The organism is Streptomyces abyssomicinicus (assembly GCF_008974245.1).
Taxonomy (GTDB): Bacteria; Actinomycetota; Actinomycetes; order Streptomycetales; family Streptomycetaceae; genus Streptomyces; species Streptomyces abyssomicinicus.
In genome coordinates, this window is record NZ_BBZI01000006.1 from 276,272 (window position 1) to 333,942 (window position 57,671).

Below are 57,671 nucleotides of genomic sequence, written 5' to 3' on the forward strand. Positions count from 1 at the left end.
TGGCGGAGGGAGGAGAACACCCGACGGGATCAAGCCGTGCCGAAAGGCGGCACGGCGGCACGGCCGCGCGGGCGCGGGCCGGTGACACCCGGGCGGCGTGCGGTGAGGAGCGCCGGGCGGGATCAGGCCGTCCCGGACGGCGGGTCGGCGGTACGGCCGCTCGGGCGCGGGCCTGTGTGGCCCCGGCGAGGTACGGAGGAGCGTTGAGGCGGGATCAGCTCGCGCCAGGAGGCGGGTCGGCGGAGGGCGGATCGCCGGGAAGCGGATCGCCGGAGGACGGATCGCCGGGAGGCGGATCGCCGGAGGGCGGGTCGCCGGGAAGCGGGTCGGCGGGAGGCGGGTCGGCGGGGTGCCGCGCCAGGGGGGGGGAAGGGAGGTGGCGTCAGGCGCCGGTGACCGGGGGGTATCCGTAGGCGCCGGCCGGGCGGGCGTGCGCGTCCCGGTCGTAGAACGGGCGGGCATTGGCCCGCATCCACAGCGCGACCGGGTCGTGGTCGTCGGCCATGGCGACCGTGGAGACCGCCAGGCCGTCCGGCACCGCGCCGACCGACTGGCTCATCATCGACCGCACCGACTCCACCGCGGCGGGCGAGGCCTGGTAGACGTCGAGCCCGATCGCCAGGTAGGGCGCGCCGAGCACCGGCTGCACCCAGGCACGGCGCAGCGCGCGCACCGCCGGGGTGCGGTGGGCGTTCTGTGCCAGCAGGGCGTAGAACTGCGGTACCTCTATGGCGGGTTCGGACAGCCGCAGCGGCCCGGCCGGCTGCCGGTCGAGGCCGGCGGAGATCCGGCGCAGGTCCAGCCAGGGGATGCCGACGCCACCACCGGGCGCGTGCGGGTTGAGCCACAGGCCGTGGTGGTCCGGGTAGAGGGCGTCGGCGGCCTCGAGGGCGTCGACCACCTCGTAGCCGCGGCTCCAGCCGCTGGCGGAGAGTTCCCGGTCGGAGGTCACACAGGGCACGTAGGCATACCCGTCGACCTCCATGATCCCGTACTGCGCGTCGGGGGCCCCGGAACGGCCGTGCCACAGCAGCATCCAGAGCCGGCCGGCGGACGGGGCCGCGAGGGCGCCCAGCAGCGCCTCGTAGGCGTCATAGCGCCCGGGCGTCACCTGGCGCAGCATCTGCTCCACCTGCCCGGCAGCGGCCGTGCCCGACGCGCTCACCTCAACCAGCCTTTCGCGACGACATTGGTTTTCCGCCCCATCGATGTCCGACAGCGAGTGTTCGACCGGGATTATGAAACCAGCTTAAGCGGGGTCGAAGACACCACCTTGACCGAGCCGGGACCTGCCGGGCGATTTGCCCCGCCCGGCCGCCCGGCCCGCTCAGCCGGCGCCGTAGAAGGGCCGCACCTTGGTGCGCAGGTAGTCGCAGACGGGGTCCGCGACCGCGTCGAGGAGGACGAGGTTGACGGGCCAGCGGACCGGGTGACGCCCCAGGGCGCGTCCGAGGGCGTCCAGCGGCAGGGCCCGGGCGTCCCCCGACGGGGCGTCCCAGGTGGCGAGTCCGACGCCGACGAACAGCGTCGGCTCCGCCGTCTCGATCGTCGCCAGGCAGCGGCGCGCGCTCGCGACCACGCCGAGGGCGGCGAACTCCTCGGAGGCGGCGCGCAGGAAGTCCACCGGGTCGTCCTGCCAGTCCGGTTCCCACAGCCGGACGCGCCCGCCGCGCGCGCCGGCGTCGGGCCCGGCCGCGCGGCACAGTTCGGCCACCGCCGCCGGAGGCAGCGGGATGCCGACCGCGCCGTCCGGGTTGACGGCGATGCCCACCTCGGGCGGCAGCCCCCGGGCGAACTCCACGAGCGGAGCGACGGTGAACGACATGTGGGAGCCGACGACCCGCTGGAACTGCTCCTGGGAGCTGAAGACGGGGACGAAGGGCTGCCCGCCCAGTTCCACGGTGGGCAGGTCGAGGGTGACGCTGTCCCGGTCGCCGCCGCCGGGGAGCGGGATCCAGACGAAGCTGCGGGTCAGCACCTCGAGGACCCTGCCGCCGGTGGCCGGGGAGGCCGGGGCGCCGGCCGACGCGGCCAGCACCTCCTCCAGCTCGTTGACGGGCCGTCCGCCCGCTGCCGCCGTGCCGTCGGCCCCGTAGTTCATCCCTGCCGCGTCCATCGCCTACCGCCCGGGTTCCCGCTCTTGTCGACTGCCTGTCTGCGGCTGGTCAGACTACGGGACGCCGGAGCCCCGGCCGGGGGCGAACCCGATCCCGCGCAGCGCCCTCGCCGCCGCGCGGTCCAGCAGCACCGCCGAACCGCAGTCCCGCGGCAGCCGGCCCCGCTCCACGACGTCGGAGAGCAGTCGCCCGACCGCCGTGCGGTGCCGGGCGAAGGCGTAGCGGGAGACGCCGCGCCCCCTCGCCCGCTGGCCCTGCAGGGCCTCGCCGGGGGTGGCGTCGAGCAGGACGAGCCGCAATGCCCCGCCCCGCCGGCGGGCGGCGCGGCCCAGCCAGGAGCGGACCCATCGCTGGGTGCCGCAGTCGTGCACCACCACGGGCTTCGGTCCGCGCAGCGCGCGCCGCAGTCCCGCGTAGTGGTCGAGCCGCACCAGCGGCCGGTACACGGCGTAGGGGAGCGCCCGGGGCATCCGCGCGTCCCACCGGTCGCGGGTGTCCTGGGAGTCGACCCGGACGGCGTCCTCCCCGACGGCCCGCCGCATCATGGTGGACTTCCCGCTGCCCGGCAGCCCGGTGACCACGACCACGTCCCGCGCCCCGAAGACGAGCCGCGCCCCGGACCCTCCGGCGCCCTTCCCACGCAGGTCGCACACCTTCCTCGCGGGGGCTCCGCCCGCCGCGCAGCGCACCGCACGGTCCGCGCCGGCCCTGGCCCGGACCGCCGGGCCCGCGGCCCGTGCCCCGGCCCAGGAGCGCGCGCGGTGGCGCGGCCCGGGTCCGGTCACGGGCACCGCGTACCCGGTGCCGGCGATCGTCCTCTTCACGTGGTCGTCCTCCCCCTCGGGTTCGGGACCTGAAGCATCCCCCTCAAGTGTAAAGAGAAGGTAATGCGGCGGTCGTCTCATTTCCGCCCGGTTCCCGCCACAGTCCCGCAACACACAGGGGGGCCGCCAGGTCCCGGGGGGCCGTGCGATGATGAGCGCGTCAACTGCATACCGGCCGCTTGAATCCGCGCGGGAGAGTCCCGGGCCCCGGACCCACGTCTTCCCAGATGTGCGGTCGGCCCGGGCGCCGAAGGAGCAAGTCCCTCCCTTGAATCTCTCAGGCCCAGTCACCGCGCGGGCGAGGCACATCTGAAAAGCGGTCCGCCCCCGCGGCGGTCCCACCCACGGTGCAAGCCCTGACACCGCCGTCCACGGCCGGCGGTCATGGCGAACCTCTCAGGTTCCGATGACAGATGGGGAGGAAACACCCCACCGTCACGCCCTCGCCCGTACCGGGAGTCCGCCATGAGCAGTTCCGACCTCCGTCACACCGCGCTCGACGCCCTGCACCGCTCGCTCGGCGCCACCATGACCGACTTCGCCGGCTGGGACATGCCGCTGCGGTACGGCTCCGAGCGCGACGAGCACAACGCCGTCCGCACGAGCGCCGGCCTGTTCGACCTGTCCCACATGGGAGAGATCACCGTCACCGGCCCGCAGGCCGCCGAACTGCTGAACCACGCCCTCGTCGGCGACATCGCCTCGGTCGGCGCGGGCCGCGCCCGGTACACGATGATCTGCCGGGAGGACGGCGGCATCCTGGACGACCTGATCGTCTACCGCCTCGCGGACACCGAGGCCGGCCTGCGGACCTACATGGTGGTCGCCAACGCCTCGAACGCCCAGGTCGTCCTCGACGCGCTCACCGAGCGCGCGGCCGGCTTCGACGCCGAGGTCCGCGACGACCGGGACGCCTACGCCCTGATCGCCGTCCAGGGCCCCGCCTCCCCCGGCATCCTGGCCTCCCTCACGGACGCCGACCTGGACGGCCTGAAGTACTACGCGGGCCTGCCCGGCACCGTGGCGGGTGTCCCGGCGCTGATCGCCCGGACCGGCTACACCGGCGAGGACGGCTTCGAGCTGTTCACCGCCCCGGAGCACGCCGAGAAGCTGTGGCGCGCGCTGACCGCGGCGGGCGAGGCCGAGGGCCTGATCCCGTGCGGCCTGTCCTGCCGGGACACGCTGCGCCTGGAGGCGGGCATGCCGCTGTACGGCCACGAGCTCTCCACCTCCCTCACCCCCTTCGACGCCGGGCTCGGCCGGGTCGTGAAGTTCGCGAAGGAGGGGGACTTCGTCGGCCGCGCCGCCCTCACCGAGGCCGCCGCGCGCGCGGAGGCGAACCCGCCGCGCAAGCTGGTCGGCCTGGTCGCCGAGGGCCGCCGGGTCCCCCGCGCGGGCTACTCGGTGGTCGCGAACGGCGAGGTGATCGGCGAGGTCACCTCCGGCGCCCCCTCCCCCACCCTGGGGAAGCCGATCGCCATGGCCTACGTGGACGCCGCGTACGCCGGGCCCGGCACGGCCGGCGTGGGCGTCGACATCCGGGGCACCCACGAGCCGTACGAGGTCGTCGCGCTGCCGTTCTACCGGCGTCAGAAGTAACCCTTCCGCCGCCCCTCCCGTTTTCCCGTTCCCTCGGACACTCCCCGCGTACAGGAGAATCTCTGTCATGAGCAACCCCACGGACCTGCGCTACAGCAAGGAGCACGAGTGGCTGTCGCCCGTCGAGGACGGCGTCGCCACCATCGGCATCACCAAGTTCGCGGCCGACGCGCTCGGTGACGTCGTCTACGCCCAGCTCCCCGAGGTCGGCGAGAGCGTCGCCGAGGGCGAGACCTGCGGCGAGCTGGAGTCCACCAAGTCGGTCTCCGACCTCTACTCCCCGGTCTCCGGCGAGGTCACCGAGATCAACGAGGACGTCGTCAACGACCCGTCCCTGGTGAACTCCGAGCCCTTCGAGGGCGGCTGGCTCTTCAAGGTCCGCCTCTCCGAGGAGCCGAGCGACCTGCTCTCCGCCGACGAGTACACCGAGTTCGCCGGGAACTGAACCTGATGTCGACCCTGAACACTCCCCTCCACCAGCTCGACCCCGAGGTCGCCGCGGCGATCGACGCCGAGCTGACGCGCCAGCAGTCCACCCTCGAGATGATCGCGTCGGAGAACTTCGCTCCGGTCGCCGTCATGGAGGCCCAGGGCTCGGTGCTCACCAACAAGTACGCCGAGGGCTACCCCGGCCGCCGCTACTACGGCGGCTGCGAGCACGTCGACGTGATCGAGCAGATCGCGATCGACCGCCTCAAGGAGCTCTTCGGCGCCGAGCACGCCAACGTGCAGCCCCACTCGGGCGCCCAGGCCAACGCCGCCGTGATGCACGCCCTGATCAGGCCGGGCGACACCATCATGGGCCTCGACCTGGCCCACGGCGGGCACCTGACCCACGGCATGAAGATCAACTTCTCGGGCCGGCTCTACGACGTGGTGCCCTACCACGTCGGCGAGGACGGTCAGGTCGACATGGCCGAGGTCGAGCGCCTGGCCAAGGAGTCGCGGCCGAAGCTGATCGTCGCCGGCTGGTCGGCCTACCCGCGGCAGCTGGACTTCGCCGCGTTCCGCCGGATCGCGGACGAGGTCGGCGCCTACCTGATGGTGGACATGTCGCACTTCGCGGGCCTGGTGGCCGCGGGCCTGCACCCGAGCCCGGTGCCTCACGCCCACGTCGTCACCACCACCACCCACAAGACGCTGGGCGGCCCGCGCGGCGGTGTGATCCTCTCCACCGCCGAGCTGGCCAAGAAGATCAACTCCGCGGTCTTCCCCGGCCAGCAGGGCGGCCCGCTGGAGCACGTGATCGCGGGCAAGGCGGTGGCCTTCAAGGTCGCGGCCTCCGACGAGTTCAAGGACCGGCAGCGCCGGACCCTGGAGGGCTCCCGCATCCTGGCCGAGCGCCTGGTGCGGGACGACGTCACCGCGGCGGGCGTCTCCGTCCTGTCCGGCGGCACGGACGTCCACCTGGTCCTGGTCGATCTGCGCGACTCCGAGCTGGACGGGCAGCAGGCCGAGGACCGGCTCCACGAGATCGGCATCACCGTCAACCGGAACGCGGTCCCCAACGACCCGCGGCCGCCGATGGTGACCTCCGGGCTGCGTGTCGGCACCCCGGCGCTGGCCACCCGCGGCTTCGGCGCCGAGGACTTCGCCGAGGTCGCGGACGTGATCGCCGAGGCGCTGAAGGCCCCGTCGCCGTTCCCGGCCGACACGGCCGCCGCCCTCAAGGCGCGGGTCGAGGCCCTCGCCGCGAAGCACCCGCTGTACCCGGCGCTGTGATCCCGGCGACGCTGTAACCGGCCCCGCACGGCGCGTGCGGATTTCGCACTGCCTGGGGCATTACGTACGATTCCCGTACGTGCTGTGGGGCGTCCCGCCCACCACCGCCTGGTGGGCGGGGCGCCCCGCGCCCTTCCCCCCACCCCACAGCCAACGATTCAACGAGGAGTCGACGTGGCCGTATCGGTCTTCGACCTGTTCTCGATAGGCATCGGCCCGTCCAGCTCCCACACGGTGGGCCCGATGCGCGCCGCGCGCATGTTCGCCGCCCGCCTGCGCAACGAGGGTCTGCTGGAGGCCACCGTCTCCGTCCGCTGCGAGCTCTACGGCTCACTGGGCGCCACCGGGCACGGCCACGGCACGCCCAAGGCCGTGCTGCTTGGCCTGGAGGGCGACTCGCCGCGCAGCGTCGACGTGGAGTCGGCCGACGAGCGCGTCGAGAAGATCAAGGAGACCGGCCTCCTGCGCCTGCTGGGCGACCACGAGATCGCCTTCGCCTTCGACACCGACCTGGTCCTGCACCGCCGCGAGGCGCTCCCGTACCACGCCAACGGCATGACGGTCGCCGCCTACGGGCACGGCGGCGAGGAGCTGCTCCACAAGACGTACTACTCGGTCGGCGGCGGCTTCGTCGTCGACGAGGAGGCCGTCGGCGCGGACCGCGTCAAGCTGGACGACACGGTGCTCAAGCACCCCTTCCGCACCGGCGACGAGCTGCTGCGCCTCACCAAGGAGACCGGCCTGTCCGTCTCCTCGCTGATGCTGGAGAACGAGAAGGCCTGGCGCACCGAGGAGGAGATCCGCGCCGGTCTGCTCGACATCTGGCGCGTGATGCGCGAGTGCGTCGACCGCGGCATGTCCCGCGAGGGCATCCTCCCCGGCGGGCTGAAGGTCCGCCGCCGGGCCGCCGTCACCGCCCGCCAGCTGCGCGCGGCCGGCGACCCGCTGGCCCACTCCATGGAGTGGATCACCCTCTACGCCATGGCGGTCAACGAGGAGAACGCGGCCGGCGGCCGGGTCGTCACCGCCCCCACCAACGGCGCCGCGGGCATCATTCCCGCCGTCCTGCACTACTACCTGAACTTCGTTCCGGGCGCGGACGAGGACGGCGTGGTCCGCTTCCTCCTCGCCGCGGGCGCCATCGGCATGCTCTTCAAGGAGAACGCCTCCATCTCCGGCGCCGAGGTCGGCTGCCAGGGCGAGGTCGGCTCCGCCTGCTCGATGGCGGCCGGCGCCCTGGCCGAGGTCATGGGCGGCTCCCCCGAGCAGGTGGAGAACGCCGCCGAGATCGGCATGGAGCACAACCTGGGCCTGACCTGTGACCCGGTCGGCGGCCTGGTCCAGATCCCGTGCATCGAGCGCAACGGCATGGCCGCGGTGAAGGCGGTGACCGCGGCGAAGATGGCCCTGCGGGGCGACGGCTCGCACAAGGTCTCCCTCGACAAGGTCATCAAGACCATGAAGGAGACCGGCGCGGACATGTCGGTGAAGTACAAGGAGACGGCGCGGGGCGGGCTCGCGGTCAACATCATCGAGTGCTGACGGGAGGGTACCGGCGACGGGCCGACCGCTGAGGGCCCCGGCACGGGCCGGCTCCGGACGGTTCCGGCGCTGGACCGGCTTCCGACAGTCCAGACGCGGGGGCCCGCCCGGGTGGTCCGCGTGGACGGCACCGGGGCGTCGGTGCCGCGTCCCGCGCGGGTCCGTGCGGCCCTAGTCTGGCGGCGACGGCCTTCCCCGTGAGGAGTGCGCGATGGATCCGTCCGCGACCGGCCGGCGCGAGGGGCCGGCATGACACGGCCGCCCGACCCGGGCCCGCCGGCCGCCCTGGCCCCGCCCTGCGCCCTGGCCGGCCTGTGGGCCGTGCGGCACGGGCAGAGCACTGCCAACGTGGCCTTCGCCGCGGCGGTGGAGTCCGGCTCCACGGAGCCCGTGCCGGGCCGCGACCGGGACGTCCCCCTGTCCCCCGCGGGGGTGGCTCAGGCCCGCGCGCTGGGGGGCTGGCTGGCCGGGCCGGCTCCCGGAACCGGACCGGACCTGGTCGTCTGCTCCCCCTACCTGCGCGCCCTGCGGACGTGGGAGGAAATGGCGTCCCACGCCGCCGGGCTCGGCCTGGCGCCGCTGGACGTCCGGGTGGACGAGCGGCTGCGGGACCGGGAGATGGGCGTCTTCGAACTGCACCCGGCGCCCGCGCTGCGCGCCCGGGCGCCGCGGGAGGCGGCCCGCCGGGAGCTGCTGGGCGACTGGTACTACCGGCCGCCCGGCGGCGAGGCCTTCACCGACGTCGCCGTCCGGGTCGGGCAGTTCGTCTCCGACCTCGGCCGGGCGGCACCCGGACGCCGCGTCCTGCTCGTCGCGCACGACGGCGTGCTGGTCGCCCTGCGCCACGTCCTGGCCGGCATCGGGGCCACCGCGCCGGAGGCTCTGCCGCCCGTCCCGAACGCCTCGGTGTCGTACTGGGCCGGCGACGGCCACCGTCTGCGCTTGGCCTCCTGGGGCGACACCGCCCACCTCGCCCCGCCGGGACCGGCGGGTGACGGCGGCGTCGCCTGACGCCGGGTGCCGGCGGGCGGCCGCCGCCGTAAGGCAGGTCTCCGCGCACCACCCGGGGCCGCGCCCCCGGTCCCGCCCCGGCGCGGGTACGCTGCCTCGCCGGGACGGTTCCCCGGGAGTGGAGCGGCCGGGGAGGGGGAACGGCGATGCGCGTGAGGACCGGGTGTGGCCGTGGGAGATCGACCCGGTGCCCGGCACGGACGGGTGGCTGGGCGCCGGTCACCTCCCGGCCGGCCGGTCCGGCGGCTCCTTCCGCGCCCCCGTCGTCGTACACCTGCGGCGCGGCGCGGTGGCTGACGATTCGTGACGAGGGGTGACGAGAGGCGTGCGGATGCGTCCCCGTACCTGGGTGCTGACGGCTCTGCTGGTGACCGTGCTCCTCGGCCTCGCCCTCCTCGGCGGCAGGGCGTCCGACGAGGCGCGCGGGCGCGAGCCCCTCACCGGGCCGAGGACCGGGGACTGCGCGGAGCTCCCCGTGGCGGCGGCCGGGCAGCCCTCCGGCGGCCCGTCGCTCACCCTCGGGTCGTTCGGCTCGTCCAACACGGAGACGGCCGACGGCAGCCCGCGGTTCACCCTCCGCCTTCGCCTCGCCGCGGGCGAACGGCCGCTGCGCCTGGACGCCCCGCTCTCCGGGGCGAGGGCGGAGGTCACCGTCTGCGCCCCGCACGGCGGAGGCCGGATCGCGCACGCCGTCGGGCTGCCGCCAACGGTGGAGCGGGGCAGCGCCCCGCACGAGGCCGCGCCGCACGGCGACGGCGCGTCGGTGGGCGCGGGACGGTGGGCGGAGCTGGTCGTGGAGCTCCCGGACTCCGCACTCCGGCCGGGGGTCTCCTTCGACGACCTCATGGCCGGCGAACCGCCCCGCAGCAACGACGCCCAGGACTACCCGCTGGTGGTCGTCCGGCTGACCGCCCCGGGGCTCGCGGCCCCGCTCACCGCGAGCAGTTGCTTCGACGCGTGCGCGGAATGGGGCGGCACACCCGCCTGACCCCGGGGCGTGCCGCGCCTTCCTCCGGCCGCCCGCTCCCCCTCCGGCCACCCGGTCACCCTCGGGCCGCCCCGACCTGCCTCAGGCCGCCGGGGCCTCGCGCCCGGCCGCCAGGTCGAGGGCGATGTCGATGATCATGTCCTCCTGCCCGCCGACCAGACGCCGTCGGCCGCACTCCATCAGGATGTCGCGGACGTCGACGCCGTAGCGCCGGGAGGCGATCTCCGCGTGCCGCAGGAAGCTGGAGTAGACGCCCGCGTACCCGAGGGTGAGGGTTTCGCGGTCGACACGCACCGGGCGGTCCTGGAGCGGCCGGACGATGTCGTCGGCGGCGTCCTGCAGCTTGAACAGGTCGCAGCCGTGCCGGTAGCCCGACAGGTTGGCGACGGCGACGAACGCCTCGAGGGGGCAGTTGCCCGCGCCCGCGCCGTGGCCGGCGAGGGAGGCGTCGACGCGGCGGACGCCGTTCTCCACCGCCACCACCGAGTTGGCCACGGAGAGCGACAGGTTCTCGTGGGCGTGGATGCCGATCTCGGTGGCCGGGTCGAGGACGTCCCGGTAGGCGCGGACCCGCGCGGCCACGTCGTTCATGGTGAGCCGGCCTCCGGAGTCGGTGACGTAGACGCACTGGGCGCCGTACTTCTCCATCAGCTGCGCCTGCTGTGCGAGCTTCTCGGGCTCGGCCATGTGGGAGAGCATCAGGAAGCCGGAGACGTCCATGCCGAGCTCGCGGGCGGCCGCGATGTGCTGGGCGGAGATGTCGGCCTCGGTGCAGTGGGTGGCCACCCGGACCGAGCGGACGCCGAGGTCGTAGGCGTGCTTCAGCTCGTCGATGGTGCCCACGCCCGGGAGGAGGAGCGTGGTGAGGCGGGCGTTCTTGAGGACGGAGGCGGCGGCCTCGATCCACTCCCAGTCGGTGTTCGAGCCGGGGCCGTAGTTGAGCGAGCCGCCGGCCAGGCCGTCGCCGTGCGCGACCTCGATGGCGTCCACACCGGCCTCGTCGAGCGCCAGCACGATGCGCTTGACGTCCTCGGGGGTGATCCGGTGCCGGACGGCGTGCATGCCGTCCCGGAGGGTGACGTCCTGGACGAAGACCTGGACGTCCGAGTCGGGGGTGCTCACTTCGCGGTCTCCTTCGCGGCGGCGATCTTCTCGGCCATCTGCACCGCGGCCGAGGTCATGATGTCGAGGTTTCCGGCGTACTCCGGCAGGTACATGCCGGCGCCCTCGACCTTGAGGAAGACCGACACCTGATGGGTCGGCCGGGCGGCGTCCCCCTCCGCGAGGAGCGTCTCGACCGGCTGGTCGGCGGGGATCTCGGAGATCTGCACGTCCTGGACCATCCGGTAGCCGGGAACGTAGGCGTTGACCTCGGCGACCATCTTCTCCACGGACTCGGTGATCTGCCGCATGGCGGTCGCCGTGTCCTCGCCCCCGGGGAGGGTGGCCAGGGCGAAGACGGTGTCGCGCATCATCAGCGGCGGCTCGGCCGGGTTGAGGATGATGATCGCCTTGCCGCGCCGGGCGCCGCCGACCTTCACGATGGCCTCGGAGGTCGTCTCGGTGAACTCGTCGATGTTGGCCCGGGTGCCGGGGCCGGCCGACCTGGAGGCGATGGAGGCGACGATCTCCGCGTACGCGACCGGGACGACCCGGCTGATCGCGGCGACGACCGGGATGGTGGCCTGGCCGCCGCAGGTGACCATGTTCACGTTGGGCGCGTCGAGGTGCTCGTCCAGGTTGACCGCCGGGATGACGTACGGACCGATCGCGGCCGGGGTCAGGTCGATCATCCGGATGCCGAGCGGGCGCAGCTTCTCGTCGTTGTAGCGGTGCGCGCCGGCGGAGGTGGCGTCGAAGACGATGCCGATCTCGTCGATCCGCGGCGACTTCAGCAGGCCGTCGACGCCCTCGGCGGTGGTCTCGAAGCCGAAGCGGGCGGCGCGGGCGAGGCCGTCGGAGGCCGGGTCGATGCCGACCATGACCCCCATCTCGAGGTGCTGCGCGTTGCGCATGATCTTGATCATCAGGTCGGTGCCGATGTTGCCCGACCCGATGACGGCGACCTTGGTCTTGCTCATCGTGGGTTCCTTGCGGGAGGAGAGGCGGAGGGGGTCAGGAGAAGGTGACCGAGACCGTGCCGAGGCCGGTGACGGTGGCCCGGACGGCGTTGCCCGCCGCGACCGGGCGCATCGGGCCGAGGGCGCCGGACAGGATCACCTGGCCGGCGCGGAGCGGGGAGCCCAGCTCGCGGGCCTGGCGGGCGAGCCAGACGAGGGCGTTGACCGGGTCCCCGAGGCAGGCGGCGCCGTTGCCGGTGGAGACGGTCTCGCCGTCGATCGTCATGGTCATCTCGGCGGCGACGGGGTCGAAGTCGGCGAGCGGGACGCGCTGCGAGCCGAGGACGTAGCCGCCGGCCGAGGCGTTGTCGGCGACGGTGTCGCCGAAGCTGATGTCCCAGCCGGCCACCCGGCTGCCGCAGATCTCCAGCGCGGCGACGGCGTGGTCGACGGCCTCGCGGACCTGGGCGTCGTCGAGCGGGCCCTCGGCGAGGTCGGCCTTGAGGACGAAGGCGATCTCGGCCTCGATCCGCGGCTGGAGGATCGCGTCGGCCGGGGTGACCGAGCCGTCGGCGTACTCCATGTCGTCGAAGAGGACTCCGAAGTCGGGCTGGTCGACGCCGAGCTGCTGCTGGACGGCGGTCGAGGTCAGGCCGATCTTCCGGCCGACGAGCCGGGCGCCCGCCTCGGTCCGCTCGGCGGCGAGCAGCGACTGCACGGCGTACGCGGCCGCGACGTCGTCCCGGCCGATCAGGTCACGCACGGGGGCGGCGGGGACGCCGGTGGCCGCGGCCTCGCGGAGACGGGCGGCAGCGGCGGCGATGCTGTCGGGGCCGACAGCGGGCTGGGTCTGGGACATGCCGTCCACAGTGCGGCACCGGACCTGCGTTCTCCACGACGGCGTTCCGCTCAGCGGTACGCTGTTCGGCATGGAGCACCAGCGGGACCGGGACGACCTCGACACGGTCCTGGGCAAGGCACTGGCCGTCCTGCGGGCGTTCGGCCCGGCCGACTCGGTGCTGCCGCTGGCCGAGCTGGTGCGCCGCACCGGCCTGGCCAAGGGGACCGCGCACCGCGTCGCGGGGGACCTGGTCCACCACCGGCTGCTCGACCGGACCGAGCACGGCTACCGGCTGTCCGGCGGACTGTTCGAGCTGGGGCTGCGCGCCGCCGCCGAGCGCACGCTGGTGGAGCTGGCGATGCCGTTCCTCCAGGACCTGTACGAGCGCACCCACGAGACGGTGCACCTCGGGGTGCGCCAGGGCGGCGAGGTGCTGTACCTGACGAAGATCGGCGGCCACCGCCAGGCCAGGACGCCGTCGCGCACCGGGGGCCGGATGCCGGTGCACTGCACCGCGATCGGCAAGGTGCTGCTGGCCCATGCCGACGAGGAGGAGCTGACGGCCGTGCTCTCGGGTCCGCTGGAGCGGCGGACGCCCCGCACGGTGGTGGCCCCGGGCCTGCTGCGCCGGCAGTTGGCGAAGGCGGTGGAGGCGGGCGTCGCCTACGAGTACGAGGAGTCGACGCAGGGTCTGCTCTGTGTCGCCGCGCCGGTGCTCGAGCCCGACGGACGCACGGCGGTGGCGGCGATCAGCGTGACGGGGCCGGTGGGACGGTTCCGCCCGGAGCCGCACGCCAACACCGTGCGGTCGGCCGCGGCGGCGCTGGGCGCGGTGATGGCGGGACGCTCGCGCGGCTGAGCCGCGCCTGCGCCACGCGCGCGCCGCCACGCGTCGGCCACCACCGGGCAGCCGTCAGCCGGCGCCCGCAGACCGCGGGCCGCAGACCGGCGGCCGCCACTCGCCGGCCGTCAGCCGTCAGCCGTCAGCCGTCAGCCGTCAGCCGTCAGCCGTCAGCCGTCAGCGAGCATCGCCTCGCCGAGCCCTGCCATGGCGTCGGCGAGCTGGTCCATCCAGTCCGCGATCGCCCGGCCGCCCTCCGACTGGACGGCCACGAAGGCGCCGTCGAATCCGGCCATGCCGAACGCCGCGAGGGAGTCGGCGACCCGCCTCGCGTCCTCCTCGCCGGCGCCCAGGAACGACGAGTGCACCATGCGCCACATGTGGACGCGTCCCTCGTCGCGGACCTCGATCACCGTCCGCATCGCCTCCGGCGCCTCGGCGGCCTCACGGCTCATGACCAGCACGAACAGCAGGCGCAGGAACTCCTCGCCGTGCTCGAGGACCGCGCCGGTCCTGCCCAGGTACCACCGCAGCCGCTCCCGGGGCGTACCGCCCTCCGGCGGGTTCGCGTGGGCCCGGTCCATGGCCTCGAAGAAGTCGTGCGCCCCCTGGGCCATGACGGCGGAGAGCAGCCCGGCCTTGGACTCGAAGTGGTGGTAGAAGGCGCTCTTGGGCAGGCCGGTCTCCTTGGCCAGCGCCGACATCGACGTCCCTGCATAGCCGCGGACCGACATCACCCGGGCGGCCGCGTCGAGGATCTCCTGCCGTGACCGGCGGCCCCGGCTGTTGCCGGCGTGCGTCGGCGGCCTGAACTTCTCCGCCGAGTCCACCGGTTCCGCCTGCTCCACGCTCTCCGCCTTCTCCACCCGGGGATTTTAAGCGGTCCGGGAACGGGTGCCGGGCCACCACCGGAGAGTGATCACGGCTCACCTCTTGACACCCGCACCGTCCAGGCCGTTCCCTGGGAATGTACCGACCGATCGGTCCAATACTTCGGGACTCCCCTCCCCGGCCCCCTTGACGCCATTACCGCCGGGCAGGTTCACTCCCTCCCACATACCGAACAGTTGGTACAAAACTTCGCATTGCGTCCGAGCTGTGACAACGGAGCCAGCGCATGACCATGAGCTACGACGCGGATGTCGCGATCGTCGGGTTCGGCCCGACCGGAGTGATCGCCGCCCTCACCCTCGCCAAGTACGGCATCTCCGCCGTGGCCTTCGAACGGGACCGGGACATCTACGCCCGGGCCCGCGCCGTGACCGTCAACGACTGGACGATGCGGATCTTCCAGAACCTCGGGGTGGACGAGCGGGTCGAGAAGGTGATCGACCCCCAGCGCGCCCTGCGCTGGGTGACCTACGACGGCGCGGAGATCATGCGGGTCGAGCACCCGCCGTCGACCCTGGGCCGCGGGCCGCGCTTCTACAACATCTACCAGCCGGTCATGGAGGCCGAGCTGCGCGCGGCCGTCCGGGAGCGGCACGCCGGCCTGGTCACCGTCCACTACGGCGACGAGGTCACCGCGATCACCCAGGACGCCGACGGCGTCACCCTCACCTCGACGGGCGACGACGGGCCCCGCACCACTCGGACCCGGTACGTGATCGGCTCGGACGGCGGAAGCTCGTTCACCCGCGGCCACGTCGGCTGCCGGCTGCTGGGCGACACCGACGAGACCACCTGGGTGGTCATCGACTGCCACGTCAAGCGGTGGTGGCCGGACCGCGACCTCCTCACCTTCTGGTCCGACCGGGAGCGCCCGGTCGTCGACATCGCGCTCTCCGCGGGCAACCACCGGTGGGAGGTCCCGCTCAAGCCCGACGAGACTCCGGCCGACTACCCGACGAGTGCCGAGGTCTGGCCGCTGCTCAAGGCCCTCGGCGTCACCGAGGACGACGTCGAGATCCACCAGCACGCCTTCTACAAGCACCACGTCCGGATGGCCGACACCTGGCGCAAGGGCCGGGTCTTCCTGGCCGGCGACGCGGCCCATCTGATGCCGCCGTGGGCGGGCGCCGGCATGCAGACCGGCATGCGTGACGCCCACGACCTGGGCTGGAAGCTCGCCCGGGTGCTCAAGGGCGAGCTCCCGGAGAGCTGGCTGGACACCTACGAGGCGGAGCGCCGTCCCAACGCGGCCTTCTTCACCGGCCTCGCGGTCGGACTCGGCCGGGTCATCCGGCAGGAGGCCTCCGAGGAGGAGGTCGCCGCGATGAATGCCGTGCCCGAGAACACGGTCACCCCCTTCGAGCCTCCGCTCACGCGCCCGCCGGTGCTGGAGGCCGGCTGGTTCCGGGGAGCGGTCGGCGACGCCAGCGCCGTCGGCCGGATGATCCCGCAGCCCGTCACCGGCGACGTCGCCGGGCGGATGGCCCGCCTGGACGACCTGCTGGGGGACGACTTCGTGCTGCTGGGCGACGACGTCGACCCGGCCACCCTGCTGACGGCCGAGGAGAAGGCCGGGTGGGACGCGCTCGGCGCCCGGTACGTCGCGGTGCGGCCGAAGACCTCCTACACCACCTCCGACGACGACCTGGTCGACCTCCAGGAGGTCCTCCTGCCCTGGCTGCGCCGCTACGGCGCGCGGGCCGTGGCCGTCCGCCCGGACCGGTTCGTCGCCGCGGCCGACGTCAGCGGCCTCGCCGTCCCCGCCTGAGCAGCACGTCCCACAGCGACAAGCAGTAAGGAGAAGAACAGATGTCCGGAGTCAAGGAACTGGGCTACGTCGTCTACGAGGTGAGCGGCCTCGCGGACTGGGAGCACTTCGGCGTCGAACTGCTCGGCATGCAGCTCGGCGAGAAGACCGACGACGGCTTCACCCTGCGCACCGACGAGAAGGCGCACCGCTGGGTGATCACCGAGGGCCCCGCCGACGACCTGGTCGCCACCGGCTACGAGGTGTCGGAAGAGGTCGCGCTGGACGCCCTGGTCGCCAAGGTGCGCGCGGCCGGCGTCGAGGTGACCGAGGGCGACACCGCCCTGGCAGCCGCCCGCAAGGTGGAGCGGATCTTCGTCACGACCGACCCGATGGGCAACCGGGTCGAGCTGGTCACCGGTCTGGCCGACGCGGCCACGCCGTTCGCCTCCAAGAAGCTGCTCGGCGGCTTCGTGACCGGCGCCGGCGGCGCGGGCCACCAGGTCCTCCTGGCGCACGGCGTCTCCCGGGAGACCTACCTCGCCTTCTACATCGACCTGCTGGGCTTCAGGATCAGCGACATCATCGTCGAGGAGCTGGCTCCCGGCATCGTCGCCGACCTGATCTTCCTGCACTGCAACGGCCGTCACCACACGGTGGCCTTCGGCGACATGCCGCACCCGAAGAAGACCCACCACTTCATGGTCGAGGTGCAGGACATCCGCGACGTCGGCATGGCCTACGACCGGTGCATGGACGCCAAGCAGCCGTTCGAGATGACGCTCGGCATGCACCCGAACGACCACATGTTCAGCTTCTACGTCTTCACCCCGTCCGGCTTCAGCGTCGAGTACGGCTGGGGCGGACTGATCATCGACGACGAGACGTGGGAGGTGAAGACGCTCGACCGCCTGCACAGCTGGGGCCACCGCCCCTCGGCCGTCGTCGCCGAGCTGCTCGCCGCCGCCCCCGCCCCGCACGGAGAGGACCACTGATGGCGCTCGACCCCCAGGACATCGCCCGCACGGTCAGGACCGCCGACTGGGAGCTCCGTTACTACGAGGCCGGCTCCGGCCACCCGCTCGTGCTCCTGCACGGCAGCGGCCCCGGCGCCACCGGGTGGAGCAACTTCTCCGGCAACATCGAGGCGCTGGCCGAGCACTTCCACGTGTACGCCGTCGACATGCCCGGCTGGGGCGAGTCCTCCGCCGCCACCGTCGACCAGCTCGACCACGTCGACGCCGCGATCCAGTTCCTGGACACCCTCGGCATCGAGAAGGCCGCGTTCGTCGGCAACTCGATGGGCGGCCAGACCTCGATCCGGCTCGCCACCGAGCACCCCGAGCGCATCACCCACCTGGTCACCATGGGCCCCCCGGTCGGCCGCATCCCCACCCTCTTCGGCGCCGGCGACGGCCCGTCCGAGGGCCTGAAGGTCCTGATCGAGGCCTACCGCGACCCGAGCCCGGAGAACATGCGCCGGCTCGTCGAGATCATGGTCTTCGACAAGGCCCGGTTCGCCACGCCCGAGCTGTGCCAGGCCCGCTCGGACGCCGCGCTGGGCCGCCCGGAGCACCTGAGCAACTACGTCGAGGGGCTCCCCAAGGGCGCGCCGCTGCCGAAGTGGGTCAAGCCGGAGCTGCTGCCGCAGATCAAGGTGCCGACCCTGCTCATCCACGGCCGCGACGACCGCGTCGTCTCCTACGAGACCTCGCTCTTCCTGCTGGCGAACATCCCCGACAGCCGGCTGGTCGTCCTGAACCGGTGCGGGCACTGGGCGATGATCGAGCACCCCGACGAGTTCAACCGCCTGGTCACGGACTTCGTCACCAACAACTGAGCGGCGACACCCGAGCGGCGACACCCGAGTCGCGACGACTGAGCCGCGCCACCTGAGTCCGGCCGCACCTGCGGGCCCGGGACCTTCACGGGTCCCGGGCCCGCCGGCCGTGGCGGCCCGGGCCCGCCGACTACGGGATCGGGTGGACGACCTGGGACGCCTGGCCGGCGGCCGGCAGCGGGGCGAAGAGCCGCGCGTCGTTGTGCAGGATCAGCAGGGCCGTGTCGTCGGAGGGGCTGCCCCCGGTGTGGTGCAGCAGCGCGGACTCCAGCGAGTGGAGCAGGTACCGGGCGGTGTGCGGACGGCCGCGGGCCGCACCGGTGAGCGTCTCGGAGAGCGGGAAGAGACGTCCGTGGTCGTCGCGGGCCTCGGTGACGCCGTCGGTGTGCAGGATCAGGGCGTCGTCCGGCCGCATCCGGCCGCAGTGGGTCACCGGGATGTGCTCCGGCAGCGGGAACGGGCCGAGCGGCGGCAGAGGTTCGGCGTCCGAGAGCGGCTGCGTCGGCCCCACGCCGACGCGGTACGGCCACGGGTGGGCGCAGTTGACCGCGCGCAGGACGCCGTCGGCACGGATCTCCAGCAGCAGCAGGGTGACGAACTCCTCGACCGCGGGATGCCGCTCCTCCTGGGCGCGGCGCCTGAGGTGGCGGGCGAAGGCCCGGTCGAGGCGGCGGAGCACCCCGTGCAGCTCGTACTCCTCGTGCGCCGCCTCGCGGAAGCAGCCGAGCACCGCGGCGGCGGCCGGGACGGCGGCCAGACCGTGGCCGCGGACGTCCCCGATGAGCGCGCGGACTCCGTGCTCGGTGTCCAGCACCTCGTAGACGTCACCCCCGATGACGGCGCCGGGGTCCGCCGAACGCTGGACCGCGGCCACGTCCAGGCCGCCGACCCGGGGCGGCAGCGGGCGCACCAGGACTCCCTGGGCCGTGGCCGCGATGTCCCAGGTGTGCCGCAGCTCGCGGAGCAGTTCCCGGCGGGCCCGCAGGATCAGCCCCGTGCCCACCCCGAAGAAGACCGCGGTGGCGGCCATCCGGACACCCATGCCGCTCCGGTCGCCGGTGACCCCGGCGATCAGCCAGTAGGCGACGGCGGTGGCCCCCCAGAGAGCGCTCAGCACGAGCGCGAGCGCCCGGCGCTTCGGCACGGGACGGATCATGCCGCTGACCCCCTGATCGGGCGGTTCGGACCCGAGACGGGCGGAACGGCGTGGACGGAACCGGTTCGATTGTGGGTCCCGCCGTCCCGGGCCGGAAAGGATCACCGGGACTTCTCATCCGATCGAGTGAGCCGTGGCCACGAGGGCGACGACGAGGCCGGCGGGCACCACACCGCCCGGCGCGACGAGCCCCGGCCAGGGGCTCACTCCGAGGGCACGTTGCGCTCCGCCCAGCGGGCCAGTTCCACCGCGCAGGCGGCGACCGACTCGCGCCAGGTCCGCGCGGCGCCGTCGCCGGCGTCGTCGCTCACGTGCTTCACCAGCCGAATCGGGACGCCGGACTGCCGGGCCACGTGGGCCAGGGCGTAGCCCTCCATGTCGACGAGGGCGGCCTGCTCGGCGAGACGGTCGCGGGCGGCGTCGTCGGAGATGAAGCTGTCGCCGGTGGCCAGCACCGGGCCGTCGCCGTCGCCGCCGTCCTCGGTGAGCGTGATCGGCGCGCCGTAGACCTCGCCGGTCAGTCCCGCCAGCAGCCGCGAGTCCAGGTCGTGCTGGATCACCCGGGTGATCACGTGCGTCCCGGTCCACCCCGGCCGCAGCGCACCGGCCGTGCCGAGGTTCACGATCTCGCGCGGCAGCACCCCGCGCCCCAGCACACCCGCCAGCGCCGCGGCCGCGTTGACCTTGCCCATACCGGTCAGCAGCACGGGCGCCGTGCCCCGGAGCTCCGCCGCCTCCTCCTTGACCGCCAGGACGAACAGCGGGCGGCCGGGGGACATCTCACCGATCAGTTCCATGGAAGGAACGGTACGTTCCACGCGGCGACGGCGGGTCGCGGGGGGCCGGGCCGCCCGAGGACCCCGGATTGTCCAGAAACCGGCCTATACGGCGTTTGATGCCGTTCGATGGGGGTCGCTCCCGTTCACAAAGGGAATGCTCCCTTCAACCCAACTCATTCCGGAGCAACTTGAGGGAGACCCCCCATGCTTCACGGCATCGACGTCAGCTCCCACCAGTCCGCCACCTACGACACCGACGGACTCGCCTTCGTCATCGTCAAGGCGACCGAGGGCCGGTCCTACGTGAACCCGAAGATGGAGGCGCAGGCCGAGCGCGCCCGGGAGGCGGGGCTGGTGGTCGGCTTCTACCACTTCCTGTGGCCCGGCAACATCAACGAGCAGGCCGAGTACTTCGCGCAGCAGGCGCCGGTGCGGGCGGGCGACCTGCTGGCCTGCGACTGGGAGACCACCAGCCGGGGCACGCGGGCGAGCAGCGCGGAGAAGGACCGGTTCCTCCGCAAGGTGAAGTCGCTCAAGCCCCGCAACCGGGTGCTGCTGTACTGCAACCGGACCTTCTGGCTGAACGTCGACAGGAGTTCGTACGACGGCGACGGGCTGTGGATTGCCCACTACGGGGTCGGCCGGGGAAAACCCAGGATCAAGGCGAAGTGGGTGATCCACCAGTACACCGACGACCCGGTGGACAAGAACGTCGCCGACTTCCGCAGCGCGGAGTCGCTGCGCACGTGGGCGGAGGGCGCCTGACCCCCGCACCCGCGCACTCCGGCGCCGCCACACTCACGCACCCCGCCCCATGCCGGCGAGGGCGCGGGGCGGGGCGGGTGAACACCCGGTCAGGGCGTCACTTGGCGAGGTAGGCCCAGAACTCGTCGAAGGAGAGGAGCTTGTCGCCGTCCAGGTCGCGCGAGGCGATGATGGACTCGGCGACGGCGTCGGTGACATTCCAGTCGCCGGCCTGCGCGAGCGCCTTCTTGAACTCGGCGGCGGTGACGAAGCCGTCCCCGTCGGCGTCGAGCCGGTCGAACTCCTTGCGGGCTTCCTGAATGTCCGCCATGCCGGACCCTCCCCTTCGTGCCGGACGCGCCGCCTGCTCGCGCCCGCGTCCACATCTGCTTCTACATCTGATTGACGATGAAGAGATTATCCGGCCGCACGGGAGCGCAGTGCGGCGACCACCCAGGCGAACTCCTCCCGGTGGTCGGCGTCCGGCCGCCGCCCCTTCACCACCGCCAGCAACTCCCGGTAACGGGAGAGCTTGTCGGTGGTGTTGGCCTCCATGCGGGCCAGCACGGCGGCGTGGTCGGCGTCCTCGCCGAGGAGCTCCCGCAGCACGTCGCCGGCCTCCGGCGACTCGGGCGACACTCCGCGCCCGCGGGCCTCGGAGGCGAGCTGCACCAGGCGCCGCATGAACCACATCGAGGCTCCCGCCGGCGTGGAGCCGTCGCGGTCCGCCGCGTTGAACTCGGCGGCGGCCCGCATCCGGGCGCGGAACTCCGGGTCCTGGAGCAGTTCGGCCAGCTCGACCCAAGCGTCGACCTGTTCCGGGGTGGGGTCGTCGGGCAGGTCGGCCGCGGCGCCGCGCATCCGCTCACGGATCACCGGGTCGGCGGTGTCCAGACCGCGGAAGGTCTCCTCCACGAACTCCTCGATGATCCGCGCGCGTTCGGCGGCGGACAGACGGGCCAGCTTGTTCATCAGGGTCATCTCCTCTGCGGTCGAACCGCGGTCGGCGACGGTCGACAGCACCGCGCGGGTGACCCGCAGGGCACGGATCTGCGCGTCCAGGGCGGCGACGTGGCGGGCGGCCACCTCCGCCACCGTGGTCTCCCCGGCGACCACCCGCCGCACGTCGTCCAGGCCGAGGCCCAGTTCGCGCAGCGTGTGGATCAGCTCCAGGCGCGCCGCCGAGGCGGCGTCGTAGAGGCGGTAGCCGCCGGCGGAACGGTCCACCGGGGGCAGGAGTCCCTCGTCGGACCAGTAACGGATGGTGCGCACCGTCAGACCGGTCGCGCGGGCCAGGTCCCCGATGGTCAGCAGCGGGTCCGCCCCGGGAGGGGTGCTGTCGTCGGTCATGGCAGCGAGTCTGCGGTCTCCAGCGGGTGGAGACTCAAGCGGCGCGCGCCACCGCCGGTCACCCGGGCATCCAGACACCCGAACCTCCGGGCCTCCGGGCACCCAGGCACCCAGGCACCCAGGCACCCAGGCACGGGGAACGCTAGACCCGGTCGGCGACCCGCATCTCGAACCAGGTCCGCTTGCCGCGGGGCAGCAGGTCGACGCCCCACCGGTCCGCCATGCGGTCGATCAGGTACAGGCCCCGGCCGCTCTCGTCCGTCGGCTGGACGGGCAGCAGGCAGGGCAGCCCGCGGGACGGGTCGCGGAGTTCGAGGCGGATCCAGCCGCGCCGGCGGCGCATCCGCAGCCCGTAGTGGGCGGCGCCGGTGTGCCGGACGGCGTTGCCCTCGAGTTCGGAGACCAGCAGGGTGCAGTCCTCGGCGAGCTTGGGACCCAGCGCCCAGTGACGCAGGATGACGACCTGCACCAGGCGCCGCGCGGTGCCCCGGGTCTCCGGGCAGGACGGCAGGACGACCTCCGCCTCCGCCGGGTTCCCGTAGGCGGCGACAGCGGCGAGCGCCCGTTCGTCCTCCACCGCGGGCGACCATCGCACGAGGGGGACGCCGCCAGGTCCCCGTGACTGTTCGATGCCCTCGAGCCCCGCCATGCCCCCCATCATGACCGTCGGACGAGCGCTCCGGGGGCGGTTCCGTAGGAATCCGCACACCGGAGCGATCGATTCCGTCCGTTCGGGTGACATATGCCAAGGAATCATTCCTGAGCCCTGGCCAGAGCCTTTGCGGAGACGACAACCGGAGGGGTCGACTCCCGTCCGGCTAGAGGAACTTGGCCTTGCCCGGACCCTCCTCGACGAAGGACTTCATGCCCCGCTCCCGGTCCTCGGTTGCGAACAGCCCGGCGAACCAGTTCCGCTCGATGGCGAGTCCGGTGTCCAGGTCGGTCTCCAGGCCCGCGTCCACCGACTCCTTGGCGGCGCGCAGCGCGATGGCCGGCCCCTGGGCGAGCTTCGCGGCCCAGGCGTGGGCCTCGGTGTAGACGTCGGCGGCCGGGACGACACGGTCCACCAGGCCCAGGGTCAGCGCCTCGTCGGCGCGGACGTGGCGGCCGGTGAAGATGAGGTCCTTGGCCCGCGACGGACCGATCAGGCGGGACAGGCGCTGGGTGCCGCCGGCGCCCGGGATCAGGCCGAGCAGGATCTCGGGCTGGCCGAGCTTGGCGTTGTCGGCGGCGATGCGGTAGTCGGCGCACAGCGCCAGTTCGCAGCCACCGCCCAGGGCGTAGCCGGTGATCGCGGCGACCACCGGCTTGGGGATGCGGGCGACCGCGGTGAAGGAGTCCTGGAGGCCCCGGGCCCGGGCGACCATGGCCGCGTGGTCCATGGCGCGCATCTCCTTGATGTCCGCGCCGGCGGCGAACACCTTCTCCCCGCCGTACACGACCACGGCGCGGACGTCGTCGCGCCGGGTGATCTCCTCGGCGAGTTCCTTGATGCGGTCCTGGGTCGCGATGTCCAGGGCGTTCATGGGCGGGCGGTCCAGGCGCAGCGTGCCGACGCCTTCGGCGACTTCGAGATGAACGGTCATGCGCAGCAGGTTACGGGCCCAACGCGGCGGCCGGCCCGGTGCGCTGTGTCACACCGGGCCGGCCGTGAGGGTCCGCGGGAGGAGCGGGGATCCCTACTTCTTCCATTCCTCCCAGGACATGTTCCAGCCGTTGAGGCCGTTGCCCGGCGCGACGACCGCGTCCGCGCTGTTCTTGACCTCGACGACGTCGCCGATCAGCGAGTTGTCGAAGAACCAGGCGCCGGGGGCCTTCTTGTCCCAGCCGCCGCGGGTGTCGCGCAGGCCGACGCAGCCGTGGCTGGCGTTGTAGTTGCCGAAGGCGTCGCCGCCCCAGTAGTTGCCGTGGATGAAGGTGCCGGAGTCGGTCAGGCGCATGGCGTGGGGCACGTCCTCGATGTCGTACTCGCCCTCGTAGCCGACGGTGTCACCGTTCATGCGGGTGACCTCGTACCGCTCGCTGATGACCATCTTGCCGTTCCAGGTCGCGGAGCCGGGGGCGCCGGTGGTGACCGGGATGGTCTTGACGACCTCGCCGTCGCGCTCGACCTTCATGGTGAGCTTCTTGGCGTCGACGGTGGACACCTGGCGGCGGCCGATCTCGAACTCCACGGTCTTGGACTGGCTGCCGTAGACGCCCGGGCGGCCCTCGACGCCGTCCAGGTTGAGCTTGACGGTGACCTTGGTGCCGGCCTTCCAGTACTCCTCGGGGCGGAAGTCCAGGCGGTCGTTGCCGAACCAGTGGCCCTCGACCTCGACCGGCGGGTCGGTCTTGATCTCGATGGCCTTCTCCACCGCGCCGGGGTCGGTGATGCCACGGGTGAAGCGCACCGAGAACGGCATGCCCACACCGACCTTGGAGCCGTCCTCGGGGCTGTAGTGGCCGATGAAGGTGTTGGCCGGCGTCAGCGTGGTGAAGCCGGTGTCCTTGACGGCGACCCGGCCGTCCGCGTCCTTCGCCTCGGCGTGCACGGTGTACTCGGCGCCGGCGGCGAGGTGGGTGGCCGGGATCCAGGCCGCTCCGTCCGCGGATATGTCGCCGGCGACGGCGTTGCCCTCGTCGTCCTTGACCTCGACCTTGGTCAGCTTGCCCTTCTCCACGAAGACCTTCAGCGCCCCGCTGGTCTTCACGTCCTTGGCGCCGTCCTCCGGGCTGATCGTCAGCACCGCGTCGGACTGCTTGGCGGCCGGCGCCGCCGTCGCGGCACCGCCTCCGGTGCCCTCCCCCTTGGCGTCCGTCGTCTCCCCGCCGCCGCAGGCGGTGACGGCGACCATCAGCAGGCTCGCCATCAGGGCCGCGGCGCCCGTGCGCCTCGCTCCGGACCGTCGGCCGGACGTCGTTCCCGCTGTAGACCACACGTTCACGTGTGCTCCCCCTATTCCCCTCATCGGGCCTGGTCAGACCCCCTCCCGGCGCGTCACGCGCGCCATCACGAATCGTAAAGGCAGGATCGGACACCTCCCCCGGCAGGAAGGTCACCGTTTCGTCCCAAGTTCAGCCCCAAACCTGTCAGGAGACGAAATTTTCCGAAGCGTTGCCGTCGGCACCCTCTCCGGGGACGTGAGCGGGACGCCCGGGGTGGGCAGAAACCTGGGGTAGGACGACGCTCCGGGGCGGCAGCGGTGGGACGATGCGCCCCTCGTACGTTGTCGCCCCACGAGCCGCGGGAGGCCAACCGGTGTCGAGCGCAGCCGAGCAGGAGGCAGTGGCGGACCAGCGCGCCGCCGACGTGGACCACGACGTCCTCGCGGCCGCCGTGCTGAACGGGACCCCGCACGCCCCGGCGCCCGTGCCGCGGGTGTGGCCGGGCTCCTCCACCCCGCTGGGCGCCCGGTACCGGGTGGGGCCCGACGGCGTGGCCGGGACCAACTTCGCCCTGTGGGCGGGCGGCGCGGAGGCGGTGGAGCTGTGCCTCTTCGAGGCCGACGGCACCGAGCTGCGGGTGCCGCTCGCCGAACTGACCCACGAGATCTGGCACGGGTTCGTGCCCGGGGTGCGCCCCGGGCAGCGCTACGGCTACCGGGTGCACGGCCGGTGGGACCCGTGGACCGGAGCCCGCTGGAACCCGGCCAAGCTGCTCCTCGACCCGTACGCGCGGGCCGTCGACGGCGAGTTCACGCTGCCGCCGGAGGTCTACGGGCACGTCCGGGACTGGCCGGACCAGCAGGTCGCGGACACCGTCCGGGACGACCGCGACTCCGCGCCGTTCGTCCCCAAGGGCGTGGTCGTCCATGACGACGACGACTGGGCGGACGACCGGCGGCCCAAGACGCCCTGGTCCGACTCGGTCATCTACGAACTGCACGTCCGCGGCTTCACCATGCGCCACCCCGGCGTCCCCGAGGAGCTGCGCGGCACCTACGCGGGCCTCGCCCACCCGGCGGCGATCGAGCACCTGACCCGCCTCGGGGTCACCGCCGTGGAGCTGCTGCCGGTGCACCAGTTCGCCCACGAGGACCACCTGCTGCGCCGCGGGCTGACCAACCACTGGGGCTACAACTCCATCGGCTACTTCGCCCCGCACGCGGGCTACGCGGCCACCGGCACGGGCGGCCAGCAGGTCGGCGAGTTCAAGCGGATGGTGCGCGCCCTGCACGCGGCGGGCATCGAGGTGATCCTCGACGTGGTCTACAACCACACCGCCGAGGCCGGGGAACTCGGCCCGACGCTCTCCCTCAAGGGCGTCGACAACCGCGCCTACTACCGCCTGCAGTCCGACGCCCGCCGCTACGCCGACTACACCGGCTGCGGCAACACCCTGCACGTGGTGCGCCCGCAGGTGCTGCGGCTGATCACCGACTCGCTGCGCTACTGGGTGACCGAGATGGGCGTGGACGGCTTCCGCTTCGACCTGGCGGCGGCGCTGGCCCGCTCCATGCACGACGTCGACATGCTCTCGCCGTTCCTCGCGGTGATCGCCCAGGACCCGGTGCTGCGCCGGGTGAAGCTGATCGCCGAGCCGTGGGACGTCGGCTCGGGCGGCTACCAGGTGGGGGCGTTCCCGCCGCTGTGGACCGAGTGGAACGACCGGTACCGGGACGCCGTCCGCGACTACTGGCGCGGCGCGCTGCCGGACGTCCGGGACCTCGGCTACCGGCTGTCCGGCTCCAGCGACCTCTACGCCTGGGGTGGACGGCGGCCCTACGCCTCGGTCAACTTCGTCACCGCGCACGACGGCTTCACCCTGCGCGACCTGGTCTCCTACCACCACAAGCACAACGAGGCCAACGGCGAGGGCAACCGCGACGGGACGAGCGACAACCGGTCCTGGAACTGCGGCGCCGAGGGCGAGACCGCCGACGAGGGCGTCAACGCGCTGCGCCGGCGGCAGCTGCGGAACCTGCTGACCACCCTCCTGCTCTCCACCGGGGTGCCGATGCTGGTGGCGGGCGACGAGATGGGCCGCACCCAGGGCGGCAACAACAACGCCTACTGCCAGGACAACGAGACCGGCTGGGTGGACTGGACCCTGCTGGAGGACCCCGGCTGGCGGGAGCTCCTGGAGCTGACCTCGCGGCTGATCGCGCTGCGCCACCGCCACCCGGTGCTGCGGCGGCGCGCCTTCTTCTCCGGCCGCCCGCAGGGGGCGGACGGCCTGCGGGACCTGGCCTGGTTCACCGCGGACGGCGGCGAGATGACCGAGTCCGACTGGTACGCGCCCACCACCACGCTGGGGATGTACCTGTCGGGCCGGGACATCCCCGGGCGCGACGAGCGGGGCGAGCCGGTCGTCGACGACAGCTTCCTCGCCGTCCTGCACGCCGGTCACCGGCCGGTGGCGTTCACCCTGCCGGACCGGCCCTGGGCCGAGCGGTACGAGGTGGTGGTGGACACCGGGCTGGAGGAGCAGCGGCGGGCGCCCGGCGAGACCCACCGGGCGGGCTCCACGGTCGTCGTGCCGCCCCGCACGGTGCTGCTGCTGAGGGTGCGCTGACCTGGGGCGGGAGAGCGGGCACCAGGGGTCACGGGGCTCGCCCGGTGCTCCCCGTCCCGCTCCCGGTGCGCCCGCGAGGGCTTCCGGGGCGCCCCGAAAATCACTGGGGATTGTCAGTATCGAACCTTAGGCTCGCTCCTGATGCCCAGTGACCTGAACCCCGAAGAAGCCGCCCCCGGGCGCACCCCCGCGGTCCGCACCCTGCTCCGTCTGTGGCCGTACCTGCGGCCGGTCCGGGGACGGTGGTTCGCCGCCGCGGTCATCGCGGTCATCGCCTCGCTGACCAGCCTGGTCATACCGGTCGTCCTGAAGTGGATGGTGGACGGCCCGATCGCCGACGGCGACACCGCGGGGGTCTGGCTGGGCGCGCTGTGGGTGCTGCTGCTGGGCCTCGCCGAGGCGGTGCTGTTCGGCCTGCGGCGGTGGCTGGTGGCCCGGCCGCTGTCCGGTGTGGAGGCCGGCATGCGCGAGGCGCTCTACCGGCGGCTCCAGCGGCTGCCCATCGCCTTCCACGACCGCTGGGCCTCCGGCCAGCTGCTCTCCCGGGCGACCACCGACCTGATGATGGTCCGCCAGTTCCTCGCCTTCCCCCTGACCTTCCTGCTGGTCAACGGGGTGACCATCCTGGCCGGCGTGGTCGTCATGCTGGTCATGGACCCGACGCTGGGCCTGCTGGTCCTCATCCCGGTGCTGCCGGTCATCCTCGTCTGCACGGCCTTCGAGAAGCGCTTCTCCGAGGCGTCCCGCGCCGCCCAGGACCAGGTGGGCGACGTGACCACGCTGGTCGAGGAGAGCGTGCTGGGCATCCGGGTGATCAAGGGGTTCGGCCGTCACCGCAGCCAGGCCCGCGCCTTCCGGGAACTGACGCACCGCCTGCGCGGCACCGAGCTGCGCAAGGCGCGGCTGCTCGGCGCGATCATGACCGTCATCGTCACCCTGCCCGAGCTGGCGATCGGCGCCTGCCTGGTCCTGGGCAGCGTGCGGGTCGCCGACGGCACGCTCTCCGCGGGCACCCTGGTGGCCTTCCTCTCCACCGCGCTCGCGCTGCACTGGCCGATCGTCTCCATCGGGTTCCTGCTGGCGATGAGCCAGGAGGCCGCCACCGCCACCGCCCGCTACTTCGAGGTCATGGACACCGAACCGGAGTCCGGCACGTCCGTCCCGGCCGCCGCTTCGGCCACCGTGCCCGGCGGTGTCCCGGCCGCCGTGCCTTCCGGCGTCCCGGCCACCGTGCCTTCCGGCGTCCCGGCCACCGTGTCTTCCGGCGTCCCGGCCGACCTGCCCGCCGTCGTCCCGACCGTCTGTCCGAGCCCCTTCACGGCCACCGCGCCCCCCGCGCGGGAGGGCGGGCTGCGCCTGGAGGGCGTCCGGTTCCGCTACCCCGACGCCCCCAAGGACTCCCCGCCGGTGCTGGACGGCGTGGACCTCCACGTGCGGCCCGGCGAGTCGCTGGCCCTGGTCGGCGTCACGGGGTCCGGCAAGACCACCCTCACCGCCCTCGTGCCCCGGCTCCACGAGCTCACCGAGGGCCGGATCACCCTGGACGGCGTCGACATCACCGCCATGCCCCGGGAGGAACTGCGCTCCCGGGTGGCCGTCGCCTTCGAGGACCCCACCCTGTTCTCCGCCACCGTCGGCGAGAACGTGCTGATGGGCGCGGCGGGCGGCGACGGGGCCGAGGACGCCGACGGCGCCGACGCCCTCGAACGCGCCCTCGGGGTCGCCCAGGCCGGCTTCGTGCACGCCCTTCCGCAAGGAGCCGGCACCCAGGTCGGCGAACAGGGACTGAGCCTCTCCGGCGGTCAGCGCCAGCGTCTCGCGCTGGCCCGCGCGGTGGTGGGACGCCCCGACTTCCTGGTCCTGGACGACCCGCTGTCCGCGCTCGACGTGCACACCGAGGCCGCCGTCGAGGCCGCCCTGCGCGAGGTGCTGGCGGACACCACCGCCCTGATCGTCGCCCACCGCCCGTCCACCGTGCTGCTCGCCGACCGGGTGGCGCTGCTGTCCGGCGGACGGATCACCGCCGTCGGCGACCACCACGAACTGCTGCGGACCAACACCGAGTACGCCTGGCTCATGTCGGGCGCCGCCCTGGAGCCCGAGGAGGCACGCCGATGACGGCTCCCGCCGCGCAGTCGCGCCGGCAGAACGAGAGGCGGGGGCGGCACGAGGGGTCTCCCGGCGTGGACGACGCCCCCGTCGCGGGCGAGGACCCGCGCGACGCCTTCGACCGGGACGTCCTGCCCACCCCGCCCGGCGCGACCGCCGCTCTGCTGAAGTCGCTGCTCGCGCCGCTGCGCGGCCGGGTGGCGCTGGCCGCCGTCCTGCTGCTGCTCCAGCAGGCGGCGACGCAGGCCGGACCGCTGCTGGTGGCATACGCCATCGACAGCGCGGTGCCCGCCTTCCGGGTGAGCGACCACGGGCCGCTGCTGCTGGTCGCGGTGGCCTACCTGTTCGCCGCGGCCTCCGGCGGCGTCCTGGAGTACGCCTTCATCACCTGTTCCGCGCGGGTCAACCAGGACGCCCTGCTGGACCTGCGGGGCCGGATCTTCCGGCACGCGCAGGCGCTCAGCGTCGACTTCCACGAGCGGTACACCTCGGGCCGGCTGATCTCCCGTGCCACCACCGACGTGGAGTCGCTGCGCGAACTCCTCAGCGAGGGGCTGCAGGAGCTGATCTCGGTGGTCGTCTCCTTCGTCTACATCTCGGCCCTGCTGCTCTGGCTGGACCTGGGCCTCGGCGCGGTGGCGGTGGCCTCCTTCCTTCCGCTGGCCCTGCTCATCCGCGGCTACCAGCACCGGGCCGGGCGCATCTACCGGGAGCGGTCCACGGCGATCGCGGCGGTGATCGTGAAGTTCACCGAAACCATGAACGGCATCCGCCCGGTCCGCGCCTTCCGCCGGGAGGCGGCCAACGACGCCGAGTTCGCCCCGCTGAACAAGCGCCACGAGCGGACCAACGGCGACGCGCTGCTGGAGATGGCCCGCTACGTGGTGGGGTCCCGGCTGGTCGCCAACGTCACCGTCGCCGGCATCGTGCTGTGGGGCGCCTACCGGGTGGCCGGCTCCACCCTGGCGCTGGGCGTGCTGGCCGCCTCGGTGCTCTACCTGCGCCGCCTGTACGACCCGATCGACCGGCTGGGCATGTTCCTCAACTCCTACCAGTCGGCGGCCGCCTCGCTGGAGAAGATCGCCGGCCTGCTGGCGCAGGTGCCCGCGGTCCCCGAGCCGGACGCCCCGCGCGAGCTGCCCGCGACACTCGACGGGCGTCCGGGCCGTGAGGTGGTCTTCGACTCCGTCCGGTTCGCCTACCGCACCGGCGGGGAGGTGCTGCCCCGCTTCGACCTGACGATCCCCGCCGGGCAGACCGTCGCCGTCGTCGGTTCCACCGGCGCCGGGAAGTCCACGCTGGCCAAGCTGCTGGCGCGGTTCTACGACCCCTCCGGCGGGCGGGTCCTGCTGGACGGCGTCGACCTGCGCGACCTGGCCAACGCGGATCTGCGGCGCGGGGTGGTCATGGTGACCCAGGAGGCGTTCCTCTTCTCCGGCACGGTCGCCGAGAACATCGCCATCGGCCGCCCGGAGGCCACCCGCGAGGAGGTGGTGGAGGCCGCCCGGGCCATCGGGGCGCACGAGTTCATCGCCGCGCTGCCCGACGGCTACGACACCGACGTCCGCAAGCGCGGCGGCCGGATCTCCGCCGGTCAGCGCCAGCTCGTCGCGTTCGCGCGGGCGTTGCTGGCCGACCCGGCGGTGCTGATCCTCGACGAGGCGACCAGTTCGCTGGACGTCCCCGGTGAACGGGCCGTGCAGCGGGCCATGTCGACGGTGCTGAGGGGCCGCACGGCGGTGGTCGTCGCGCACCGGCTCTCCACCGTGGAGATCGCCGACCGGGTCCTGGTCATGGAGAAGGGCCGGATCGTCGAGGACGGCTCCCCCGCCGGACTCGTCGGCGGCCAGGGCCGCTTCGCCGACCTGCACCGCGCCTGGCGGGACAGCCTGGCATGAGGCCCGGGTTCACCGGCCGGCCCGTCGACGCCTACGAGGACCCCGGCGTCCCCGACTCCCGCGGCGCGGGACGGTACCTGTGGTGGCTGCTGTCCCGCCAGAAGGGGCGGGCGGTCCTCGGCTCGCTGTACGCGAGCCTGTGGATGGGCACCTTCGCCCTCACCCCCTGGACCCTCTCGCACGCGATCGACGACGGCCTCGGCCCCCGTGACGCGGGTGCGCTGCTGGGCTGGACGTCGGCGCTGCTCGCCTTCGGGCTGCTCGGCGCGCTCCTGGGGCTCGGCCGCCACCGCACCATGAGCCAGCTCCGGATGGACGCCAACCTCCGCACCGTGAAGGTCGTCTCGGAGCACGCGGCCCGCCTGGGGGCGGGCCTGTCGCGGCGCACGGCGGCGGGTGAGGTGGTCACCATCGGCGTCGGCGACGTGCAGACCATCTCCGAGTCGCTGACACTGGTCGGGCCGGGTGTCGGGGCGGTCGTCGCCTCGGTGCTGGTCGCGGTGCTGCTGCTGGACGTCTCCCCGCTGCTGGCCCTGGTGCTGCTGACCGGGATGCCGGTGATCGCGATGCTGACCCGGCCGCTGATGAAGCGGCTCCAGGCCCGGGAGAGCGACTACCGGGACGGACAGAAACTCCTCACCGCGCGGATCGGCGACCTGGCGGGCGGCCTGCGGGTGCTGGGCGGTCTCGGCGGCAAGGACCTGGTGGCACGGGCGTTCCGGCGGGACTCCGCGCTGGTGCGCGAACAGGGGTACCGGGTGGGCGCGGTGGCCGGGTGGATCCAGTCGCTCGGCACCGGCCTGCCCGTCCTCTTCCTGGCGCTGATCACCTGGCTGGCGGCCCGGATGGCGGCGTCCGGACACATCACGGTGGGCGAACTGGTCGCGGTGTACGGGTACGTGGCGGCGCTGGTGTCGCCGATGGCCTACCTGGTGGAGGCCTGGTACCTGCTGAACCGCGCGCTGGTGGCCGCCGGCCGGGTGGTGGGCCTGCTGCGGCTGGAGCCGGAGACGGGACCCGCGCCCGGTGAGGCCGCGGCCGGGCCGGACGGCCCGGCGGACCTGTGCGACCCGGTGTCCGGTGTGGTGGTCGCGCCGGGGCGGCTGACCGCGCTGGTGTCGGGCCGCAGCGGGGAGGCCGAGGAGGTGCTGGACCGGCTCGGCTGCTTCGCCCCGGCCGACGTCACCTGGGGCGGGGTGCGCCTGGACGCGGTGGGCCGGGCGGAGGTCCGGCGGCGGATCCTGCTGGCCGACCACGAGTCCGCGCTGTTCGCCGGAACCCTGCGCGACGTGCTGCGCGGCGCGGGGGACGCGTCCGGGGACCGGCTGCGCCGCGCGGTGCGGGCGGCGGCCGCGGAGGACGTGGTGCGGGGCCTGCCCGGCGGCCTGGACGCGGTGCTCGACGCGGGCGGCCGGAACCTCTCCGGGGGCCAGCGGCAGCGCGTGCGGCTGGCCCGGGCGCTGGCCGCGGACCCGGAGGTGCTGCTGCTCGCCGAGCCCACCTCGGCGCTGGACGCGCACACCGAGGACCTGGTCGCCCGGCGGCTGCGGGAGGCCCGGGCGGGGCGCACCACGGTGGTGACCTGCACATCCCCGCTGCTCCTGGAGCGGGCCGACGCGGTGTGCTTCCTGGCCGGCGGCGCGGTCGCGGCGTCCGGGACGCACCGGGAGCTGATGCGCTCCGTGCCGGCGTACCGCGCCCTGGTGGCACGCAACGCCGACGCCTCGGACCGCGCTCCGGGCGACTCCCCGGTCGGTACCGCGGGCGGTACCACCCCGGCCGCCGCCCCGGACGGTCCCGCGGGCGGCGCCTCCGGCGGTCCCGCGGGCGGCGCCTCCGGCGGTCCCGCGGGCGGCGCCTCCGGCGGTCCCGCGGGCGGCGCCTCCGGCGGTCCCGCGGGCGACTCCCCGGAAGGAGCGGTGGTATGACCGAGCGGCTGCCGGTCGCCGGACCGGCCGAGGTACGGCGGGCCGCGGGCCGGCTGGTCCGGGCGGACGGGCGGGCCTTCGCGGGCGTGCTGGCCGTCAACGCGCTGGCCGCGCTGACGGGCCTCGCGGCCCCGTGGCTGATCGGCCGCGTGGTGGACGCGGTGCGGGCGGGATCCCCGGTGTCGGCCGTGGACCGGCTGGCGGTGCTGATCCTGCTGGCCGCCGCCGCGCAGCTGCTGCTGGCCCGGTGGGCGCGGTACGCCGCGCACCGGATGGGCGAGCGGGCGCTGGCCCGGGTGCGCGAGGAGTTCGTGGACCGGGCCCTGGCGCTGCCCGCGTCGGTGGTGGAGCGGGCCGGGGCGGGCGACCTGACGACCCGGGGCACGGCGGACGTCGCCGCCGTCGGGAAGACACTGCGGGACTCCGGACCCGACCTGCTGATCCACTCGGCCCAGGCGCTGGTGCTGATCGCCGCGGTGTTCCTCATCCATCCGCTGCTCGGCGCCTGCCTGGTCCTCGGCTTCGCGGGCATCCTCACGGCGACCCGCTGGTACCTGCGGCGGGCCCGCGACGCCTACCTGGAGCAGGGAGCGGCCACCTCCGAGCTGGCCGAGGAGCTCACCTCCACGGCGTCCGGCGCGCGGACGGTGGAGGCGTTCCGGCTGGAGCGGCGGCGCGTCGCGGCCAACCGTGAGGCGGTCGAGGAGGCCCGCCGCACCCGGATGCGGACGCTCTTCCTGCGCTGCGTGTTCTTCCCCACCCTGGACTTCTCCTACGCGCTGCCGGTGGCCGGCGTGCTGCTGGTCGGCGGATACCTCCACTTCCAGGCGGCGTTGAGCCTGGGCTCGGTGGTGGCGGCGGCACTGTACATGCGGCAGCTGGAGAATCCGCTGGACCACCTGCTGGACATGGTCGAGCAGCTGCAGTCCTCCGGGGCCTCGTTCGCCCGCGTCGAGGGCCTGGCGCGGGCCCCCCGGGACGAGCGCGGCGTGACGGCCGAGCCCGCGGACGACGTGATCGAGGTGCGCGGCGCCCGGTTCGCCTACCCGGGCGGCCCGGAGGTGCTGGGGGGCGTGGACCTGGTGGTGCGGCCCGGTGAACGGCTGGCGGTGGTGGGGCCGTCCGGGGCGGGCAAGACGACGCTGAGCCGGCTGATCGCGGGGATCGACGCCCCGGGTGAGGGCACGGTGACGGTGGGCGGGGTGCCGGTGGTGTCGCTGGCGCCGGAGCGGCTGCGGCGCCAGGTGGTGCTGGTCACCCAGGAGCACCACGTCTTCCTCGGCACGGTGCGGGACAACCTGCTGATCGCCGAACCGCGGGCGGAGGACGCCGAGTTGTGGGCGGCGCTGAAGGCGGTCGGCGCGGAGTGGGTGTCCGCCCTGCCGGAGGGGCTGGACACGGTGCTGGGTGCGGACGCGTACCGCACGTCGGGTCCGCAGGCCCAGCAGCTCGCCCTGGCCCGCGTGGTGCTGGCCGACCCCCACACGCTGGTCCTCGACGAGGCGACCGCGCTCCTCGACCCGGCCACCGCCCGTCACACCGAGCGCGCCCTTGCGGCGGTGCTGGAGGGGCGCACGGTGATCGCGGTGGCCCACCGGCTGCACACCGCGCACGACGCGGACCGGGTCGCGGTGATGCGGGGCGGGCTCCTCACGGAGCTGGGCTCCCACGACGAACTGGTCGCCGCCGGGGGCGAGTACGCCTCCCTCTGGCAGACCTGGCACGGCGGCCCCGCCGCTCGCTGACCACGCCGGTCCCGCCGGCACCGGAGCCTCCCGCCGTCACATGACGGCGGGAGCTCGAAGGCCCGGTCCGGCCCGGGGTGGAGGTGGGTACACCCCGAGGGTGGTGTCACGCCGATGGTTCGGCGGGGCCACCGCTGTTTGCATCGACACATGACGACGCGAACCGGATCCCGCCCCCGCTTCTCCGCACCTGCCGCCCCCGTCCTGGCGAGGACCTACGCCGCCGCCCTCCTCACCCACCTCCCCCTCCTCGGCATCCTCCTGCTGCCCTGGGGCCGCAGCCGCTACGCGGGCGGGAGCGAGGCGCTGATGGGGCTGGTCACCCTCGCCCTGACCGCCGCCGTGGTGACCGCGGTCGTGTACGCGCCGGCGCTCTGCGCCCGCGTGGCCCCCGCGCCCCCCGACTGGCTCCCCGGCCGTGCCCGGCGGTCGGTCGCACAATTCCGCCGCCGGGATCGCCGGGCCTACCTCCTGGTGCTCGGCGAGCTGGTCGTCCTCTACGTCACGGCGCAGTGCCTGGGCGGCCTGGCAGGCGTGGTCCGCCCGTACGTGCGGGACAACCCCGCCCCGGTCGTCGACGCCGGAGGCCACCCGTGGGACTTCCACCACGGCAACTTCGCCCTACAGGCCGTGGTGCTGTACCTCGGCATCTGCTTCGCCACCACCTGGTACGCCTGCCGCCTCCGCGGCCGGGTGACCGGCACCCACGCCTGAGGGGCGGCCGGGGCCGCCCCTCCCGCCTCAGCCGTCGGTCCGCCGCCCGCCGCGCCACTCCTCGTACCGGATCCTCCGCCGGTCGTGGACGACGGACGTCGCCCCCCACTCGTCCCCGCCGAGACGCGACAACGGCCGCAGACGACCGAGCACCGGACGCCCGCCCTCGTCCAGCGCCTCCACCGCGACGGCCACATGCCGCACCCGGCCGAACACCACCGTGCAGTTCCCGACGACCACCGTGTCGTGCAGCCCGCACTCGATCGCCACCGGCGAGCCCGCCACCCGGGGCGGCGCGACCGTCGCGGACGGCTCCGGTGCGATCCCCACCGCCGCGAACTCCCCGAGCCCGGGCGGGAAGTCCGTCGCGGTGTCGTTGACCGCCGCGAACTGGTCCTCGGCGGCGAGGTTCACCACGAACTCCCCCGTGGCCAGTACGTTCCGCAGCGTGTCCTTGGCGCCCACCGAGGTGAACTGGACCACCGGCGGCTCGGTGCTCGCCACCGTGTAGAAGCTGTGCGGCGCCAGGTTGGCCACCCCGTCGGCCGACAGGGTGGACACCCAGGCAATGGGCCGCGGTACGACCACCGCCGTGAGCAGACGGTAGAAGTCGCCGGAACCGGTGGTCCCCGGGTCGAAGTCGGCACGCATGCCGGCCAGTATCCCCGCCCCGCGCCGCCCGACCGCCACCGGGGTTGCGTCACTTTTCCGCCAACCTCCTCCGGACGGACTCCCCCGGACGCCTCCCTCCGGCCGCTTTGCCGGCTCCTGACCACCGACCGCCCCGTCACCCGGGCGTGCCAGGCGTCGGGCCGGAACCCGCGGCCGCGTTCTTTGATCTTCCTTTACGCGGGACGACCCTTCCCTTGGTTGTCGCTTTACCGCTCCACGGCGTCGGTTACTCGCACGTAACGTTCATGCACCTGTCAACTTCCGGTCAACCTCACGGCGTGGTCATGACACGTGTGCGCCTCGGTGCAACAGTTCGTCAGCAGTGCGGACGCGCCGAGCGAACGCACCGAGCACCTCCCCACCAGACCACCTCCGGGCAGGCCCCCGACTCCGCCCGGACCCCCACCCAAGGAGATCGCGTGTCCGCTCTCTACGCGCGTCACCGGCGCCCCGCGCTGGCCGTCGCCACCGCGCTCGCCGCAGGCTCCCTGCTGATCACCGCCGGCACCGCCTCCGGCGCCCCCGACACCACGCCGGCCCCCTCGCAGGCCGCGGCCGTCCCCGCCGCCATGCCGGTGCAGCTCTCCCCCGCCGCGCGCACCGCCCTGCTGAAGGCGGCGGAGGGCCGCGTGGCCGACACCGGCAAGGCGATAGGCCTGGCCACCGGGGAGAAGCTGGTGGTCCGCGACGTCGTCCAGGACGCCGACGGCTCGCTGCACACCCGCTACGAGCGCACCTACCAGGGCCTGCCGGTCCTCGGCGGCGACCTGGTCGTCCACACCTCGCCGTCCGGCGAGCGGCAGGGCGTCACCAAGGCCACCAAGGCCGAGATCAAGGCCGACCTGACCGCCGAGGTCACCGCCGGCAAGGCGGAGCGCCAGGCGCTCACCTCATCCGAGGCCTCCGGCGCCGAGAAGTCCGCCGTCGAGAACTCCCGCAAGGTGGTCTGGGCCGCCGAGGGCGAGCCCAGACTCGCCTACGAGACGGTGATCGGCGGCTTCCAGTCCGACGGCACCCCCAACGAGCTCCACGTGATCACCGACGCCGCCACCGGCGAGAAGATCCACGAGTTCCAGGGCGTGCACACCGGCACCGGCAAGACTCTGTACTCCGGCAGCGTCACCCTGAACACCACGCTCTCCGGCTCGACGTACCAGCTGACCGACTCCACCCGTGGCGGCCACAAGACGTACAACCTGGCCCGCTCCACCTCCGGCACCGGCACGCTCTTCACCGACGCGGACGACGTCTGGGGCACCGGCGCCGCCTCCAGCTCGTCGACCGACCAGACCGCCGCCGCGGACGCCGCCTACGGCGCCCAGAAGACCTGGGACTTCTACAAGAGCACTTTCAACCGCAGCGGCATCAAGAACGACGGCAAGGCCGCCTACTCGCGGGTCCACTACGGCAGCTCCTACGTCAACGCCTTCTGGCAGGACTCCTGCTTCTGCATGACCTACGGCGACGGCTCGGGCAACACCCACCCGCTGACCTCGCTGGACGTGGCGGCCCACGAGATGACCCACGGCGTCACCTCGGTCACCGCCCGCCTCAACTACAGCGGTGAGTCCGGCGGCCTGAACGAGGCCACCTCCGACATCCTCGCCACCGGCACCGAGTTCTTCGCCGCCAACGCCACCGACGTGGGCGACTACCTCATCGGCGAGAAGATCAACATCAACGGCGACGGCACGCCGCTGCGCTACATGGACAAGCCGAGCAAGGACGGCGCCTCCCAGGACTACTGGTCCACCAGCACCAACAGGGTGGACGTGCACTACTCGTCCGGCCCCGCCAACCACTTCTTCTACCTGCTCTCCGAGGGCAGCGGCGCCAAGACGATCAACGGCGTGAGCTACAACTCGCCGACGTACGACGGCGCCGCGGTGACCGGCATCGGCCGCGCCAAGGCGCTCCAGATCTGGTACAAGGCGCTCACCACGTACATGACCTCCACCACCAAGTACGCGGGCGCCCGCACCGCCACGCTCAACGCGGCGACCGCCCTGTACGGCTCGGGCAGCGCGGAGTACAACGCGGTGAACTCGGCCTGGGCGGCGGTCAACGTCAAGTGACGTCCACCCGGTCGGGCGCGGCCTGACCTCTCGAACGAATGAGCGGCACCTGGAGGGCGCGAGCCCCCGGGTGCCGCTTAGTCTTGGGCCTCATGTCGTTCACCTACGAGGACGTCGGAGCCACGCGCGACGGCGGCGTCCCCTGCCCGCCCGGCTTCCGTTCCCTGCACGAGCGCGCCCGGATCGGAGAGGGCGAGGACGTGTTCCGCCGTGCCGCCGAGGCGCTGATGACCTGGCGGATGCACCGGGAGATGGGGGTGGGCGTCACCGCCTCCGCCGAGCGCGCGGCACCGGGGGTCGACGTCACGGTGACCCTGGCCGGCATCGTGAAGGCTCCGTGCCGGGTGGTGTGGACGGCGGACGAGCCGCGCCGCGCCGGCTGGGCGTACGGCACCCTGCCCGGCCACCCCGAGTCCGGCGAGGAGGCCTTCGTGGTCAACCGCACCGGCGACGGCACGGTCTGGCTCACGGTCACCGCGTTCTCCCGGCCGGCCAAGTGGTACGCCAAGGCGGGCGGCCCGGCGACCCGGGGTTTCCAGCACGCCTACGCGCGACGGTGCGGGGTGGTGCTGCGCCGCCTCGCCGACCCTCCGGCGGAGTTCTGACGCGGCGCCGCGCGGCCCCGGGGCCGTACACCCCGGGGCCGCGCGTCGGGCGCCGTCACCGCATGAGCACCGCGGCCGCCGTCACCGCATGAGCACGCCCGCCGCCTCGACCACTTCCTCCGCCGGCAGGGCGACCAGGCCCAGCTCCGCGCCGGAGGCGAGCAGCCGGTGCGCGGGCAGCACCCGCACCGTGTACCCGAAGGGCCCCGTCCGGTCCAGGGTCAGCGGGCCCTCGTAGACCCGGTCGCCCTCCGTGTCCGGCCCGTGGGACACCGGCTTCAGCGGGACCGTGGTGGGGGCGGTGAGCCGGTCCTCCGCGTCGACCCGGCCCGCGGCGGCCTGGACCTCCACGTCCTCCGGGGCGAGTCCGCCGAGCCCCACCCGCACCCGCAGGGTCAGGGTGGCGCCGAGTTCCGCGGTGCTGGCGGCGGACGAGGTCTCCACATGGCCCACCCGGACGGCCGGCCAGCCACCGCGGACCCTCGCCTTCCACTCCGCCAGCTCGCGCGCCGCCTCGGCCGTCATCGTCCGGTGCGAGCACGCGGCGGGCGCGTAGAGGCGCTCCACGTACTCGCGCACCATCCGACCCGCCAGCACCTTGGGCCCCAGGTGGGTGAGGGTCCGCCGGACCATCTCGATCCACCGGTCGGGCAGTTGGGTGGAGCCGCCCTTCTCGTAGAACCGGGGCGTGACCCGCCGCTCCAGCAGGTCGTACAGGGCGGCGGCCTCCAGGTCGTCCCGCCGCTCGGGGCCGGTCCCGGTGCCGTCGGCGGTGGGGATCGCCCAGCCGAAGTCCGGCTGGTACCACTCGTCCCACCAGCCGTCCAGCACCGAGAGGTTGAGGCCGCCGTTGAGCGCCGACTTCATGCCGCTGGTGCCGCACGCCTCCAGCGGGCGGAGCGGATTGTTCAGCCAGATGTCGCAGCCCGGGTACAGCTTCTGCGCCATGCCCATGCCGTAGTCGGGCAGGAAGACGATCCGGTGCCGCACCCGTGGGTCGTCGGCGAACCGCACCAGTTCCTGGATCAGGCGCTTCCCGCTCTCGTCGGCCGGGTGCGCCTTGCCCGCCACCACCAGCTGCACCGGCCGTTCGGGGTGCAGCAGCAGCGACCGCAGCCGCTCGTGGTCGCGCAGCATCAGGGTGAGCCGCTTGTAGGACGGCACGCGGCGGGCGAAGCCGATGGTCAGCACGTCGGGGTCGAGCACGCCGTCGATCCAGCCGAGCTCGGCGTCCCCGGCGCCGCGCTGCCGCCAGGCCTCGCGCAGCCGCCGCCGGACCTCCTCCACCAGCTGTCCGCGCAGGGACCGGCGCAGTTCCCAGATCTCCTCGTCGGAGATCTCCGCCACACCGTCCCACCGTTCGGAGCCGCCGACGCTCAGCGCGTCCTCGGCCCGCCGTTCGCCGACGCCGCGCGCGCCGAGCCGGAGCACCTCGGGGGCCACCCAGGTGGGCGCGTGGACGCCGTTGGTGACGGAGGTGATCGGCACCTCCTCGGGGTCGAATCCCGGCCAGAGTCCGGCGAACATCTCCCGGCTCACCCGGCCGTGCAGCAGCGAGACGCCGTTGGCCCGCTGGGCCAGGCGCAGGCCCATCACCGCCATGTTGAAGACGCCCGGGTCGCCGCCGGGGTAGGTCTCGGCACCCAGCCGGAGCACCCGGTCGACGTCGATCCGCGGCAGCTCGCCGTCCTGCCCGAACTGGCGGGCGACCAGGTTGCGGTCGAACCGGTCGATGCCGGCCGGCACGGGGGTGTGGGTGGTGAAGACCGTGCCGGCCCGGACCGCCTCGAGGGCGGCGTCGAAGTCCAGTCCCTCGGTGACGAGTTCGTGGATGCGTTCCAGGCCGAGGAATCCGGCGTGACCCTCGTTGGTGTGGAACACCTCGGGCCGGGGGTGGCCGGTGAGCTCGCAGTACTCGCGTACCGCCCGGACACCTCCTATGCCGAGGAGCATCTCCTGCAGCAGCCGGTGCTCGCTGCCCCCGCCGTACAGCCGGTCGGTGACGCCGCGTTCGCCGGCCCCGTTGTCCTCGACGTCGGAGTCGAGCAGCAGCAGCGGCACCCGGCCGACCTGGGCGAGCCAGATCCTGGCCCGCAGCGAGGTGCCGCCGGGCAGGGCGAGCGAGACGTGGGCGGGCGTGCCGTCGGCGCGGGCGAGCGGGGTGAGGGGCAGCTCGTTGGGGTCGAGCACCGGGTAGTGCTCCTGCTGCCAGCCGTCGCGGGAGAGCGACTGGCGGAAGTACCCGTGCCGGTAGAGCAGCCCCACGCCGATCAGCGGGACCCCGAGGTCGGAGGCGGCCTTGAGGTGGTCGCCCGCCAGGATGCCGAGCCCGCCGGAGTACTGCGGGAGGGCGGCGGTGATGCCGAACTCGGGCGAGAAGTAGGCCACGGCGGCGGGCAGGCCGTCGGACTGCTCCTGGTACCAGCGCGGGCCCCCGGTGTACTCGGCGAGGTCCTCGGCGACCGCGGTCAGCCGGGCCGTGAACTCGGCGTCCTGGGCGAGTTCGGCGAGCCTGGCCGGCGGGACGCTGCCCAGCAGACGCACCGGGTCGCCGCCGCAGGCCGCCCAGCGTTCGGGATCGACCGACCGGAAGAGGTCACGGGTCCCGGCGTGCCACGACCAGCGCAGGTTTCGCGCCAGATCGCTGAGCGGGCGGAGGGGTTGGGGGAGGACGGGTCGGACGGTGAATCGACGGATCGCCTTCACGTTTCCACCTCGGCTGGGCGTGCGGAGGAGGGACACATCCGTACGAATGTGTCCCCGTCGTCACCCCAGACGGTATCCGCGCGGAGCCGGATCAACCACGGCGCGCGGCTTTCCGGCGTGCCGCCGGAGCACGCGGGGCACGGCGCGGCACGACGTGCCACGACGCGCGGGGCGTGCGGGTGAAATACCCGGCGCCAGGACGGGAATACGACGAACGACGTACAAGTCCGTCTCGTCTCGATCGGGCATGAGTCCGGTCTTGTGCTCCCGGATACGCATGAGTAGTTAACAAAGCGCCGGATTGCTCACCCGAAGAGGGTGGGAAGGCTCCCCCGGTACCCCTTCGGTGGCTCTCGCGGGAACCGCCTCCCCACATCTCCCCATCCGCCCACCCACGTTGACGCGGAGGAGTGGTCATGCCCGCCACACATCGTCCGACGGCCCGTACCACGGAGCCGGACGCAGCAGCCCGCCCACGTCCGCAGCCACCCCGCGGCGCCGCGGCGTCCGACGGCTCCGCCCCGGCGCACACCCCGCCGCCGCGCGCCGGTGGCGCGACGCCGCCCGACGATCCCGCCCCGCAGCACGCCCCGGCCGGTGACGGTGCGGCGGAGGCCGGGGCGAGCGCCCATCCCGGCGAGGGCCGCGCGGGGGCCCCGGGGGCCGCCCGTACGGCTTCCGGCTCCCCCGGTACCACCAGCGCGGTGAGGCCGGCCGGGACACCCGCCCGGCCCGGCGCCGACGACCCGCCCCGGACACCTACGACGCCCGCCGCCCAGGCTCCGGACGAGGTCCCGGCCGACCCCGCCGTCACGGCAGCGGCCACGCCCTCGGCCCACCCGGCGGACCGGACCGGGGCCGGGCCCGCCCACACGCCCGTCGCCCAGGCCGCGAACGAAGCAGCCGAGGCCGCCGCCGAGGCCGCCGCGAAGCCCTCCGCCAGGCCCGCCGCCAAGGCCGCCGCCAAGGCCGCGAAGGAAACCACCGGCAGGTCCGCCGGCAAGGGGTCGGCGAAGAAGAAGCAGCGGACCCGCGAGGCGCCCGGCAAGGGCGCCGACAAGGCGGCCGCCGGCGCTCTCCGCCCCGCGACCACCCCGGTGACCTCCCCCGCGTCCGCCCCGGCTGCCGCCCCCGCGGTGACCGTGGGGCGCATCCCCGTGGAGGACGTGCGGCCCCGTGTCGCCGACGGGCGGCGCCCCGCCAAGGCGGTGGTCGGCGAGAGTTTCGAGGTCACCGCGACCGTGTTCCGCGAGGGCCACGACGCCGTCGCCGCCAACGTGGTGCTGCGCGACCCCGACGGCGGCCCGGGCCCGTGGACCCCGATGCGCGAGGTCGCCCCCGGCACCGACCGGTGGGCCGCCACCGTCACACCGGACCGCACCGGGCGGTGGAGCTTCACCGTCGAGGCGTGGAGCGACCCCGTCGGCACCTGGCGGCACGCCGCGGGCATCAAGGTCCCGGCCGGCATCGACACCCACCTGGTGCTGGAGGAGGGCGCCCGGCTCCACGAACGCGCCGCCGGGAACGTCCCCGACGGTCCCGCCCGCGAGGCGGTGCTGACCGCGGTGGCCGCGCTGCGCGACGAGCGCCGACCGGTAGCCTCCCGCCTGGCGGCCGCCCTCGCCCCGGAGGTGACCGAGGTCCTCGCACGCCACCCGCTGCGCGAACTGGTCGGCGCCTGCGCACCGTTGCCGCTGCTGGTGGAGCGCGAACGGGCGCTGTACGGGGCCTGGTACGAGTTCTTCCCCCGCTCCGAAGGCGCGGTCGTGCCCGAGGACGGTCCGCCGGTGAGCGGCACCTTCGCGACGGCCGCCGAACGCCTCCCGGCGATCGCCGCCATGGGCTTCGACGTCGTCTACCTGCCCCCGGTCCACCCCATCGGCCGGACCCACCGCAAGGGCCCCAACAACACCCTGTCCGCCCACGAGTGGGACGTCGGCGTCCCCTGGGCGATCGGCTCGCCCGAGGGCGGCCACGACGCGGTCCACCCGGACCTCGGGACGATCGAGGACTTCGACGCCTTCGTGGCGAAGGCCGCGGAGCACGGCCTGGAGATCGCCCTGGACTTCGCCCTCCAGTGCTCACCGGACCACCCCTGGGTCGAGAAGCACCCCGACTGGTTCCACCACCGTCCCGACGGGTCGATCGCGTACGCGGAGAACCCGCCGAAGAAGTACCAGGACATCTACCCGATCGCCTTCGACCGGGACATGGACGGCCTGGTCGAGGAGACCGTCCGTGTCCTGAGGTTCTGGAGGGAGCACGGCGTCCGCATCTTCCGCGTGGACAACCCGCACACCAAGCCGGTGGTCTTCTGGGAACGGGTCATCGGCACGGTCAACGCCACCGACCCCGACGTGATCTTCCTGGCCGAGGCCTTCACCCGCCCCGCCATGATGCGCACCCTCGCCCAGACCGGGTTCCAGCAGTCCTACACCTACTTCACCTGGCGGAACACGAAGGAGGAGATCACCGAACACCTCTCCGAGCTCAGCCGAGAGTCGGCGGCCTACCTGCGGCCCAACCTGTTCGTGAACACCCCGGACATCCTGCACGGCTACCTCCAGCACGGCGGCCGTCCCGCCTTCGAGGTCCGGGCCGTCCTGGCGGCCACCCTCGGCCCCACCTGGGGCGTCTACGCCGGCTACGAACTCTGCGAGAACACGCCCGTGCGGGAGGGCAGCGAGGAGTACCTGGACTCGGAGAAGTACCAGCTCCGGCCGCGTGACTGGGAGGCCGCCGAGCGCGAGGGCCGCACCATCGCCCCGCTGCTCGCCCGGCTCAACGCGATCCGCCGCGCCAGCCCCGCCCTGCGCCACCTGCGCAACCTGCGCTTCCACCACGCCGACAAGGACGAGGTGATCGCGTACTCCAAGCGGCACGGATCGAACACGGTTCTGGTGGTGGCGAACCTGGACCCGCACCACACCCAGGAGGCCACGGTGTCGTTGGACATGCCGCAACTCGGCCTGAAGTGGCACGAGTCGGTACCGGTGCGCGACGAGCTCACCGGTGAGACCTATCACTGGGGCAGGGCCGCCTACGTACGCCTCGGGCCCGGGGGAGCACATGTGCTGACCGTCGGCGCCGGTGGCGGCGACGCCCTGCGACCGTCCTCACCGCAGATCGGAGGGTCACCCGCCATATGATCGTCAACGAGCCCGTCCCGGACACTTTCGAAGACACCCCCGCCCGTGACCGGGACCCGGACTGGTTCAAACGCGCCGTCTTCTACGAGGTGCTGGTCCGCTCCTTCCAGGACTCCAACGGCGACGGCGTCGGCGACCTGAAGGGCATCACCGCCAAGCTGGACTACCTCCAGTGGCTCGGCGTGGACTGCCTGTGGCTTCCGCCGTTCTTCAAGTCGCCGCTGCGTGACGGCGGTTACGACGTCTCCGACTACACCTCGGTGCTGCCGGAGTTCGGCGACCTCGCCGACTTCGTGGAGTTCGTCGACGCCGCCCACCAGCGGGGCATGCGCGTGATCATCGACTTCGTCATGAACCACACCAGCGACCAGCACCCGTGGTTCCAGGAGTCCCGCAAGGACCCCGACGGCCCCTACGGCGACTACTACGTCTGGGCCGACGACGACAAGCAGTACCAGGACGCCCGGATCATCTTCGTCGACACCGAGACCTCCAACTGGACCTTCGACCCGGTGCGCAAGCAGTACTACTGGCACCGGTTCTTCGCCCACCAGCCGGACCTCAACTACGAGAACCCGGCCGTTCAGGAGGAGATCGTCTCCGCGCTGAGGTTCTGGCTGGACCTGGGGATCGACGGCTTCCGCCTCGACGCGGTGCCCTACCTGTACCAGCAGGAGGGCACCAACTGCGAGAACCTGCCGGCCACCCACCAGTTCCTCAAGCGGGTGCGCAAGGAGATCGACGCGCACTACCCGGACACCGTGCTGCTCGCCGAGGCCAACCAGTGGCCGGAGGACGTCGTCGACTACTTCGGCGACTACTCCGCCGGCGGCGACGAGTGCCACATGGCCTTCCACTTCCCGGTCATGCCCCGCATCTTCATGGCCGTCCGGCGCGAGTCGCGCTACCCCGTGTCGGAGGTCCTGGCGAAGACCCCGGCCATCCCGCAGAACTGCCAGTGGGGCATCTTCCTGCGCAACCACGACGAGCTGACCCTGGAGATGGTCACCGACGAGGAACGCGACTACATGTACGCGGAGTACGCCAAGGACCCGCGGATGCGGGCCAACATCGGCATCCGCCGCCGTCTCGCGCCGCTCCTCGACAACGACCGCAACCAGATCGAGCTCTTCACCGCGCTGCTGCTCTCCCTGCCCGGATCGCCCGTCCTGTACTACGGCGACGAGATCGGCATGGGCGACAACATCTGGCTCGGCGACCGCGACGGCGTGCGCACCCCCATGCAGTGGACCCCGGACCGCAACGCCGGGTTCTCCTCCTGCGACCCGGGCCGCCTGTACCTGCCGACCATCATGGACCCGGTCTTCGGCTACCAGGTCACCAACGTGGAAGCCTCGATGAGCTCCCCCTCGTCGCTGCTCCACTGGACCCGCCGGATGATCGAGATCCGCAAGCAGAACCCCGCCTTCGGTCTGGGCGCGTACACCGAACTCCCCTCCTCGAACCCGGCGGTGCTCGCCTTCCTGCGCGAGTACGAGGACGACACGGTGCTGTGCGTGCACAACTTCTCCCGCTTCGCCCAGCCCACCGAGCTGGACCTGCGGGAGTTCACCGGCCTGCACCCGGTGGAGCTGATCGGCGGGGTGCGCTTCCCGGCGATCGGGGAGCTGCCGTACCTGCTGACCCTGGCGGGCCACGGCTTCTACTGGTTCCGCCTGCGCAGGGACCCGGCGTAGGAGGACCGGGCACAACCGGACAGGTCCGTCGTGAGGCGGTTTCGGCCGCCTCGCGACGGGCACGCGAAAGCACCCGCTCCCCCGTCCCCCAGGGGAAAGGACGCGACGTCATGTCGGAAGCCTCGCCGTACGCCCCCGCCCGCTCCGCCGTGCCCGGGCCGCCCCTGCCCGCCTCGCTGGAACCGCTGCTCCTGGAGTGGCTGCCACGCCGGCGCTGGTTCGCCGGCAAGGGGAGCCCGCTCTCCCACGTCTCGGTGGTGACCGAGACGGAGCTGCTGCCACTGCCCGCCTCCGGGAACCAGCCGGGGCTGGTGCACCTGCTGGTCCGCGCCGGCCGGACCCCCGGCGACTGCTACCAGCTGCTGCTCGGTGTGCGCCGCACCCTGCCGCCCCACCTGGCGCCCGCCCTCGTCGGCCACCTCCGCCACGGCCCGTTCGCCGGCGCGACGGTCTACGACGCGCTGCACGACCCGCGCGCGACCGGCCTGCTGCTGGAGGCGCTGCGCAGCCGCGCCCGGGTCGGCGGACTGCGCTTCGAACGGGAGGGCGAGCAACCGTTACCCCTGGACGCCGTGCCGCGGCTGATCACCTCCGAGCAGTCCAACTCCTCGGTCGTCTACGGCGAATCGCTGATCCTCAAGCTGCTCCGCCGGGTCACCCCCGGCGTCAACCCCGATCTGGAGCTCCCGCTCGCCCTGGCCCGCGAGGGCTGCTCCCGGGTCCCCGCGCCGGCCGGCTGGCTCACCGCCGGCCTGCCCGGCGAGCCGGAGCCGTACCTGCTGGCCGTCCTCCAGCCCTTCCTGCGCGGCGCCGACGACGGCTGGCAGCTCGCGCTGGCACGCCTCGCCGAGGACCGGGACTTCACGACCGAGGCCCGCTCCCTCGGCCGTGCCACCGCGGAGGTGCATCTCTCCCTGGCCCGGGCGCTGCCCACGGTCACCCTGGGCCGGGCCCAGCTCTCGCAGATGGTCGAGGGGATGTGCGGACGCCTGGACGACGCGGTCCGGGCGGTCCCCGCGTTGGTCCCCTACGCCGACGGGCTGCGCTCCGCCTACACCGCGCTGGCCGACCTGGCCTCGGAGGGCCGCACCTGGACCGCCCAGCGGATCCACGGCGACCTCCACCTCGGCCAGTGCCTGCGCACCCCCGACGGCGAGTGGTCGCTGATCGACTTCGAGGGCGAGCCGTCACGCCCGCTGGCCGAGCGGCGCCTGGAGCAGCCGGCCGTCCGCGACGTCGCGGGGATGCTCCGTTCCTTCGACTACGCGGCGCACGCCGGGCGTCCCTGGCCGCCGGGCTGGGCCGACGCCTGCCGGGCCGCGTTCTGCACGGGCTACGCGGAGGCCACCGGCCAGGACCCGCGCACCGATCCGGTGATGCTGCGGGCCTGCGAGACGGAGAAGGCCGTCTACGAGGTGGTGTACGAGGCCCGGCACCGGCCGGACTGGCTGCGGGTGCCGCTGTCCGCCATACGGCGCCTGTCCGCCGGAGCCGCCGGGACCGTGCCGTGAGCCGCGCGGCCGGGCCCCGCCCCCGGTCGCGCGACCGGGCGCGCGCCCGCCGCCGTACCGCCGTGATCCCGTATCGCCGTGATCCGCACCGCCGTGATCCGCACCGCCGTGATCCGTACCGCCGTGATCCGGTACCGCTCCACACGTCGGACCGTCAGTGTTCCCCTCCGAGGAGGCTCCTGTGGTGAAGCCCAGCCAACCGTCCGCCCGTCCGGCCGCCGGCGGCAGGGAACGGGCGGCCGCCGTCCGCAGGACGCCCGCCGCCCGGCCGCCTCAGCAGCGCACCCCGGTGGACGGGCCGCCGCCCGCCGCGCGGCGGCCGCCCGCGCCGCCCACCGTGGTGCCCGCGCCCTGCTCCCCCGAGGACCGTGAGCGGCTGCTGGCCGGCACCCATCACGACCCGCACGGCGTGCTCGGCGCGCACCCGGTGGACGGCGGCCTGGTGATCCGCGCCCTGCGCCCGCACGCCCGCTCCGTCACCGTGGTCGCCGAGGGGCTGCGGGCCGAACTCCACGACGACGGCGACGGCCTCTTCTCCGGCCGTCTCCCGGCGCCCGCGGGCGAGGCGGTCCCCGCCCACCGGTTCCTGGTCGGCTACGACGGCGGTACGCACGACACCGAGGACGCCCACCGCTTCCTGCCCGCCCTCGGCGACCTCGACCTGCACCTGATCGGCGAGGGACGCCACGAGGAGCTCTGGAAGGCCCTGGGCGCCCACCCCATGACCCACCAGGGCGTCACCGGCACCCGCTTCACCGTGTGGGCGCCCAACGCCCTCGGGGTGCGGGTCACCGGCACCTTCAACTTCTGGGACGGCACCGGGTTCCCGATGCGCTCGCTGGGCGGCTCCGGCGTCTGGGAGCTGTTCGTGCCGGCGATCGGCGAGGGCGAGCTCTACAAGTTCGAGATCACCCGCCCCGACGGCACCCGCACCCTGCGCGCCGACCCGATGGCCCGCCGCACCGAGTGCCCGCCCGCCACCGCCTCGGTGATCACCACCTCCGGGTACCGGTGGGGCGACCAGGAGTGGCTGGCCCGGCGCGGTGAACTCCCCGCGCACGAGGCGCCGTTCTCCGTCTACGAGGTCCACCTGGCCTCCTGGCGGCCGGGGCTCACCTACCGGCAGCTCGCCGAGCAGCTCCCCGCGTACGTGGCGGAGCTCGGCTTCACCCACGTCGAGCTGATGCCGGTCGCCGAGCACCCGTTCGGCGGCTCCTGGGGGTACCAGGTCACCGGCTTCTACGCCCCGACCGCCCGTCTGGGCACCCCGGACGACTTCAAGCATCTGGTCGACAGCCTGCACCGGGCCGGCATCGGCGTGATCATGGACTGGGTGCCGGCCCACTTCCCGCGCGACGCCTGGGCGCTGGCCGAGTTCGACGGCCGTCCCCTCTACGAGCACCCCGACCCGAAGCGGGCCGCCCACCCCGACTGGGGCACCCTGGAGTTCGACCTGGGGCGGCGCGAGGTGCGCAACTTCCTGGTCGCCAACGCCGTGTACTGGTGCGAGGAGTTCCACATCGACGGCCTGCGGGTCGACGCCGTCGCCTCCATGCTCTACCTGGACTACTCCCGCGAGGACGGGCAGTGGACGCCCAACGAGCGCGGCGGGCGGGAGAACCTGGACGCGGTGGCCTTCCTGCAGGAGATGAACGCGACCGTCTACCGCCGGGTGCCGGGCGTGGTGACGATCGCCGAGGAGTCCACCGCCTGGGACGGCGTCACCCGCGCCACCCACCACGTGGGCCCGTCCGGCTTCGGCGGCCTCGGCTTCGGCCTGAAGTGGAACATGGGCTGGATGCACGACTCGCTGCAGTACATGGCCCACGACCCGGTGCACCGCGCGTACCACCACGACGAGATCACCTTCTCCATGGTGTACGCCTACAGCGAGAACTACGTGCTGCCGGTCTCGCACGACGAGGTGGTGCACGGCAAGCGGTCGCTGGTGTCGAAGATGCCGGGCGACTGGTGGCGGCAGCGGGCCGACCTGCGGGCCTACCTGGGCTTCATGTGGGCCCACCCGGGCAAGCAACTGCTGTTCATGGGCCAGGAGTTCGCGCAGGGCGCGGAGTGGTCGGAGGCGCACGGGCCGGACTGGTGGCTGCTCGACCCCTCGTACGGGGCGGCGGCCGACCACCGGGGCGTGCGGGAGCTGGTCGGCGACCTCAACGCGGTGTACCGGCGGACGCCCGCGCTGTGGCAGCGGGACATCGCGCCGGACGGGTTCCGGTGGGTGCTGGCGGACGGGGCGGCGGACAACGTGCTGGCGTTCCTGCGGTTCGACGCGCAGGGCTCACCGCTGCTGGCGGTCTGCAACTTCTCCCCCGTGGTGCGGGACGACTACCGGGTGGGCGTCCCGGACGACGTCCCCGCGTGGGGGGAGGTCCTCAACACGGACGCGCAGCGGTACGGGGGGTCCGGCCTGTGCGGGTCCGGCCCGCTGAAGCCGGAACCCCAACCGTGGCACGGCCTCCCGGCGAGCCTGCGCCTCACCCTGCCGCCGCTCTCCACGGTGTGGCTGTCCCCGGCGTGAGCTCGGCCCCGGCCCACTGAGCACGGCGGGGACCCGTACCGCGGGTGGCGGTACGGGCCCCCGCGCCGTTCCCGGCAGGCACTCCGCCGTACGTGCCCGGTGGGTGTTCCGTCAGCCCGTCCGGGTGCCCGCCGACGGCGCGGCGGCGCAGACCCCGGCCGACCGTGCGGCGGAGGCCAGTTCGGCGCGGTAGGCGGCCAGGCGGGAGGTCCGGCCGGCCGTCAGCGCCCCGACCGGACTGCCCCGGTGGTGGTAGGCGATCTCCAGCCGCCGTCCCGCCGGGTCGTGCTCGAGGACGGTCGCCTCGTCCGCCAGGGAGGGGAGACCGACCGAGCGGAACCGGGCGCCGTGCAGGTCTGCCCAGAAGGACGGCACGGTGTCGTAGGGGCCGGCCGTCTCCCCGTGCAGCAGGGTCGACGCGGCGGCCGCGCCCTGTGCGAGGGCGTCGGCCCAGTGCCCCGTCGTCACCCGGCTCCCGCCGGCCAGGGCGTACGGCACCTTGGCCGCGTCCCCTGCCGCGACCACGCCGGGAGCCGGTGAGCCGTCGCCGCGCAGTGCGCGCAGGAAGGGGTCGCAGCAGACGCCTTGGTCCAGCAGGAGACCGGAGCCCGCCAGCCAGTCGGTGGCCGGGACCCCGCCGAGCGCGACGACCGCGGTGTCCGCGGGAACCGCGGAGGCGTTCGTGAGCTCCACCGCGCACAGCCCTCCGCCAAGAGCGGTGCGGAACCCGGTGACCCGGGTGCCGGTGCGCACGGTGATCCCGGCCTCCTCCTGCAGGCCCGCGACGTAGGCGCCCGCCACCCGGCCGAGCGCGCGCGTCAGCGGCTGTTCCGCGGCTTCCACCAGGGTGACGGCCGTACCGCGCGCCCGGGCCGCCGCGGCGATCTCACTTCCGAGGAAGCCTCCGCCCACCACCACCAGGGAGCGTCCCGCCCCCAGCCGGGCCCGCACGGCGAGCGCGTCGTCCCAGCCGCGCAGGGTGAACACTCCCGGCGGCGCGGGGCCGCCGGCTCGCGGGGTGCGGGCGTGCGCGCCGGTGGCGATCACCAGTCCGTCGTAGGCGAGTCCGGTGCCGTCCGACAGGGTGACGCGGCGTTCGGAGGTGTCCAGGCGTACGGCCCGGCGGCCCAGCAGCCACCGGGCGTCCGGACCGGCGGGGAGGGGCAGTCGGGGAAGCTCGGGTTCCTCCTCGCGCGCGAGCACCTCCTTGGAGAGGGGAGGGCGGTCGTAGGGAAGGTGGGGTTCGGCGCCGACGACCGTCAGCGAGCCCGTCCAGCCTTCGGCCCGCAGCGTCCGCGCCGCGCTCAGCCCGGCCAGCGAGGCGCCGACGACGACCACCCGGTGCGGTGCGCGCATCAGGGCGCCGCCGGGGAGGGGGCGGGCGCGACGGTGACCGCGCGTACGGGGCAGAGGGCCGCGGCCCGTTCGGCCTGCTCCCGCTCCGCCTCGTCCGGGTGCTCCTGGTGGACGAGGTTCTCCTCGTCGTCGAAGGCGAAGATCTCGGGGGCGGCGAAGACGCACTGCCCGTGGCTCTGGCAGAGGTCCATGTCCACGGTGACGCGCATGACGGTGACTCCGGTCGGTGGAGGGGGCGGCTGGTGAGGGAGTGGTACGGGGACGGGGCGGGGTCACGGGTTGAAGCGGGAGTACTGCGGCTTCGACCACCGCAGCGGTGAGCCGTCCGCCACCTCACGCACCTCGGCGACGGAGAACTCCACCAGCCGCTGGGCGCCCGGGTGCCGGACCGTCTCGGTCTCGTCCCACACGGTGCGGGCGGCTCCGGTCAGGTGGAGCAGCGAACCGGTCTCCCAGTCCGGGAACAGCAGCCCCGCCTCCGGCCTGAGGTGGAGGTTCCCGAGCGTCAGGAACATCGCGTTGCCCACGTAGTCGGGCCAGCGCAGCAGGGTGGGCGACAGCACCTGGACGAAGCCGGGGTTGCCGCCCCGGTGCGAGGCGTCGGCGTCGCCGCGCACGGAGGCGGTGGCGACGAAGAAGGTGTCGGCGGCGACGATCGCGGCCTGCTGCGCCGCGCCGAGCGCGGCCGTGGTGACCGCTCCGTGGGGCCGGGCGCTCGCGCGGCTCTCCAGTTGACGCCTCTGCAGGTACTTGGGGCAGTTGGCGATCACCTGGTCCAGGGCGACCCGGATCTCGTCGCCGTCCCGCCGGGCACGGCCGTTGAGCCGCATCCTGCGGCGCGTCGCCGGTTCGACGGCGATGAGGCCGGCCCGGACCGTCCGGCCGTCCACGAAGGCGGCGGCCAGCGGGTCCCCCGGCGCGGGCGGCGCGTGGACGACCAGGGTTCCCGGATCGGGAGACCGCAGGAACCCCTCGGGCCCGGTGAGCAGCGTCGCCCACATCCGGCCCCTCTCGTCCGCCGCGCCCAGCACGATCATCGGCTGTCCGGCCAGGAACTCGCGGGCCACGGGCGGGACGGTGTCACCGATGCCGCCCAGGGAGAACGCCGCCTGGGTGGCGAGTCCCGCACGCTCCTGCACCGCGAGTTCGCCCGGGTGATAGGTGGACACGTCTTCCTTTCCGGCCGCCGGGCGGGAACGCCCTGACGGCCCGGGCTCCGTGCGTCGAGGGGCCGGAGCCTGAGGTGGGTGGGCCGGGTGACGGTGCGGGCCGGGCGCGGGCGGCGCCCGGCGGGAGCCGTCTAGAAGAACCCGCAGGTCGGCGCGCCCGCGACGGGGGCGGCGGACGGGTCGGCACCGGTGGGGGCGTAGATCTCGAGCCGGATGCCGTCCGGGTCGGTGAAAAAGATGCCGCCGGAGGCCGCGCCCTCGCCGTGCGGGACGACACCCTCGTAGGCGAACTCGGCGCCCAGGGCCCGCAGCGCCTGTTCGGCCTCCTGGACCTCTTCGACGGTCTCCACCTGGAAGGACAGGTGGTGCAGGCCCGCGCGGTCGGTGGCGAAGGCCGCCTCGCTCTGCTCCCACAGCGCCACCAGCAGGCGGCCGTCACGGCCGAGCAGGGCCCAGCGGCGGTCTCCGTCCTTGCCGTCCTCCAGCACGTCGAGACCGAAGAGCTCCCGGTAGAACCCGAGGGACCGCTCCAGGTCGGTGACGTTCAGTGCGACGTGACCCGTCTGCAGGCTCTTGAACTTTCCCATGCTCGATCACACGCCTCCGTACGAGGTTCCGAGCCGATCTCGTAACCACTGAAATCAAAATTAACGGTTAGTCAGCGAGGGGTCAACTGGTCATGTGCGGATGACCGGTTATGCTCGTGGACGCCTGAGGGCCCGAGACGCGAAGGAGTCGACCGTGGGCACGAGCGAGGACGACCTGGCCGGCGTGCCACCGTCGGACCCCCGGCCGCTGACCGGCGAACCGCTCGCCGTCGACCTGCTCAACACCCGCTGGATCGACGAGGAGGGCTTCCACGACCTGCTGGACGGACCGGCCGGCACGGGTATCTGGCTGGCCTCGCAGACGACCCGTCTCGACGGCGCGGCCGTTCCGCCGGGCGAGACGACCCGCGCTGCCCTGCTGACCGCCCGGGCGGCACTGGACCTGGCCGCGGCCGATCCCGCGCACCCGTCCCCCGAGGCGGTCGCCGCCCTCAACGAGGTGCTGGCGCACGGCCGTCTGCGCCGCGTCCTGAGCGTGGACGGCCCCGGCACCACGGTCGAGGTGGACGAGCCGGAGTGGCTTCCGGCCTGGGCCGCGGCGGCCGACTGGCTGCGCCTCCTGGCGGACCGGCCCGACCGCATCCGGGCATGCGCCAACCCGGCGTGCGTACTGCACTTCCACGACGTCTCGAAGAACGGGACCCGCCGCTGGTGTTCCATGTCCGGCTGCGGCAACCGCGCCAAGGTGCGGCGCCACTACGCCCGCCACCGGCAGGACTGAGCCTCCCCGGGGCGGGAGGGCGGGGGCGCGACCCCGGGCCGTGCCTCCGCCCCGCCCCCGTCCGGGCGTGGTCGGTCACTTCCGGTCGAGCGCCTCCGACCGCGCCAACGCGTCCGGCAGCGGCGCGGCGTGCACCACCGCGAGCCGCTGGGTCGCACGGGTCAGCGCAACGTACAGGTCGCTCACCCCGAACGCGGCCGGCTCGACCACGACCACGGCGTCGAACTCCAGCCCCTTCGCCCCGCGGGGGTCCACCAGCACGACCTGCCGGGTCAGATCCGGCAGGGCCGTGACCGGAACCCCGAGGGCCTCCCCCAGTTCCCCGTGCAGCTTCCGAGGCGCGATCACCGCGAGGCGCCCCTCCTCGGGCGTGAGGTCGCCCACCACCGAGGCGACGACTCCCGGCAGCTCGCCGGAACCGCCCGCCGCGACGGCGAACGGCCGCACCCCCGTCTCCCGCACCGACCGCGGCGGCTCGAAGCCCGCCACCTCGGCCCGCACCACCGCCGCCGCGACATCCATGATCTCGGCCGGCGTCCGGTAGTTCACTGCCAGCCGGGTATGCGTCCACCGGTCCTCGACGTATGGCCGCAGGATCCCCTCCCAGGACCCAACCCCCGCCGCCTCCGCGGTCTGCGCCGGGTCGCCCACCAGCGTCATCGACCGCGTCGGGGACCGCCGCATCAGCAGCCGCCAGGCCATCGGCGACAGTTCCTGCGCCTCGTCCACGATGATGTGCCCGAACGCCCAGGTGCGGTCCGCGGCGGCCCGCTCCGCGGCGCTGCGGTGGTCGGCCTCCTCGTGCCGCTCGGCGAACCGCTCCGCGTCGATGATGTCCTGCACGCCGAGCACCTCGGCGTCCTCGTCGTCCTTGTCCTCGAACTCGTACGTCCGGGAGGCGTAGGCGACGTCCAGCACGCCCTGCGCGTAGGCGATCCGGGCCTGCCGCTCGCGTGCCGCCCGGTCCCGCGCCGCCCGGTCGTCCTCGCCCAGCAGCTCGGCGGCCTCGTCCAGCAGCGGCACGTCCGCGACGGTCCACTCCGTGGTCACCGGCCGCCGCACCGCGTCGGCGTCCCGCGGCTCCAGGTAGCCGTCCGGCTCGGCCAGCAGCCGGGCGACCAGCTGCTGCGGGGTGAGCACCGGCCACAGCTCGTCGATGGCGTCCCACACCGCCGGGTTCTCCGCCAGCTCGTCGCGGATCGCCGAGATGTCGCTGTCGTCCAGCAGGTTGGACCCGTCGTACGGGTCGGTGCCGATCTGCTCGGCGACGAGCTCGGTGAGCGTGTTGAGCAGGTGGCCCTCGAAGTACTCCCGCGCCAGGTTGTGCGGCAGCCCCGTGGACCGGGCCCGGTCGCGGGCGACCCGCACCAGGCCCTCGTCGAGCATCACCACCTGACGGTCGTGCTCGACGGCGAGCACCGGGTCCGGCAGCCGCTGGTGGTCGCGGACCAGCCGCTCCAGCACCTCGGCCGTCTCCGCGCGCCCCTTGACCGCGGCCGCGGCCGGGCTGTCCGCGGCCGTCGCGTGGACGCCGGGGAAGAGTTCGCCGACGGTGGCCAGCAGCACGCCCGTCTCGCCCAGCGAGGGCAGCACCTCGCCGATGTAGCCGAGGAAGGCCGGGTTGGGGCCGACGATCAGCACCGCGCGCCGCGCCAGCAGCTCGCGGTGCTCGTAGAGGAGGAAGGCGGCCCGGTGCAGGGCGACCGCCGTCTTGCCGGTGCCGGGGCCTCCCTCGACCACCATCACGCCCTGGTGGGGGGCGCGGATGATGCGGTCCTGGTCGGCCTGGATGGTGCGCACGATGTCGCCCATCCGGCCGGTGCGGGCCTCGTTGAGGGCGGCCAGCAGCACCGCGTCGCCGGTCGGGTCCTCGTGGCCGGTGCGCGTGGTGTCGCCGAGGTCGAGGATCTCGTCGTGCACGGCGGTGACCCTGCGGCCCTGGCTGGAGATGTGCCGCCGGCGGCGCAGCCCCATCGGGGTGTGCCCGGTGGCCAGGTAGAACGGGCGGGCCACGTCCGCCCGCCAGTCGATCAGCAGCGGCGTGCGCTCGGCGTCGTCCTCCCGGATGCCGACGCGGCCGATGTGATGGGTCACGCCGTCGGTCAGGTCGATCCGGCCGAAGCAGAGCGAGCCCTCCACCGCGTCCAGCACGGCGAGCATGCCGGAGCGTTCGGCGACCAGGATGTCGCGTTCCAGCCGGGCCTGCATGGGGGTGGCCCCCCGGCCCAGCGCCTCCCGCACGGCGGCCTCCGCCTCGTCCCGCAGTGCCTCGATCCGCCCGTAGAGGCCGTCGACGAATTCCTGTTCGCCGCGCAGTTCGAGGTCGTCCCCGGTGTCCTGCCCTTGCTTGTTCGACCGCGCGCTTGACAATTCCACTCCTGCCCGGATAAGCTTTGCTTAGCAATTGAACTGACTCGCCCCATAGCTGAGTCGTGAATTGCCCAAGATACCAAAAGAGAAATCCCCCGGGCGAATCGCCCGGGGGATTTCTCGTGTGCGCTCCCGCACCTCACGGCCTTCGCGCGCGGGGGACCCGCTCCGCGTACTCCTCGCAGGCCCGCCACAGGTGACGCCGGTCGAAGTCCGGCCAGAGCACGTCCTGGAACACCAGCTGTGCATGGCCGGCCTGCCAGAGCAGGTAGTTGGAGACGCGCCGTTCGCCGCTCGGCCGCAGGAGCAGGTCGACGTCGGGCATGTCCGGGTGGTAGAGGTGCGCCGCCACCGTCTCCTCGGTTATCTCCGCCGGGTCCAGCCTTCCCGCCGCGACCTCGACGGCCATCGCCCTGGCCGCGTCGGCCATTTCCGCCCGGCCGCCGTAGTTGACGCAGAAGTAGAGCGTCATGGCGTCGTTGTCCCGGGTTCGTTCCTCGGCGACCTGGAGTTCCTGGACGACGGTCCGCCACACGGCGGGCATCCGGCCGAC

The 57,671-nt window shown here is 73.6% G+C and carries 46 protein-coding genes and 2 riboswitches (1 of these 48 cut by a window edge); of the genes, 24 read left to right on the forward strand and 22 right to left on the reverse strand.

Going from position 1 to position 57,671, the window contains the following annotated elements; all coding sequences use genetic code 11:
* Positions 1-382: 382 nt before the first annotated feature.
* From GBN72_RS08700 to GBN72_RS08710, 3 genes are all read right to left on the reverse strand, one after another.
* Positions 383-1,165 (reverse strand): enhanced serine sensitivity protein SseB C-terminal domain-containing protein, encoded by a 783-nt coding sequence (locus tag GBN72_RS08700; RefSeq protein WP_151771135.1) that lies wholly within the window; start codon positions 1,163-1,165, stop codon positions 383-385.
* Between the two features lie 162 nt (positions 1,166-1,327).
* Positions 1,328-2,116 carry an enhanced serine sensitivity protein SseB gene (locus GBN72_RS08705; protein ID WP_246212377.1) on the reverse strand — a complete coding sequence of 263 codons (789 nt, stop codon included), beginning with the start codon at positions 2,114-2,116 and terminating at the stop codon, positions 1,328-1,330.
* A 54-nt stretch (positions 2,117-2,170) separates the two neighbouring features.
* A complete protein-coding gene (locus GBN72_RS08710; RefSeq protein ID WP_439959758.1) occupies positions 2,171-2,806 on the reverse strand; it encodes an AAA family ATPase in 636 nt (211 codons plus the stop codon).
* A 315-nt stretch (positions 2,807-3,121) separates the two neighbouring features.
* Positions 3,122-3,244, forward strand: a riboswitch (glycine riboswitch).
* Positions 3,245-3,364, forward strand: a riboswitch (glycine riboswitch). It begins immediately after the preceding riboswitch.
* Between the two features lie 42 nt (positions 3,365-3,406).
* Between GBN72_RS08710 and gcvT the strand changes: the two genes are divergently transcribed.
* The 6 genes from gcvT to GBN72_RS08740 all read left to right on the forward strand — a co-directional run bounded on the left by gcvT (position 3,407) and on the right by GBN72_RS08740 (position 9,803).
* Positions 3,407-4,540: a glycine cleavage system aminomethyltransferase GcvT gene (gcvT, locus tag GBN72_RS08715; RefSeq protein ID WP_151771137.1), complete on the forward strand. Its 1,134-nt coding sequence runs from the start codon at positions 3,407-3,409 to the stop codon at positions 4,538-4,540.
* Positions 4,541-4,607: 67 nt separating this feature from the next.
* Positions 4,608-4,985, forward strand: coding sequence for a glycine cleavage system protein GcvH (gcvH, locus tag GBN72_RS08720; RefSeq protein ID WP_151771138.1), 378 nt, complete (start codon positions 4,608-4,610; stop codon positions 4,983-4,985).
* A 5-nt stretch (positions 4,986-4,990) separates the two neighbouring features.
* A complete protein-coding gene (glyA, locus tag GBN72_RS08725; RefSeq protein ID WP_151771139.1) occupies positions 4,991-6,262 on the forward strand; it encodes a serine hydroxymethyltransferase in 1,272 nt (423 codons plus the stop codon).
* 174 nt (positions 6,263-6,436) lie between these two features.
* Entirely contained in the window at positions 6,437-7,804 is a 1,368-nt protein-coding gene (locus tag GBN72_RS08730) for an L-serine ammonia-lyase (protein WP_151771140.1), read from the forward strand.
* Between the two features lie 249 nt (positions 7,805-8,053).
* Positions 8,054-8,815, forward strand: a complete 762-nt coding sequence (locus tag GBN72_RS08735; protein ID WP_151771141.1) for a histidine phosphatase family protein — start codon at positions 8,054-8,056, stop codon at positions 8,813-8,815.
* A gap of 331 nt (positions 8,816-9,146) precedes the next feature.
* On the forward strand, positions 9,147-9,803 hold the full coding sequence (locus tag GBN72_RS08740; RefSeq protein WP_151771142.1) for a hypothetical protein: 657 nt from the start codon (positions 9,147-9,149) through the stop codon (positions 9,801-9,803).
* Positions 9,804-9,884: 81 nt separating this feature from the next.
* Here the strand turns inward: GBN72_RS08740 and dmpG are convergent, their stop codons facing one another.
* Genes dmpG through GBN72_RS08755 form a run of 3 tightly spaced genes read right to left on the reverse strand, consistent with a single transcriptional unit; the run spans position 9,885 to position 12,722 of the window.
* Positions 9,885-10,925: a 4-hydroxy-2-oxovalerate aldolase gene (dmpG, locus tag GBN72_RS08745; protein ID WP_151771143.1), complete on the reverse strand. Its 1,041-nt coding sequence runs from the start codon at positions 10,923-10,925 to the stop codon at positions 9,885-9,887.
* Positions 10,922-11,884 (reverse strand): acetaldehyde dehydrogenase (acetylating), encoded by a 963-nt coding sequence (locus GBN72_RS08750; protein WP_151771144.1) that lies wholly within the window; start codon positions 11,882-11,884, stop codon positions 10,922-10,924. Before GBN72_RS08750 ends, dmpG begins: the two co-directional genes overlap by 4 nt.
* Before the next feature lie 34 nt (positions 11,885-11,918).
* Positions 11,919-12,722, reverse strand: a complete 804-nt coding sequence (locus GBN72_RS08755) for a 2-keto-4-pentenoate hydratase (protein ID WP_151771145.1) — start codon at positions 12,720-12,722, stop codon at positions 11,919-11,921.
* 70 nt (positions 12,723-12,792) lie between these two features.
* Here GBN72_RS08755 and GBN72_RS08760 point away from each other — a divergent pair, with 70 nt between their 5' ends.
* On the forward strand, positions 12,793-13,563 hold the full coding sequence (locus GBN72_RS08760) for an IclR family transcriptional regulator (RefSeq protein WP_151771146.1): 771 nt from the start codon (positions 12,793-12,795) through the stop codon (positions 13,561-13,563).
* Between the two features lie 152 nt (positions 13,564-13,715).
* Here GBN72_RS08760 and GBN72_RS08765 read toward each other — a convergent pair whose 3' ends face one another.
* A complete protein-coding gene (locus GBN72_RS08765; protein ID WP_246212379.1) occupies positions 13,716-14,411 on the reverse strand; it encodes a TetR/AcrR family transcriptional regulator in 696 nt (231 codons plus the stop codon).
* Positions 14,412-14,662: 251 nt separating this feature from the next.
* On the opposite strand from GBN72_RS08765, the gene GBN72_RS08770 reads away from it, so the two are divergent.
* From GBN72_RS08770 to GBN72_RS08780, 3 genes are read left to right on the forward strand one after another with little or no spacing between them, the layout of a single operon-like run.
* The gene (locus tag GBN72_RS08770; protein WP_151771147.1) at positions 14,663-16,204 is read left to right on the forward strand and encodes a bifunctional 3-(3-hydroxy-phenyl)propionate/3-hydroxycinnamic acid hydroxylase; all 1,542 of its coding nucleotides are present in this window, start codon (positions 14,663-14,665) and stop codon (positions 16,202-16,204) included.
* 41 nt (positions 16,205-16,245) lie between these two features.
* Positions 16,246-17,178 (forward strand): VOC family protein, encoded by a 933-nt coding sequence (locus GBN72_RS08775; RefSeq protein WP_151771148.1) that lies wholly within the window; start codon positions 16,246-16,248, stop codon positions 17,176-17,178.
* The gene (locus GBN72_RS08780; protein WP_151771149.1) at positions 17,178-18,023 is read left to right on the forward strand and encodes an alpha/beta fold hydrolase; all 846 of its coding nucleotides are present in this window, start codon (positions 17,178-17,180) and stop codon (positions 18,021-18,023) included. Before GBN72_RS08775 ends, GBN72_RS08780 begins: the two co-directional genes overlap by 1 nt.
* Before the next feature lie 130 nt (positions 18,024-18,153).
* Here GBN72_RS08780 and GBN72_RS08785 read toward each other — a convergent pair whose 3' ends face one another.
* Both GBN72_RS08785 and GBN72_RS08790 read right to left on the reverse strand, forming a co-directional pair.
* Positions 18,154-19,179 (reverse strand): PP2C family protein-serine/threonine phosphatase, encoded by a 1,026-nt coding sequence (locus GBN72_RS08785; RefSeq protein WP_151771150.1) that lies wholly within the window; start codon positions 19,177-19,179, stop codon positions 18,154-18,156.
* 203 nt (positions 19,180-19,382) lie between these two features.
* On the reverse strand, positions 19,383-19,976 hold the full coding sequence (locus GBN72_RS08790; protein WP_151771151.1) for a nucleosidase: 594 nt from the start codon (positions 19,974-19,976) through the stop codon (positions 19,383-19,385).
* 186 nt (positions 19,977-20,162) lie between these two features.
* On the opposite strand from GBN72_RS08790, the gene GBN72_RS08795 reads away from it, so the two are divergent.
* On the forward strand, positions 20,163-20,723 hold the full coding sequence (locus GBN72_RS08795; RefSeq protein ID WP_151771152.1) for a glycoside hydrolase family 25 protein: 561 nt from the start codon (positions 20,163-20,165) through the stop codon (positions 20,721-20,723).
* A 97-nt stretch (positions 20,724-20,820) separates the two neighbouring features.
* Here GBN72_RS08795 and GBN72_RS08800 read toward each other — a convergent pair whose 3' ends face one another.
* The 5 genes from GBN72_RS08800 to GBN72_RS08820 form a co-directional block, all read right to left on the reverse strand.
* Complete coding sequence (locus GBN72_RS08800) at positions 20,821-21,033, reverse strand: EF-hand domain-containing protein (protein WP_151771153.1); 213 nt, start codon at positions 21,031-21,033, stop codon at positions 20,821-20,823.
* 86 nt (positions 21,034-21,119) lie between these two features.
* Entirely contained in the window at positions 21,120-22,052 is a 933-nt protein-coding gene (locus GBN72_RS08805) for a MerR family transcriptional regulator (RefSeq protein WP_151771154.1), read from the reverse strand.
* Between the two features lie 142 nt (positions 22,053-22,194).
* Positions 22,195-22,701, reverse strand: a complete 507-nt coding sequence (locus GBN72_RS08810) for an ATP-binding protein (RefSeq protein WP_151771155.1) — start codon at positions 22,699-22,701, stop codon at positions 22,195-22,197.
* Between the two features lie 169 nt (positions 22,702-22,870).
* Entirely contained in the window at positions 22,871-23,638 is a 768-nt protein-coding gene (locus GBN72_RS08815) for an enoyl-CoA hydratase/isomerase family protein (RefSeq protein WP_151771156.1), read from the reverse strand.
* Between the two features lie 93 nt (positions 23,639-23,731).
* Positions 23,732-24,904, reverse strand: a complete 1,173-nt coding sequence (locus GBN72_RS08820; RefSeq protein ID WP_246212381.1) for a L,D-transpeptidase — start codon at positions 24,902-24,904, stop codon at positions 23,732-23,734.
* Between the two features lie 389 nt (positions 24,905-25,293).
* Here GBN72_RS08820 and glgX point away from each other — a divergent pair, with 389 nt between their 5' ends.
* The 6 genes from glgX (at position 25,294) to GBN72_RS08850 (ending at position 35,943) form a co-directional block, all read left to right on the forward strand.
* A complete protein-coding gene (gene glgX, locus GBN72_RS08825; RefSeq protein ID WP_246212382.1) occupies positions 25,294-27,549 on the forward strand; it encodes a glycogen debranching protein GlgX in 2,256 nt (751 codons plus the stop codon).
* Between the two features lie 141 nt (positions 27,550-27,690).
* The gene (locus GBN72_RS08830) at positions 27,691-29,667 is read left to right on the forward strand and encodes an ABC transporter ATP-binding protein (RefSeq protein WP_151771159.1); all 1,977 of its coding nucleotides are present in this window, start codon (positions 27,691-27,693) and stop codon (positions 29,665-29,667) included.
* Positions 29,664-31,556, forward strand: a complete 1,893-nt coding sequence (locus GBN72_RS08835) for an ABC transporter ATP-binding protein (RefSeq protein WP_151771160.1) — start codon at positions 29,664-29,666, stop codon at positions 31,554-31,556. The genes GBN72_RS08830 and GBN72_RS08835 overlap by 4 nt, the downstream gene beginning before the upstream one ends.
* On the forward strand, positions 31,553-33,484 hold the full coding sequence (locus GBN72_RS08840) for an ABC transporter transmembrane domain-containing protein (RefSeq protein WP_151771161.1): 1,932 nt from the start codon (positions 31,553-31,555) through the stop codon (positions 33,482-33,484). Before GBN72_RS08835 ends, GBN72_RS08840 begins: the two co-directional genes overlap by 4 nt.
* The gene (locus GBN72_RS08845) at positions 33,481-35,229 is read left to right on the forward strand and encodes an ABC transporter ATP-binding protein (RefSeq protein ID WP_151771162.1); all 1,749 of its coding nucleotides are present in this window, start codon (positions 33,481-33,483) and stop codon (positions 35,227-35,229) included. Before GBN72_RS08840 ends, GBN72_RS08845 begins: the two co-directional genes overlap by 4 nt.
* A 150-nt stretch (positions 35,230-35,379) precedes the next feature.
* Entirely contained in the window at positions 35,380-35,943 is a 564-nt protein-coding gene (locus tag GBN72_RS08850) for a hypothetical protein (RefSeq protein WP_151771163.1), read from the forward strand.
* A gap of 27 nt (positions 35,944-35,970) precedes the next feature.
* Here GBN72_RS08850 and GBN72_RS08855 read toward each other — a convergent pair whose 3' ends face one another.
* Complete coding sequence (locus tag GBN72_RS08855; RefSeq protein WP_151771164.1) at positions 35,971-36,594, reverse strand: flavin reductase family protein; 624 nt, start codon at positions 36,592-36,594, stop codon at positions 35,971-35,973.
* A gap of 440 nt (positions 36,595-37,034) precedes the next feature.
* Between GBN72_RS08855 and GBN72_RS08860 the strand changes: the two genes are divergently transcribed.
* Together GBN72_RS08860 and GBN72_RS08865 are read left to right on the forward strand one after the other, a co-directional pair.
* Positions 37,035-38,690 (forward strand): M4 family metallopeptidase, encoded by a 1,656-nt coding sequence (locus GBN72_RS08860; protein WP_151771165.1) that lies wholly within the window; start codon positions 37,035-37,037, stop codon positions 38,688-38,690.
* A 92-nt stretch (positions 38,691-38,782) separates the two neighbouring features.
* Positions 38,783-39,295, forward strand: coding sequence for a DUF1990 domain-containing protein (locus GBN72_RS08865; RefSeq protein ID WP_164540512.1), 513 nt, complete (start codon positions 38,783-38,785; stop codon positions 39,293-39,295).
* Between the two features lie 81 nt (positions 39,296-39,376).
* Here GBN72_RS08865 and GBN72_RS08870 read toward each other — a convergent pair whose 3' ends face one another.
* Complete coding sequence (locus GBN72_RS08870; protein ID WP_151771167.1) at positions 39,377-42,001, reverse strand: glycosyltransferase family 1 protein; 2,625 nt, start codon at positions 41,999-42,001, stop codon at positions 39,377-39,379.
* A 1,097-nt stretch (positions 42,002-43,098) separates the two neighbouring features.
* Here GBN72_RS08870 and GBN72_RS08875 point away from each other — a divergent pair.
* From GBN72_RS08875 to glgB, 4 genes are all read left to right on the forward strand, one after another.
* Positions 43,099-45,150, forward strand: a complete 2,052-nt coding sequence (locus tag GBN72_RS08875) for an alpha-1,4-glucan--maltose-1-phosphate maltosyltransferase (RefSeq protein WP_151771943.1) — start codon at positions 43,099-43,101, stop codon at positions 45,148-45,150.
* A complete protein-coding gene (gene treS, locus GBN72_RS08880; RefSeq protein ID WP_151771168.1) occupies positions 45,147-46,847 on the forward strand; it encodes a maltose alpha-D-glucosyltransferase in 1,701 nt (566 codons plus the stop codon). The genes GBN72_RS08875 and treS overlap by 4 nt, the downstream gene beginning before the upstream one ends.
* 110 nt (positions 46,848-46,957) lie before the next feature.
* Positions 46,958-48,358, forward strand: a complete 1,401-nt coding sequence (locus tag GBN72_RS08885) for a maltokinase N-terminal cap-like domain-containing protein (RefSeq protein ID WP_151771169.1) — start codon at positions 46,958-46,960, stop codon at positions 48,356-48,358.
* A 181-nt stretch (positions 48,359-48,539) separates the two neighbouring features.
* The gene (glgB, locus tag GBN72_RS08890) at positions 48,540-50,894 is read left to right on the forward strand and encodes a 1,4-alpha-glucan branching enzyme (protein WP_439959742.1); all 2,355 of its coding nucleotides are present in this window, start codon (positions 48,540-48,542) and stop codon (positions 50,892-50,894) included.
* A 111-nt stretch (positions 50,895-51,005) separates the two neighbouring features.
* Here the strand turns inward: glgB and GBN72_RS08895 are convergent, their stop codons facing one another.
* From GBN72_RS08895 to GBN72_RS08910, 4 genes are all read right to left on the reverse strand, one after another.
* Positions 51,006-52,250 carry an NAD(P)/FAD-dependent oxidoreductase gene (locus tag GBN72_RS08895; protein WP_151771170.1) on the reverse strand — a complete coding sequence of 415 codons (1,245 nt, stop codon included), beginning with the start codon at positions 52,248-52,250 and terminating at the stop codon, positions 51,006-51,008.
* Positions 52,250-52,459: a ferredoxin gene (locus GBN72_RS08900; RefSeq protein ID WP_151771171.1), complete on the reverse strand. Its 210-nt coding sequence runs from the start codon at positions 52,457-52,459 to the stop codon at positions 52,250-52,252. Before GBN72_RS08900 ends, GBN72_RS08895 begins: the two co-directional genes overlap by 1 nt.
* A 63-nt stretch (positions 52,460-52,522) precedes the next feature.
* Positions 52,523-53,419, reverse strand: coding sequence for a pyridoxamine 5'-phosphate oxidase family protein (locus tag GBN72_RS08905; protein WP_151771172.1), 897 nt, complete (start codon positions 53,417-53,419; stop codon positions 52,523-52,525).
* Positions 53,420-53,550: 131 nt separating this feature from the next.
* Positions 53,551-54,006 (reverse strand): VOC family protein, encoded by a 456-nt coding sequence (locus tag GBN72_RS08910; protein WP_151771173.1) that lies wholly within the window; start codon positions 54,004-54,006, stop codon positions 53,551-53,553.
* A 175-nt stretch (positions 54,007-54,181) separates the two neighbouring features.
* Between GBN72_RS08910 and GBN72_RS08915 the strand changes: the two genes are divergently transcribed.
* Complete coding sequence (locus GBN72_RS08915) at positions 54,182-54,748, forward strand: CGNR zinc finger domain-containing protein (protein WP_439959759.1); 567 nt, start codon at positions 54,182-54,184, stop codon at positions 54,746-54,748.
* 75 nt (positions 54,749-54,823) lie between these two features.
* Here GBN72_RS08915 and GBN72_RS08920 read toward each other — a convergent pair whose 3' ends face one another.
* Together GBN72_RS08920 and uppS are read right to left on the reverse strand one after the other, a co-directional pair.
* Positions 54,824-57,124, reverse strand: coding sequence for a HelD family protein (locus GBN72_RS08920; RefSeq protein WP_439959743.1), 2,301 nt, complete (start codon positions 57,122-57,124; stop codon positions 54,824-54,826).
* A 133-nt stretch (positions 57,125-57,257) separates the two neighbouring features.
* On the reverse strand, positions 57,258-57,671 hold the 3' portion of the coding sequence (gene uppS, locus GBN72_RS08925) for a polyprenyl diphosphate synthase (protein ID WP_151771176.1). 372 nt of this gene lie beyond the right edge of the window; 414 of the gene's 786 nt are visible here — the last part of the coding sequence; its start codon lies beyond the right edge, outside the window — the gene reads right to left on this strand; its stop codon occupies positions 57,258-57,260.

Bases quoted from the DNA above. Each gene is read 5' to 3' on its own strand.
- GBN72_RS08705 (WP_246212377.1), bottom strand. From the start codon at position 2,116: ATGGACGCGGCAGGGATGAACTACGGGGCCGACGGCACGGCGGCAGCG.
- gcvT (WP_151771137.1), top strand. From the start codon at position 3,407: ATGAGCAGTTCCGACCTCCGTCACACCGCGCTCGACGCCCTGCACCGC.
- gcvH (WP_151771138.1), top strand. From the start codon at position 4,608: ATGAGCAACCCCACGGACCTGCGCTACAGCAAGGAGCACGAGTGGCTG.
- glyA (WP_151771139.1), top strand. From the start codon at position 4,991: ATGTCGACCCTGAACACTCCCCTCCACCAGCTCGACCCCGAGGTCGCC.
- GBN72_RS08735 (WP_151771141.1), top strand. From the start codon at position 8,054: ATGACACGGCCGCCCGACCCGGGCCCGCCGGCCGCCCTGGCCCCGCCC.
- GBN72_RS08740 (WP_151771142.1), top strand. From the start codon at position 9,147: ATGCGTCCCCGTACCTGGGTGCTGACGGCTCTGCTGGTGACCGTGCTC.
- GBN72_RS08750 (WP_151771144.1), bottom strand. From the start codon at position 11,884: ATGAGCAAGACCAAGGTCGCCGTCATCGGGTCGGGCAACATCGGCACC.
- GBN72_RS08755 (WP_151771145.1), bottom strand. From the start codon at position 12,722: ATGTCCCAGACCCAGCCCGCTGTCGGCCCCGACAGCATCGCCGCCGCT.
- GBN72_RS08760 (WP_151771146.1), top strand. From the start codon at position 12,793: ATGGAGCACCAGCGGGACCGGGACGACCTCGACACGGTCCTGGGCAAG.
- GBN72_RS08770 (WP_151771147.1), top strand. From the start codon at position 14,663: ATGACCATGAGCTACGACGCGGATGTCGCGATCGTCGGGTTCGGCCCG.
- GBN72_RS08775 (WP_151771148.1), top strand. From the start codon at position 16,246: ATGTCCGGAGTCAAGGAACTGGGCTACGTCGTCTACGAGGTGAGCGGC.
- GBN72_RS08780 (WP_151771149.1), top strand. From the start codon at position 17,178: ATGGCGCTCGACCCCCAGGACATCGCCCGCACGGTCAGGACCGCCGAC.
- GBN72_RS08785 (WP_151771150.1), bottom strand. From the start codon at position 19,179: ATGATCCGTCCCGTGCCGAAGCGCCGGGCGCTCGCGCTCGTGCTGAGC.
- GBN72_RS08790 (WP_151771151.1), bottom strand. From the start codon at position 19,976: ATGGAACTGATCGGTGAGATGTCCCCCGGCCGCCCGCTGTTCGTCCTG.
- GBN72_RS08795 (WP_151771152.1), top strand. From the start codon at position 20,163: ATGCTTCACGGCATCGACGTCAGCTCCCACCAGTCCGCCACCTACGAC.
- GBN72_RS08800 (WP_151771153.1), bottom strand. From the start codon at position 21,033: ATGGCGGACATTCAGGAAGCCCGCAAGGAGTTCGACCGGCTCGACGCC.
- GBN72_RS08805 (WP_151771154.1), bottom strand. From the start codon at position 22,052: ATGACCGACGACAGCACCCCTCCCGGGGCGGACCCGCTGCTGACCATC.
- GBN72_RS08810 (WP_151771155.1), bottom strand. From the start codon at position 22,701: ATGGCGGGGCTCGAGGGCATCGAACAGTCACGGGGACCTGGCGGCGTC.
- GBN72_RS08815 (WP_151771156.1), bottom strand. From the start codon at position 23,638: ATGACCGTTCATCTCGAAGTCGCCGAAGGCGTCGGCACGCTGCGCCTG.
- GBN72_RS08820 (WP_246212381.1), bottom strand. From the start codon at position 24,904: ATGGCGAGCCTGCTGATGGTCGCCGTCACCGCCTGCGGCGGCGGGGAG.
- GBN72_RS08830 (WP_151771159.1), top strand. From the start codon at position 27,691: ATGCCCAGTGACCTGAACCCCGAAGAAGCCGCCCCCGGGCGCACCCCC.
- GBN72_RS08835 (WP_151771160.1), top strand. From the start codon at position 29,664: ATGACGGCTCCCGCCGCGCAGTCGCGCCGGCAGAACGAGAGGCGGGGG.
- GBN72_RS08840 (WP_151771161.1), top strand. From the start codon at position 31,553: ATGAGGCCCGGGTTCACCGGCCGGCCCGTCGACGCCTACGAGGACCCC.
- GBN72_RS08845 (WP_151771162.1), top strand. From the start codon at position 33,481: ATGACCGAGCGGCTGCCGGTCGCCGGACCGGCCGAGGTACGGCGGGCC.
- GBN72_RS08850 (WP_151771163.1), top strand. From the start codon at position 35,380: ATGACGACGCGAACCGGATCCCGCCCCCGCTTCTCCGCACCTGCCGCC.
- GBN72_RS08855 (WP_151771164.1), bottom strand. From the start codon at position 36,594: ATGCGTGCCGACTTCGACCCGGGGACCACCGGTTCCGGCGACTTCTAC.
- GBN72_RS08865 (WP_164540512.1), top strand. From the start codon at position 38,783: ATGTCGTTCACCTACGAGGACGTCGGAGCCACGCGCGACGGCGGCGTC.
- treS (WP_151771168.1), top strand. From the start codon at position 45,147: ATGATCGTCAACGAGCCCGTCCCGGACACTTTCGAAGACACCCCCGCC.
- GBN72_RS08885 (WP_151771169.1), top strand. From the start codon at position 46,958: ATGTCGGAAGCCTCGCCGTACGCCCCCGCCCGCTCCGCCGTGCCCGGG.
- GBN72_RS08895 (WP_151771170.1), bottom strand. From the start codon at position 52,250: ATGCGCGCACCGCACCGGGTGGTCGTCGTCGGCGCCTCGCTGGCCGGG.
- GBN72_RS08900 (WP_151771171.1), bottom strand. From the start codon at position 52,459: ATGCGCGTCACCGTGGACATGGACCTCTGCCAGAGCCACGGGCAGTGC.
- GBN72_RS08910 (WP_151771173.1), bottom strand. From the start codon at position 54,006: ATGGGAAAGTTCAAGAGCCTGCAGACGGGTCACGTCGCACTGAACGTC.